Below are 57,671 nucleotides of genomic sequence, written 5' to 3'. Positions count from 1 at the left end.
GCGACGAACTGATCCGCGGCGAGGCCAAGCACACCGCGGGCCAGGCGCTGTCGCGGCTGCTGAACCTGACGGACGGCCTGCTCGGCCAGGGCAGGAACGTCCTGGTGGGGGTGACGACCAACGAGGACCTGGAGCGCCTCCACCCGGCCGTCGTCCGCCCCGGCCGCTGTCTGGCCCGCATCGAGGTCGGTCCGCTGACCCGCCCGGAGGCGGTGAGCTGGCTGGGCCGCGAGGAGGGCGTGGGCCGCGACGGCGCGACCCTGGCCGAGCTGTACGCGCTGCGCCGGGGGACGACACCCGCGTCGGTGCCGGACCAGCGGCCGGGGGCGGACGCGGGGCTGTATCTGTAAGCACCCGGGTGTTTGATGGACGTATGACCCTGTTGGTCGGCACCTCGGGGTGGCAGTACCGGGACTGGCGGGACGTCCTGTACCCGGCCGGTGTGCCCATGCGGCTGTGGCTGGAGGAGTACGCGACCCGGTTCGCCACGGTCGAGATCAACAACGCGTTCTACCGGCTGCCGTCGCGGGAGACCTTCGAGAGCTGGCGGGAGCGGGTGCCGCGGGACTTCGTGGTCGCGGTGAAGGCGAGCCGGTATCTGACGCACATCAAGCGCCTGCGGGATCCCGAGGAGCCGGTGCGCCGTCTGATGAGCCACGCCGCCGGTCTCGGTGACCGGTTGGGCCCGGTCCTGCTGCAACTGCCGCCGACGCTGCGCGCGGACCCGGTCCTCCTCGACGACTGTCTGGCCTGCTTCCCCTCCGGCACGCGGGTGGCGGTCGAGCCGCGCCATGACTCGTGGTGGACGCCTCGGGTACGCGGGGTGCTGGAGGCCCGGGGCGCGGCGCTGTGCTGGGCGGACGTGCTGTCCCGCCCGGTCACCCCGCTGTGGCGGACCGCCGGGTGGGGGTACGTCCGCTTCCACGCGGGCCGCGCCCGGCCGTGGCCGCGCTACGGCCGCCGGTCCCTGACGACCTGGGTCCAGCGCGTCGCCGAGACGTGGCCCGAGGGCGCGGACGTCTACGCCTACTTCAACAACGACCTGTACGCGGCGGCGGTCCTGGACGCGACGGCCTTCGCCCACACGGCCACGACAGCGGGCCTCCCGGTGACCCGCACACCGTCACACCTGCCGATCTCGGCGGACGCGACACGATGACGGCGCGTGTGACGCGATGACGACTCTTGTTCGGTCCGCGAACGTTCAGTCCCCGAACTGCTCAGTCCCCGTACGCCGCCCGCAGGGCATCCCGTACCGCCGCCAGCGCACCGGCCTCGTCCAGCCCGAGCCGCCTGGCCCTCTCCGCGTAGGCCTGCGCGGCGGCTGCCGCCTCCCGTTCCGCGGCCGGGCCCGCGGCGGCGACGAACGTGCCGTTGCGTCCCCGTGTCTCGATCACCCCGTCCGCCTCCAGCGCCTTGTACGCCTTGGCGACCGTGTTGGCCGCGAGGCCGAGGGCCTCGGCCAGACCGCGCACGGTCGGCAGCCGGTAGCCCACCGGCAGCACCCCCGACCGGGCCTGGTCGGAGATCTGCGTCCGCACCTGCTCGTAGGGCGGCGCGCTCCCGTCGATGTGGATCTTCAAAGTCACGGGGCGATTGTCGCGCACTCCACGGGAAAATGAGGGGCGGTCGGGTGCTGTTGCGCGTAACGTGCGCGCCCATGACTGTGACTGTGCGCGACCTCAGGACCGAAGTACCCGACGACGTCGAGGACTTCGCCCGTGTCCGTCACCTCGCTCTGCCGTACATGCTGTGGACCCCGGACGCCGTCCGCCACCATCTCGCGCACAGCCACCCGGACGCCCGCCGCCGCCACCTCGTCGCGGAGGAGGACGGCGAGGTGATCGGCACCGCCCAGGTCGGTCTCGTCCACGAGAGCCCGGAGCCGGGCCAGGGCTACCTCAACGCCTATGTCCACCCCGGCCGGACCCGGCGCGGCGCCGGTGACCTCCTCGTGCGCGCCGCGGAGGAGTATCTGGCCTCCCTGGGCGCGACCAAGCTGTTCGCCTGGGTCCTGGACGAGCCGGGGAACCGCGCGTTCGCCGAGCGGCACGGCTACCGGGGCAGCCGCTCCGCCCACTTCCTGCGCCTGGACCTGGCGCAGACCGCGCTTCCGCCGCTCGGCACCCCTCCCCCGGGTGTCGAACTGCGTACCGGCGCCGACTTCGCGGACGATCCACGCCCGCTGTTCGAGCTGGACGCGGAGGCGATGCAGGACGAACCGGGCGACATCGCCACGGAGTTCACGGACTACGAGGCCTGGGTCGAGGAGTACTGGAAGCATCCGCTCCTGAACCTCGAACTGACCTCGGTCGCGATGGTGGGCGGCCGTCCCGCCGCCTTCAGCGTGGCCTACACGGACGACACGGGCCGCTATGTCACCGCGATGACCGGCACCCTGCGCGCCCACCGGGGCCGGGGCCTCGCCAAGCTCGCCAAGAACGACTCGCTGCACCGGGCCCGCGCCGCCGGATCCACCGAGGCGTTCACGGGCAACGACGCGGGCAACGGCCCGATGATCGCCATCAACAAGTGGTTCGGGTACGAGATCTGCGCGACGGAGGTCCGGCATGTCCGCGAACTCGGCTGAGACTCCTGCTCAGTTGGAGGTGGTGCTCGTCAAGGCAGGGCGTACGAAGATCCGTTACCCCGCCGAGCTGCTCCATGACGACGGCACCCGGATCACCGTACGCGCCCCCTGGGCGGGCGACGGCGTCCGCGACTTCGGCTTCGTACGGTTCGAGCCCGGTGACGTCCTCACCGAGTACTACTGGCGCGACCGGTGGTACGCGGTGAAGGAAGTCCGTGACGGACAGGGCGAGTTGAAAGGCTGGTACTGCGACATCACCCGCCCGGCCATGCTGCACGGCGGCGAACTCGTGGTCGAGGACCTCGACCTGGACCTGTGGCGCTCCTCCGACGGTGCGACCGTACTGCGCCTGGACGAGGACGAGTTCGCGGCGAGCGGCCTCGCGACGACGGACCCGCGGGCGGCGGCAGCCGCCACGCAGGCCCTCGACACCCTCGAACTCCTCGCCCGTCAGGGCGACTTCGAGACCCTGCTCGCCTGAGCCGGGGCGCCGCGGTCAGACCACCGCCACCACGGCGTACCGCTCGTCGGCCACCTCCTTCCCCCACAGCCGGGCGTCGTCCGACAGCCGCTCCACGCGGACGTCCCGGACGAGGGGCGCGAGGAGGCCGGTGAGGCGGTCGGCGGGGATACCGGCCGGATCGACCGTCCCCCACACGCCCTCGACCAGCACCAGACGTCCCCCGGGACGCAGCAGCCCCCGCCAGTGCCGCAGCACACGGCCCGGCTCGGGCAGCGTCCACAGCACATGGCGGACAAGGACGACGTCGAAGAGCTGCTCGCCGACGGGCGGTACGGCGGCGTCACCGACATGGAAGACGGCGTCCCGGTCCGCCAACTTGGCGCGGGCCAGGGCGATCATGGGCGGCGACAGGTCGACTCCCGTGACCCGAAAGCCCCGTTCGGCGGCGAGCAGGGACAGGCTGCCCGTGCCGCAGCCGAGGTCCAGCAGGTCACCGGGGTGCTCCGGAAGCCATGCCGCCAACCGGGCGGCCCAGGCCGCGCGGACCGCCGGATCGCGCAGCCCGTGGTCGGGCTCGTCGTCGAACGTGGCCGCCTCGGCGTCCCAGTTCACGTCCACACTCGGGGCCGCCGAGGTTTCGGCCCCCTTCTTCTTGGCCATGTACCTGGTCATGCCACCACAGTGACAGCCGCCGCTGACAGTCAGGTCATGACAAGGAGGCAGCAATGCGCCGAGTGACCGTGCACAAGCCCCTGAAGAGGGCCGCCTCCCGCCGGGAGCGAGAGGAAGCCGACGAGCGCACCACCGAACGCTCCGAGGTACGCAAGGACATCGCACGCGTCTGGTGGCCTGACAACTGAACCTCCTTCGCGCGCACGGCACTTGGGATCAGCACAGCACCTGGGGTCAGTCGAACACCGAGGTGCAGGTGGTCGCGGTGGCGTGGGCCGGGTCGAGGGCGTTGGCCACCTCGTGGAAGGCGATCCGGTCGATCAGGCCTATTGCCAGGTGCTCGGAGAGGTCGACGGGACACAGGCTCTGCACCAGGACGTTGTGGACGTCCGAGCCACTGAGGAACTGCGACCGGTACGGCGTGACGACCTCGTCGTACTGAGTGGCGATGACCGTGTAGTGGACGCCGGGCACGGTGTCGCCGCCCGCGTTGAGCTTGGTCAGGAACGCCGAACCGGCCATCTGGTCGGCGACGCCGGGTACCGCGAGGGAGAGCAGGTCCTCGGCGCCGGGGAAGTACGGCAGCAGGTTGGCGAGCCCGTTCAGGGTGGTGCCGTGGTTGTCGGGCGCGATGCCGACGAGGGAGTTCACCTTGGCCGCGCCGCCGAGGAACTTGAGGTAGTAGCGCGGCATCATGCCGCCCTGTGAATGGCCGACGAGATCGGCCTTGGCCGTGCCGGTCGCGGTGAGCACCCGGTCGACGAAGGCCTGGAGTTGCCCGGCGGAGTCGGCGATGGGGGCCAGCCCGTGGAAGAGGGGGACGCCGGGCAACTGACCGTAGTCGAGCGAGAAGACGCAGTAGCCGCGGTTCACCAAGTAGGGCGCGAGAGCCAGCCAGTTGTCGACGGAGTTCCCGAACGTGCCGTGCACGAGGACGACGGGGCGGGGGTGGGCGGCGGACGGCTCGCAGGAGTAGTCGTTCCAGCCCTGGTGCGACGCGGCGGGTTCGGCGGTGGCGGCCCCGGCGGTGGTGACGGGGACGAGGACGGCCGCGACGGTCAGCAGCAGCGCGGCCAGCGGTCTGAGCAGGCGTTTCCACGGCAGCATCGGGTGATCTCCTTGCGACTCACGGACGGGGTGCGACGGTCGGTCGTCCTGTGATCCGGATCACGAGGATGCTGTTCTTTCGCCAAGTTACGAACGCGTAGCGCAGACGGGAAGTTACGCGTCGGTAAAACTTCCGCGCTTCCCTACCCTTCCCGTTGGAGTTACAGTAATCGAACGAACGTACGACAGACATGTTGGGCGAATGGTCGAAAATGGGGTGGAGTAGTGGAGGTGCGACATGGCGGGCTTCGCTCATCTGCATGTCGCGTCCGGTTACTCCGCCCGGTACGGCGGCGCCCATCCCGAGCACCTCGTCCGGCGGGCGGCCGAGCGCGGCATGCGCGCGCTCGCGCTCACCGACCGGGACACCGTCACCGGCGTCGTACGGTTCGCCGAGGCCTGCGCCAAGGACGGGATCCGGCCGCTGTTCGGGGTCGACCTCGCGGTGGAGGCCCTCGCGCCCCCTCCCCCGGCCCCACGCCGCCGCACCCCGGCGCGCGGTGGCGCGCATGTGGTCGAGCCACCGCTGCGGATCGTGCTGCTCGCCCAGGACCGGGCGGGCTGGGCCCGGCTCTGCCGCATCACCTCGGCCGCCCACGCCGACGCCCTGGACGGCAGGGCGCCGGTGGTGCCCTGGCAGGCGCTGCGCGCGTACGGCGGTCCCGGTCTGACCGTCCTGCTCGGACCGCTCGCGGAGCCGGTACGGGCACTGGCGGCGGGCCGGGAGGACGTCGCGGTGAAGCTGCTGGCGCCCTGGCGGGAGATCTTCGGGACCGGGGCCCGGCTGGAAGCCGTGGCCCATCACCGGTACGGCACCGGGCCCGGCTCGCTCCGGCTGGCCGCCCGCACCCTGGCGCTGGCCGACCGCACCGGCACCACCGCCGTGCTCTCCAACGCCGTGCGCTACGCCGACCCCGACCAGCACCGCCTCGCCGATGTCCTGGACGCCGCGCGGCTGTTGCGGCCCATCGACCGGCGCCGCCTGGACAGCGGGCAGCGCTGGCTCAAGGACGAGGCCCGGATGGCGGACCTCGCGCGGAGGGTCGCGGACTGCGCCGGAGCGGACGCCCGGCGGGCTAGCCGCCTGCTCGCGGACACCGCCGCCACGGCCGCCGCGTGCACGCTCGACCCCGTGGCGGACCTCGGCCTCGGCACCTCGCATCTGCCGGAGCCGGAGGTGTTCGGCGCCGACCCCGGTGCGGGCGGCGCGGCGCGGCTGCTGCGGCAGCGGTGCGCGGAGGGCCTGGCCCGGCGCGGCCTGGACCGGGACCGGGCCGCGCGCGACCGGCTGGCCGAGGAGCTGGCCGTGATCTCCCGGCTGGGCTACGACGCGTACTTCCTCGCCGTCGGCCAGGTCGTCGCCGACATCCGGGCGAAGGGCATCCGGGTCGCGGCCCGCGGCTCGGGCGCCGGGTCGATGGTGTGCCACGCGCTGGGCATCGCCACCGCCAACCCGCTCGACCACCGGCTGCTGTTCGAACGCTTCCTGAGCGTGCGCCGGGCCTCGCTGCCCGACATCGACATCGACGTGGAGTCCGCCCGGCGGCTCGAGTGCTACGACGCGATCTTCGAACGGTTCGGCAAGGAGCGGGTGGCGGTCACCGCGATGCCCGAGACCTACCGGGCCCGCCGCGCCCTGCGGGACACCGGCCTCGCCCTCGGGATCGCGCCCGCGGAGGTCGACCGGATCGCCAAGAGCTTCCCGCACCTGCGGGCCGCGGACATCACCGGCGCGCTCGCCGAACTGCCCGAGCTGCGGCAACTGGCGGCCGAGGCGGACCGGTTCGGGCCGCTGTGGGAGCTGGCCGAAGGGCTCGACTCCCTGATCCACGGCATGGCCATGCACCCCTGCGGTGTGGTCATCAGCGACGCGACGCTCCTGGACCGGCTGCCGGTGCAGCCGACCCCGCAGGGCCGGTACCCGATGGCGATGGCGGCGAAGGAGGAGACCGAGGCGCTGGGCAACATCAAGCTGGACGTCCTGGGCGTACGGATGCAGTCCGCGATGGCCCATGCCGTGGCGGAGATCGAGCGGACGACCGGCGACCGGATCGATCTGGACGACCCGAAGCAGGTGCCGCTCGACGACGTCTTCGCGTTCAAGCTCATCCAGGACAGCCAGACCCTCGGCCTGTTCCAGTTGGAGTCCCCCGGCCAGCAGGACCTGCTCTCCCGGTTGCAGCCCCGCGATCCGCAGGACGTCATCGCCGACATCAGCCTCTTCCGTCCCGGACCGGTCGCCGGGGGCATGCCCGAGCGGTACATCGCCGCGCGCCACGGCGACGCTCCGGCCTACGCCCACCCGGACCTGGAACCGGTGCTCGCCGACACCTACGGCGTGACCATCTGGCACGAGCAGATCATCGAGACGCTGTCGGTGCTGACGGGCTGCGACCTCGCCCTGGCCGAGGTCGCCCGGCGGGCGCTCGGCGACAAGGCGCGGCTGCCCGGGGTCAGGGACTGGTTCCACCGCGAGGCGCGCGCCCGCGGGTACGCCCCCGAGGTCCTGGACGAGGTCTGGAGGACCGTCGAGGCCTTCGGCTCCTACGGCTTCTGCCGGGCGCACGCGGTCGCCTTCGCCGTACCGGCCCTGCAGAGCGCCTGGCTCAAGGCGCACTACCCGGCGTTCCTGCTGGCCGGTCTTCTCGAACACGACCCCGGTATGTGGCCGAAGCGCGTCCTCGTCGCGGACGCCCGTCGCCGCGGTGTGCCGGTCCTGCCCGTCGACATCAACCGCTCCGGGACGCGGCACACCGTGGAGCGGACCGACGAGGGGCGGTGGGGTGTGCGGCTCGCGCTGTCCGCGGTGCGCGGCATCAGCGACGCCGAGTGCGCGCGGATCGAGGCGGGCCGGCCGTACGGATCGCTGTCGGACTTCTGGCAGCGGGCCCACCCGAGCCGGCCCGTCGCCGAACACCTCGCGGAGATCGGCGCGTTGGCCCCTCTCCACGACGGGCGTCTGACGCGCCGCGATCTGCTGCTGCAGATCTCCGAGGTGCACCGGCAGTCCCGTACCCGGTCCGCGGGGACGGGCCAACTGCCCCTGGACGCGGGCGCGGTCGGCGGGTCGGAGCCGAGCGGTCTGCCGGAGCTGACCGGGCGCGAGACCCTGAGCGCGGAGCTGAGCACCCTCGGTATCGATGTCTCCCGGCATCTGATGGAGCATCACCACCGGCTGCTGCGGGAGATCGGCGCGACCGACGCGGCGCATCTGGCCGGGGCGCGCCCGGGGCGGCAGGTCCTCGTCGCCGGGGTGCGGGCGGCGACCCAGACCCCGCCGATCCCCAGCGGCAGGCGGATCATCTTCGTCACCCTGGAGGACGGCTCCGGCCTGGTCGATCTGGCGTTCTTCGAGGACTCGCACCCGGCCTGCGCGCACACCGTCTTCCACAGCGGACTGCTGCTGGTACGCGGCACGGTCCAGGTGCGCGGCACGCGCCGTACGGTCGTCGGCACCATGGCCTGGGACCTGGAGCGGATCGCCGCCGCCCGCCGCGACCACGGCCCCGAGGCCGCCCTCGCCCTGCTCGGCGCCGACCGCCCGCACCCGACCCCGGCCCAGCCACAGCGCACTCTGGCCAACGGCACGACGGGCGCCCGGCTGCACCCGTACGCCGATCTGCTCCCGGCGGGCGACCGCTCGGCCGATCTGAAGAAGCTCGGCTACACGAGCCCCGGTTCGGCGGGCTGAGGTGCCGATCCCGCCAGCGCCTTCTCGTGCTGCATCCGCGTCAGCCCCAGGACGACGGCGATGGCGAGCACCGCGGCCACAGCGTCGAGGACATCGGCGACCAGCATCATCCGGGACGCGTCGTGCAGTTCCGAAGCGGTCTCGGCGCGGGAGTACGACCGGGAGGCGGCCCGGCCCCCGAGGAGCGAGATGATCCACAGCGACCACCAGGCATTGACCAGCCCGTGCGAGCGGCGCGCCCCCCAGGCGGTGCTGGCGTCCCAGATATCGAGGGTGATCCGGCGCGGGAACCAGAGGTTCACGACGGGGGTGAACCAGGCGCCGATCGCCCAGCCGCGCGCCTTGCTGTGCGCGGACCGGTCGAACACCTCGGCGTTGACCCGCACCCGGTAGAACCAGCAGAGGTACACGGCGACGCTGGCCACCAGCGTCGCGACCTGGGCGACGCCCGCCAGGGAGTAGACGTTGTCGGAGTGGTCGGCGCGCCGGGTCACGTCGGCGCCGTAGACGCCGTCCATGAGGTCGCCCGTGACGTCGAGTTGCAGGAAGTCCGCCCAGACGGCGAACAGGTCCGCCACGATGACGAGTCCGAGCATGGCGGCGGCGGCCCGGCCGAGCCCGACGGGCGACCGCAGCCAGGGGCCGGGGGCACCTCCGTACGCCGGGCCGGGTGGGGGCGTGACGGCGCACTGGGCGCACAGAGTGCCGCCGGGCACGGCGGCGACGCGGTGACAGCGGGCACAGAGCATGCGGGTCCCCCCGGAAAGGCGCACAAGACAGGCACAGACATGGAAACGCCGTGCGCGACTCTCCCCGAGACGCACACACAGCCTCCGGAACATACGTTTCCGCAGCGTTACGTGTCCACCTCAATGGACTTCACGGAGTCGCACAAATATTCGAACAAGGTCTACGGTGGAGACACGGAGCGCCCGCGAGAGACAGGGCGCCCGGTGAATCCCGGGAGGTGCGGAATGGCCATGCGGCAGCGGCACATCGCCCACCTCCATCTGCACGCCGCGCTGACGGAGGACACGTACGCCGACATCCTCGAGCTGATGTCCGGCATCACGCCGCATGTCCAGGCCGTCCCACCGAGCGCCGTCCAGCTCGATCTGACCTCGGCGCTCCGGTACTTCCAGCAGTCCCCCTACGACATGGTCCAGATGGCGATGCTCCGGCTGAAGGCCCTCTACGGCATCGAGTCCAGCGCCGGGCTCGCGGGCAACCGCATGCTGGCCGTCATGGCGGCCGACGCGTCGGCGCCGGGAGACACCACCTGGGTCCCCGCCGAGCAGGCCGCCGCATGGCTGCGCCCCCGTCCGCTCATCGCGCTGCCGGGGATCGGCCGCGTCACCGCGACCACCCTCCACCGCTACGGGCTGCACACCATCGGCCAGATCGCCGACCTGCCCCCGGCGACCCTGCAACGCCTCCTCGGGGTCGGCCAGGCCCGGCTGCTGTCCGAACGCGCCCGCGGCCATGACCCCCGCCCGGTCGCCCCGCTGGAACCGGCGGCGCAACTGACCGCCGATCTCGTCTTCGACCGGGACTGTCTCGACCCGGCGGAGCACCACCGAGCCGTGCTCGGCCTCGCCGAGCAGATCGGCATCCGCCTGCGCGGCGAGGGCCAGGTCACCGGCCGTATCACCCTCACCGTGCGCTACGCCGACCGCAGTTCGACCACCCGGACACGCAAGCTGGCCGAAGCCACCGACCACTCGCCCGCCCTCGCCACCGCCGCCCTCGGCCTGTTGACCGGTCTGGGGCTGCAACGGGCGCGGGTGCGTGCCCTCGCGTTCCGCGCCGACGCTCTGCTGCCGGCCGGTGCCGCGCACCGCCAGCTCTCCCTGGACCCCGGCGACGACCGCGCCCGCGCCGCCGAGGCCGCCGCGGACAAGGCCCGCCGCCGCTTCGGCTCGGGCGCCGTGCACCCCGCCACGCTGGCCGACGGCCCTCGGGGGCCGGCCTCGGCCATGCGATAGACGGGCGGGCGGAAAGGCGGGCGGGCGGACAGGCGAAGGTCCCGCCCCCGAAGTGCGCGGGGCGGGACCTCACTCGGTGCGGGACGGGTCAGCCGATCTCGGCACCCACGGCCGACAGCGCCTTGGTGACGGGCTGGAAGAAGGTCTCGCCGCCCGAGGTGCAGTCGCCGCTGCCGCCGGAGGTGAGGCCGATCGCGCTCTCACCGTCGAAGAGCGCGCCACCGCTGTCGCCGGGCTCGGCGCAGACATCGGTCTGGATGAGGCCGTTGACCGTGCCCTCCGCGTAGTTCACGGTGGCGTCCAGACCGGTGACGGTGCCGGAGTGCACCTGGGTCGTGGAACCGCTGCGGCTCACCTTCTCGCCGACCGTCGCCTCGGCCGCCTTGGTGATGGTCTGCGTGGAGCCGTTGTAGAGGTCGACCGCGCTCGGGTGGTCCACGTCCGCCGTGTACTTGACCAGCCCGTAGTCGGTGCCCGGGAAGCTGGACTCCGCGTTCTCGCCGATCTCGGTGCCGTCGGAGTCCGACCAGGTGGAGATCGCCTCGGTGCAGTGCCCGGCGGTGAGGAAGTACGGCTCGCCGTCCTTGACCACGTTGAAGCCGAGCGAGCAACGCCCGCCGGACCCGGTGATCGCGTCACCGCCCGCGATGAACGCCTTGTACTCGGCCTTGGTCCTGCGCAGTTCGGCCCGCCCGCCCAGACCGTCGACGACCTTGCTGAGCTTCGCCCACTCGGCCTTCGAGACGGTCCTGTCGGCCGTGACGACGACCTTGTTGCTACGGGGGTCGGTCGCCCACGAGGTGCCGGGGATGGTGGCGTCCTTCGTGAGCTCGGTGCGGGCACCCGCCAGTTCGGTCAGGGAGTTCTCGACGATTCTGGCCTTGGCCCCGGCCGCCCGGACGGTCTGCGCGGCCTGCGCGTCGACCACGTTGACGACGAGGTGCTTCGTCTTCGCGTCGTAATACGTTCCGGCCGCTTCGGCGCCCAGATCCTTCCCGAGCGTCGAGGCGAGCTTTCCGGCCGCGCCGACCGAGAGTGTGTGGGGCACCTCGGTCTTCGGGGCCTCGCTCGCGTTCGCGTTCTGGAAGGTGACAGCGGCGACGATCAGCGCGGTGACACCCGCGCCCGCCAGCGCCGCGCGCCGCTTGGGTATGTGTCGGTGCTTCAACTCGCGTCCTCCTGTGGGGGGTCCGGCCGCGCGGGGAATGTGGGGACCGTCGCGGCCGGAAGGCGTACGGGGACGGAGGCGGCGTAACTGCTGGGGGCCGCGTCCGAACCCGCCGTGCGGCGCCCACTATTCCGAGGCCGACAGGGCGCACACAAGGTCGACTTCAGGACGCGTGTACGTCAACGAACCTACGGTCGCGAAGGGTTGAGCCTCGCCTGGTCGTCGCCGCGCTGTTCCCATCGCAAACACTGACGGTCGACCGTCCGTGCGCGGCCTGCGAGGTCTAGTCCTGTCCGGATCTCATCGTCTCGGGGTGCGGGGCCATGAGGGTAATGGGGTGCGGGAGTTGCTTCTGCATCGATTGCTCGGCGGCCCCCGAAGGGGTGCGGACACGCACGAGCCCCCGTGCGTCGTCAACGCACGGGGGCTCGGGTGCCGCCGACTGCGGAACGGCGGCCGGGCGGGTCAGCCGATGCTCACGCCGAAGTGGCTGAGGGCCGCGGTGACCGGCTGGAAGAAGGTCGTGCCGCCGGAGGTGCAGTCGCCGCTGCCGCCGGAGGTCAGACCGTAGGCCACGGAACCACCGTAGAGGGGACCGCCGCTGTCGCCGCCCTCGGCGCAGACCGTGGTCTGGATGAGGCCGTAGACGATGCCGTCACTGCCGTAGTTGACGGTGGCGTTCAGCGCGGTGACCGTGCCGCTGTGCGTGCCCGTGGTGGAGCCGCGCCGGGAGACGGTCGTCCCCACGCTCGGGGTGGCGGCGCTGGAGATGGTCTGGCTGCCGACCGTACTCGGGTGCGAGATCGAGGAGTTGGTGTACTTCACCAACGCGTAGTCGCTGCCCGGGAAGGTGTAGCCGGAGTTCGTGCCGAGCACCGTGCCGTGACCGGAGTCGGAGTACCACGTGGAGGCGACCGCCCCGCAGTGCCCGGCGGTCAGGAAGTAGTACGTGCTTCCGCTGTGCACGTTGAAGCCGAGCGAGCAGCGGTAGGAGCCGCCGTAGATGGCGTCACCACCGGAGATCAGCTTGCTGAACCTGCCCGGCGTGTGCTTGATGGTGAGGGCGTCGGCGTTGCTGCCCGCCGCCTCCTTGATCTTCGCGATGTCGGCGTCGGAGACCCTGCTGTCGACGGTGACGACGACGCGGTGCGTCGCGGGGTCGACGGCCCAGGCGGTGCCCGCGACATCGGACTTGAGCACCGAGTCGCTCACACTGCTGAGCTGCTGCGCACTGAAGGTCTGTGCGTCACTCGCGTTCGCGGTGGGGACGGCGAACGCCGCCGCGGCCAGGAATCCGGAGGCCACGGCGATCAGCCGGGTCCATCTGGTGGCGGTGCGTGTGGGGGTGGTGCGCTTGATCCTCACTTGTCGTTCCCTCCAAGGGAATTCGGGGGCCCGCGCTGTGGGGTTGGGGCCCGTGAGGCGCAGTCAGGAGCGGTATGCCCGGATTGCGAACATGCCGTGCTCCTGACAAGCACTACGGGGAGTATTCGGGCGTACGGCCGAACGGCGCAAGGGTGCCTTTCGGCCGTAGAACCCTCAACTCCCTTGAGATCATGGTGCGTTGCGGTCCGGCGGGCCCACCGGACCGTGGCTCAGCAGTCGCAGCCGCAGTCACACCCGTCGCAACTGCAGCAGTTGCTGCAGCAGTCACAGCCATCACCACAGCTCTCGCAGCAGTCGCAGCAGTCAGCGCAGTCACGGCACCAGCCCTCGCGCCGCTGCCGCGACCAGGCCCCCTCGTAGTGATCGGCGCAGCACACCTTGCACGTGCAGCACAGCCCGACGGCGACCGCGCACCCGGCGAGGAAGCCCCGGCCGGGGCGCGGCGGCTCACCGCCGGGGTGGCCGCCGCCCGGCGGACCGTCCGGGTCGTACGGGTGCCGGGGCGGCGCGTAGGGGCCCTGCGGGGCCTGCGGACCACCCGGCGGCGGGCCGAACGCGCCCTCCGCGCCGTGCGAGCAGGACTCGGTGCCGAAGGCCCGGTCCACCGAGCGCCGCAGTTCGTGCACGAGCAGCACATGCGCGAGCTGTCGGCCGGTGTCCTCGCCCTCCGCGCAGGAACCCCACTCCACCTCGCGCAGCGCGAGCCGGATCCCGTACAGGGCGTCATCGGCCAGGCGGCGGGCCTCCGTCAGCGAGGTCCCGGTGTGGGTGAGCGGGTTCCAGGCGCCCGCCGCCGCGTCGGCCTCCTGGTCCTCCACGGCGTCCAGCAGATGCGCGAGCCGCCCGAAGAGCCGCCCGGCCTCGGCCAGCGGCGCGGCGTTGCCGGGGCGCCCGGCCAGCACCGCCGTGTGCGCGAAGGCGGCGGCGGTGGCGGTCTCGGTCGGCTCGGTGACGGTCAGGATCGAGGTGCCGGGCCCGGCGAGCGTCTCGATGCCGACCTGGCGGTCCACGGCGTCCACGAGCACGGCGGTGTCGAAGCCGACGGCCGAGCCGCCCCGCGCCCCGGCCCGGCCCCAGCTCGCGGCGACCCGGCGCGCGGCGACCGCCACCGGCCTGCGCGCCAACAGCCCGTCCCCGTCGGCCGCGTGGTCGCGCACCTTGGCGGCGGCGAGCACCAGCGAGACGGCGGCGGCGAGCCGCGCCCCCTCACCCCGCGCGACGGAGGCGGTGCGCATCCCGCGCAACGGACAGGGGCCCGCGGTGCGCCGACCGCCGTCGGCCCGCTCCACCTGAGCCTCCGTCAGCACGGAGATGAGCAGCCCGTCGTAGTTCGTCACCACCCGGGCCAACTGTCCGTGGTCCTCGCGCAGCGCGAGACACAGCCCGCACAGATGCGCCATCCATTGGGCACTCAGGCCCTCTCCCAGCCGGTGACGGCAGGGCCGCACGATGCCGAACACGACACTCCCCCATGGTTCGTACGACGTTGAGCGGCGGCATCGTATCTGCCCCCTCGTTCACCCGTACGCACCGACCGTCACCCATCCGCCGTCGTAGATCATATTTCACTCACAGTCAGCAGCCGTACGCCCCAAGCCCCTTGGGGGAAGCGGGCCCTCGACGGACGCGTTGTGCACCAGTACCGTCACGAAACCCCCGCGCGGCGCCTATCCCCTTGGCGCCGCATCCGCATCATGAACGACCATGGGATGGCGCAGGGCGTGAAGACCGCTGTGAGAGGAGGCGTCCATGGGATCGGTGCGCAAGGCGAGTGCCTGGCTTGGCCTCGTCGACGACAACGATGACGAGCGTTACTACGAAGACGACTACGCGGAGGGCCAGGAGCAGGGCGAGGCCTGGGTGACCGACCCCCGTGTGCAGGTCGCGTCCGACACGGCGGCGGACAAGGGCCGGCGGATCGGCACGGTGACCCCGGACAGCTTCCGGGACGCCCGGATCATCGGCGAGCTGTTCCGGGACGGCGTCCCGGTCATCATGAACCTCACGAGCATGGAGGGCGCCGACGCCAAGCGCGTCGTGGACTTCGCGGCGGGCCTGATCTTCGGCCTGCACGGCTCGATCGAGCGTGTCTCCACCCGGGTCTTCCTGCTGACCCCCGCGCACACGGAGATCGTCAGCGGCGAGGCCGGGAGCCGACGGGACAAGGGCTTCTTCAACCAGAGCTGAGGCAGGGCCGCTCAACCGGCCCCGCCCGCTCGGGGATCCGTCAGCGGAAGGCGTCGAGCCCGGTGAGTGCCTTGCCCAGCACGAGCTGGTGCATCTCGACGGTGCCCTCATAGGTGAGCACCGACTCCAGGTTGGTGGCGTGCCGCATCACGGGGTACTCCAGCGAGATCCCGTTGGCGCCGAGGATCGTGCGCGCGGTGCGGCAGATCTCGATGGCCTCGCGGACGTTGTTGAGCTTGCCGAAGCTGACCTGTTCGGGGCGCAGCCGTCCCGCGTCCATGCGCCGCCCCAGATGGTGGGCGAGCAGGATCCCCTTGTGCAGTTCGACCGCCATGTCGGCGAGCTTGGCCTGGGTGAGCTGGAAGCCGCCGATGGGCCTGCCGAACTGCTCCCTGGTCTTCGCGTACTCGACGGCGGTCTCGAAGCAGGTGCGGGCGGCGCCCATGGCCCCCCACACGATCCCGTACCGGGCGTGGGAGAGGCAGCCGAGCGGCCCCTTGAGTCCGACGACGCCGGGCAGGACGGCGTCGGCGGGCAGCCGTACCTCGTCGAGGACCAGCTCACTGGTGACGGACGCCCGCAGCGACCACTTGTGCTTGATCTCGGGGGCGGCGAAGCCGGGACGGTCGGTGGGGACGACGAATCCGCGGATCCCGTCGTCGGTACGCGCCCAGACGACGGCGACTCCGGCGACGGACCCGTTGGTGATCCACATCTTGCGGCCGCTGAGCACCCAGTCGGACCCGTCGCGCTTGGCGTAGGTGCGCAGGGCGCCCGGGTCGGAGCCGTGGTCGGGCTCGGTGAGTCCGAAGCAGCCGATGACCTCACCGGCCGCCATCCGGGGCAGCCACTGCTGCTTCTGCTCCTCGCTGCCGAACCGGTGGATCGCGTACATCGCGAGGGAGCCCTGCACGGACACCAGGGAGCGGATCCCGGAGTCGGCGGCCTCCAGCTCCAGACAGGCGAGCCCGTACTGCACGGCACCGGCCCCGGCGCATCCGTACCCGGTCAGGGACATCCCGAGGGCGCCGATACGGCCCAGCTCCCGGGCGAGTTCCCGGATCTCGGGCAGTTCGCCGCGCTCGTACCAGTCGGCGATGTGCGGCAGTACGCGCTCGGCCGCCCAGCTCCGCACGGTGTCCCGGATGGCGAGATCCTCGGCGTCCAGCAGGTCGTCGAGCCCGAGCGGATCGGTGGGGTCGAAGGACGGCATCGTCGGGGACGCGGACATGGGCAGCCTCCGTGACACTGAAAACTAGCAGCGCTAACACGGCGACGTTACGGGGCGGTCGCGCGGTGCGTCCACTCCCGGGGCCCGGTGACGGGGCGGCGCGCCGCGGTCACGCGGAGATGCGGGTGTTCCTGTCGTCGTGGCGGGCCTCGCGGGGTGCCGGGACCGCGCTCGCCGGGGTGTCCGGGGCGGGCGGCGCCGGGGTGTCCTCCGGGGCGGGCGGCTCGCAGGTCATGACCCGCGGCAGCCGCAGGGCCATGACCGCGCCGAGCAGCAGCAGGCCCACGCTGACGAACAGCGTCACATGCAGGCCGTGCACGAAGGACTCCCGCGCGGCCTGGCGCAGGGCCGCGCCGCGCGTGCCGCCGAGGCGGTCGGCGACCTCGTACGCCTCGCCCAGCGAATGAGCGGCGGACTTGGAGGCGGACGCGGGGACGCCGCGCACCGAGGACAGACCGGGCGCGTAGGCCGCGTTCATCACACTGCCCAGCAGCGCGATCCCGATGCCCGCGCCGAGCTGGTACGACGTCTCGCCGACCGCCGCGGCCCCGCCCGCCTGGGTCTGCGGCGCCTCGCTCAGCATCGACTCGTACGCCCCGAAGAGCGTCGTCTCCAGGCCGAAGCCGAGCAGGACGAAGCCGGACAGCAGCAGAGTCGAGTTGTCCTTCGTGCCCATCGCGGTCAGCAGGGTCACCGCCGCGGCCGTGACGCAGAAGCCGGAGACGACCATGCGGCGCGGGCCGAAGCGCTGGAGCACGCTGCGGCCGGCCAGGCCCGCCGCCATCGCCGCGAAGGTCAGCGGCAGCAGCCGCAGCCCGGTCTGGAGCGGGGAGAGGTGCAGCACCAGTTGCAGATACTGCGCGGCGATCAGTTCGAGACCGACCAGCGCGAGCATCGCCAGCACGATGCACCCCACCGAGGTGCTGAAGGCGGGCCGGGCGAAGGTCCGCAGGTCGATCAGCGGGTGCGTACGGCGGCGCTGACGGCGCACGAACGCGGTCAGCAGGCCCCCGCCGGTCAGCAGGAAGAGCAGGGTCCACAGGCCGAACGGCGCCTCGCCGCCGAGCCGCTTCACGCCGAGGACGAGCAGGAAGAGACCGGCCGCCGCCATCAGCGCGCCGACCACGTCCCAGGGACCGTCGCGCTCGCCCTTCGACTCCGGCAGCAGCATCCGCCCGACGGGCAGGCTGACCAGCATCAGCGGGATGTTGATGAGGAAGACCGACCCCCACCAGAAGTGCTCCAGCAGGAAGCCGCCGAGCAGCGGTCCGATCGCCGCGCCCACCGCGGCCACCGCGCTCCAGATGCCGATCGCCAGCGCCCGCTCACGGCGGTCGGGGAAGACATGGCGCAGGATGGACAGGGTCGCGGGCATGATCATCGCGCCGCCCACGCCGAGCAGGGCCCGTGCCGCGATCAGTACGTGGGCGTCATGGGCGAGGGCCGCCACCCCGGAGGCGACGCCGAAGAGGGCGTATCCGGCGAGCAGGACCCGTCTGCGCCCGACCCGGTCGCCCAGCGTGCCGAAGAGGATCAGCAGCGAGGCGCACACCAGCGGGTAGGCGTCGACGATCCAGAGCAGCTCCATCGCGCCCGGCTTGAGGTCCTCGCTGACGGCGGGCACCGCGACATGCAGCACGGTGGCGTCGACGGCGACGAGCAGCAGGCTGACGCAGAGCACGACGAGCACGACCCAGCGGCGCGCACCGGCCCCGGTCTCCCGACGGCGCGATGCGGCGGCGGCCGTGGTCGTCCCGGACATGTACGTACCTCCCAGATGATCCCTCGCTTCAGCGGATCCACGGGAGGGGGACGACCCCGCGGCTGCGGCCGGGAGGAGCGGTACTCCGTGGCCCACGCAACGATGCGAGTGAGTCGCCAGCGTACGCGAGTTCCGACGGCCGTCGCGTGGCGGACCTCTCATGTTCCACGGGAAGCGGGTGTGGCATGCACCACGCCTCCCCGGAACCGCCACATCCGCGGGGCGCATCCGAGCCCCCGCGACCTCGATAATCGAGCGCGTGACCGATCTTGAAACGCGCCTGGCGCCGCCGTCCCGCGCCGGTGCCGTGCGCCGGGCCGCCCCCGCTCTGGCGGGGTACGCGGCGGTCCGCGCGGTGGGCCTCGTCGTGCTCGCGCTGTGGAGCGCGGCGCGGGGCACGAGCGCGCACACACTGCTGACCGCGCGCTGGGACGCGCTCTGGTACACCCGGGTCGCCGAACTCGGCTACGGCTACGAGGTCCGCCTCCCGAACGGCGACGTGCACTCCAACCTCGCCTTCTTCCCGCTGCTGCCCTGGCTGGAGCGGGCGGGCGCGGCGCTGACCCCGCTGTCGTACGCCGACGCGGGGCTCCTCGTCACCACGCTCGCCTCCCTGGCCGCGGCCTGGGGGATCTTCGCCGTCGCCGAACATGTGTACGACCGCCGGGTGGGCGTCTGCGCGGTACTGGTGTGGGCGGCGCTGCCGGTCGGGGTCGTGCAGTCGATGGCGTACAGCGAGTCCCTGTTCACGGCGCTGGCCGCCTGGGCGCTGTACGCGGTGCTGACCGGCCGCCTGGTCACGGCGGGTCTGCTCGCCTCGCTGGCGGGGCTGACCCGGCCGGTGGGGGCCGCGGTCGTCGCGGCCGTGTGGGCCGCCGCGCTCACCTCGTACCTGCAAGACCGGCGCACGCGCGGGGGCGCGCGATCGATACTCCCCGCCGTCGGCATGCTTCTCGCTCCCCTCGGCGCCGCCGGGTACGTCCTGTGGGTCGGGCGGCGCACCGGCCAGGGTCTCCTCGGCTATCTGGACGTCCAGGCGGGCTGGCGCAACGGCTTCGACGGCGGCTACGCCTTCGCCCGCTTCATCGCGGGCAAGTTCACCTCCTTCCCCGCCGCCCTGGCCGGTGTCGGCCTGATCGCCGGGGTCGTCCTGGTCCTCTGGCTGTACGGGGTGGGCGTACGGCAGCGCCAGCCGCTGCCGCTGCTCGTGTACACGGGGGTGGTCACCGCGCTCGCGCTGTGCGCGTCCAGCTACTTCGGCTCGAAACCCCGCCTTCTGCTGCCCGCCTTCCCTCTGCTGCTGCCCCTGGCCCGAGCCCTCGCCCGAGTACGTCTTCCCAGGTCGGCCACGGTCCTCGGCGCCGCCACGGCCGTCTCGGCCCTCTACGGCGCGTTCTGGCTGAACGGGTCGGGGCCGCCATGATCCATATCGCCGAAGCGGGCGAGCGGTGAGCGAATTCCGGTCCTCGGTATTCGGTGAAGGAATAGGTACGGAGCCTGAACGTGAGTTGTCATGGGAGTTACCGCGGTGAAGGGAATGAAGGAGCCGTGTCGCCGTCCATTGCCGAATTCACGGAAATCGACTTGCCCTTGAGAGCAATCCCACATCACATCGTCATTACAAATCCGGTGAATCGACCGGGCGGGCTGCTCACCCGCTGTAACGTCGATTGACGTGCGTACCGAAACCAAGCTGAGCCGTCTGGACCGGGTCTTCGCCCGGTTGGACCGTGAGCCGGAACGACCGGCCCACATCGACGTGCCCAGGATGAGCCGGCACCGGGTGGTCCTCTTCTCGGCGACCCTGGCCTTCTACGGGGCGATCGTGTGGGCGGTGGTCATCTCCTCCTGGCTCGTCCGGCTCGACTGGCAGGTCATGTTCTTCCGGCCGTACCAGCAGTGGCCGCAGGTCCACGCGTTCCTCGACTACTACGTGGTGCTGGGCCAGCGCGGCCCGACCGCCGTGATGGTCGCGGCCTGGCTGGGCTGGCGCTCCTGGCGGCAGCACACCCTGCGCCCGCTGCTCTCGCTGGGCACGGCGCTGCTGCTGCTGAACGCCACGGTGGGCGCCGCCAAGTACGGCATGGGCCGCCTCGGACCGCACTACGCGACGGTCATCGGCTCGAACGAGTTGTGGCAGGGCGGCGATATATTCCCTTCCGGCCACACCGCCAACGCCGTCGTGACCTGGGGCATCCTGGCCTATCTGGCGTCCACCCCGCGGGCCAGGCGATGGCTGTCCGCGCTCTCCGCGGTGATCTCCCTCGGCGTCGGCCTGACCACCGTCTACCTCGGTACGCACTGGCTGAGCGATGTGTTCCTCGGCTGGGCCGCGGGGCTGCTCGTCCTGCTGGCGCTGCCCTGGTTCGAGCCGCTGATCGCCCGTGCCGAGGTGGGCGTCTTCGCGCTGCGGGACCGTCTGCGCAGCCGCCGTGCCGCCACGGCGCCGGTCGCGGTCCCCGTCGGCGCACCGGCGACGGTCGTCCCGCCGCGCGTGGCCGGGGCCATGGACCAGGAGTCACCGTCCCAGAAGCCGGCCGCCGCCGCCCGTACGTCCCGGTCGCACGGCTATCTGACCCCCGGGCCGTACACACCCCGCTCGGAGCGCACCCCACTGACCCCGGTGGGCAGTCGCCGGCCGCCGCACACGGAACGAGTCCCGCGCGGCACCGCCTCGGCCCGGCCCGTAGCGGGCGGCTGAGCGGTTGTTCCCCTGCGGGCTCCGGTACGCGCCCGCTCGTCGAAGGCCCCGGCTCGGGTGAGCCGGGGCCTTCTTCACGGTCCGTCACAGAGGGCCGGTCAGCCCTTCCAGCAGCGTTTGACCCGGCCGTGCTCGACCTCGAAGTTCAGCCGTCCGTAGCGGTATTCCAGGGTGATGATCGCGCCCGGCGGCAGCGAGCGGACCGTGGTCCAGCCGCGCTCACGGGCGAGCCGCTCGGCGGCGGGGGCCGCCAGGCCGACATACGCCTCCGGCGGGTCCTCGGGGTCTGCGCCAGGGGTGGGAATGGGTGCCATGCGGCCACGTTAGGCCTCGGGCCCCGGCCACGGAAGTCGAGACCGGCCGTCCCGGCCTCACCTCCCCCTCCGGTCACGCTTCTGTCACAGAACCACGACACCCGTATCGCCTCACCGGCGTCACACGTACGAGGGGTTCCCGACGTGTCGCACACTTCCCCGTACGCAATTCGGGACCGGGCCGGGAAGCGGCGGGTGACGCTCCGTATTACCCGGCGGAATTACCCGCGCCGGGGCCGTTCCGGCCCTTTCCCTCTGGATTCCGGAATACCCAGCGCTGCGGCCTGATTCCGGCCGTGAAACGCGCGTCTTCGGCACGGGAATCCAGGGACGCCGCTACCGGAGCGCGGGTCCGCGGAGGCCCCGGACCGCGACGGGCGCGACGCGCGCGGGCACGGAGGCCGCGCGGAGGCATCCGGGACGGCGGACCGGGACAACCGGCCGGGCTCGGACGGTGACCGGCAACGCCCCGTCCGTCGGCGTCAGTTCACGTCAGCCCCTGTCACCCACGAGTCGGCGTTTCCCAGCCACCCATTCATTCGCTGATTTCCGGATATATCGATCAGCGACCCCGGCGGCACGTGGCCCTCGACATGGGTCAACTACCAGTCCGACAGGGGTAGTTGATGCCCAGGAACCCCACTCCCCCTCGCCCCCGCCCCCCGCTCCGGATGCCGCGACTCCGATCGCTTTCGGGCGTGACTTGGGCCATAGATCGCCCGTTGTCATCTGCATGGGCCGGGGACCCCCCGGGCTCATGGGCCGGGAGCCGCCCGGCACTGTCACGCACCGCATCCCGAGGGAGCCACCCGTGCCGCGCATGCTCGACGTCAGCGACGCCGTACGCGCCGAGATCGGCGACGAAGAAGCCGACCGGCTGCTCGCCGGAGTCAACGCCCCGGGCAGTTACGACTGCACTTCCTGCCGCACCCCGGGCGACTCCGAGCAGGAGCGCACCAGCACCGTCCTGTTCGTCGGCGAGGAGACCGCCGTTCTCGCCTTCGCCCACTCCACCTGTCTGCCCTCCCAGGTCGTCCAGGTCACCGAGGAGCAACTCCAGGGCGCCGTACGCTCCATCACCGCCGACGAGGGGGCCGCCAAGGACGTCCCCGAGCAGGCGGTGCTGGGCGTCACGAGCGGACTCGTCCTGATCGCCGGGGAGTTGCACCCCGCGCTCGTCGTGGAGCCGACCGCGCCCATCGTGCGGCCGGGCACGGTCGGCGTCGGCGACGACTTCCTGCCCCTGCTCATCGAGCAGGGCTTCATGCCGCTGACCACGATCGAGTCGATGCCGCCCGTCCTGCACGGCTGGTCGGTCCTGCTCGCGGTGGGCCAGTTGCACGCCGTGCTGCAACCGAGCAGCACCGGCGGCCAGCCGGTGGCCTGGTGGCAGGCGCACCAGCCGCTCCAGGTCACCGACGGCTGGCGCGCGGCGGCCAACAAGCACCAGCAGGTCCTGATGTTCGCGGCGCCGGTGGGCTCGATCGGCCGCCAGCCGCGCGAGGACCTGCTGCGCGGGGCGCTGGACCAGGCGGCGGCGAACGGTCAACTGGTCGCCGCCGCCCTGCCGCTGGCGGGCACCTGAGCCCGTACCGGGGCCAATGCCGGGGCGGCGCGGGGCCGCGGGCCTGATCAGCGCATCTCAGTGATCGACCGCATCTCTTGGGCGGCGGGGTCGTTGGCACCTACGTGCACGCATATGACGTCCCCGCCCGCCAGTCCTACGCGCCGCTCCCCTCCGGGCGAGCGGCCCAGGACAGCGCACAGGCCACGCCGATCTACGACGCGCTCTACGCCGAGTACGTCGCTTCGTTCCGGGCGTTCCCGGGCGATCGCAGCGACGAGGAGGAGCTGGGCTTCACCGCCTTCTCCCGCTCGCCGCACGACAGAGGCCCGTACGGCGCCCGGACGTACGGGAGCGGCCACAGCGTCCCCCAGCACGCGACCGGTCCCCTGGGCTCCCCGCACGGTCACCCGGGCCCGGCGTCCTCCGTCTGGCAGCAAGTGGCCCGGCACGCCCGGGGGATGCACCACGTCCCCGCGCTGCCGCCCGCGCCGCGCCAGGGACTGTAGCGGCACGCACGACCGTGAGCGGCGCACGCACGAGGGGCGGCTCCCACCGGGAGACCGCCCCTCGCCCATGACGCCGCAGCGCGTTACCGCCGCCTGCCGCTACTTCTTCTTGCCGCGCTTCTCGCGCACGCGCACCGAGATATGGATCGGCGCCCCTTCGAAGCCGAACTCCTCGCGCAGCCGTCGCTCGATGAAGCGGCGGTAGCCCGCCTCGATGAAGCCGGAGGCGAAGAGCACGAACCGCGGGGGCTTGGTGCCCGCCTGCGTACCGAAGAGGATGCGGGGCTGCTTGCCGCCGCGGACCGGGTGCGGGTGGGCCGCGACCAGCTCGCCGAGGAAGGCGTTGAGCCGGCCCGTCGGCACGCGCGTCTCCCAGCCCGCCAGGGCCGCCTCGATCGCCGGGACCAGCTTCTCCATGTGCCGCCCCGTGCGCGCCGAGACGTTGACCCGCGGCGCCCAGGCGACCTGGCCCAGCTCGGTCTCGATCTCCCGCTCCAGGTAGTAGCGGCGCTCCTCGTCCAGGGTGTCCCACTTGTTGATGGCGAGGACGAGCGCGCGCCCCGCCTCCACGGCCATGGTGACGATCCGCTGGTCCTGGACCGAGATGTTCTCCGAGCCGTCGATCAGGACGACGGCGACCTCGGCCTTCTCGACGGCCGCCGCGGTGCGCAGCGAGGCGTAGTAGTCGGCGCCCTGCTGGAGGTGGACCCGCTTGCGGATACCGGCCGTGTCGACGAACTTCCAGATCTTGCCGCCGAGTTCGATCAGCTCGTCGACCGGGTCGCGGGTGGTTCCGGCGAGTTCGTTGACGACGACGCGCTCCTCGCCCGCGACCTTGTTCAGCAGCGAGGACTTGCCGACGTTCGGGCGGCCGATCAGGGCGACGCGGCGCGGTCCGCCGAGGGCGGCGGCGAAGGTCTGGGCGGGCGCCTCGGGCAGCGCCTCCAGGACGGCGTCCAGCATGTCGCCGGTGCCGCGGCCGTGGAGGGCCGAGACCGGGTGGGGCTCGCCGAGGCCGAGGTTCCACAGGTAGGACGCGTCGGCCTCGCCGCTCGGGCCGTCGACCTTGTTGGCGCACAGCACGACGGGCTTGCCCGCCTTGCGCAGCAGTCGTACGACGGCCTCGTCGGTGTCGGTGGCGCCGACCTTGGCGTCCACGACGAAGACGACCGCGTCGGCCGCCTCGATCGCGTACTCGGCCTGCGCGGCCACGGAGGCGTCGATGCCGAGGACGTCCTGCTCCCAGCCGCCGGTGTCCACGACCTTGAAGCGGCGGCCCGCCCACTCCGCCTCGTAGGTGACGCGGTCGCGGGTGACGCCCGGCTTGTCCTCCACGACCGCCTCGCGGCGGCCGATGATCCGGTTCACCAGGGTCGACTTGCCGACGTTCGGGCGGCCGACGACGGCGAGGACGGGCAGCGGGCCATGGCCCGCCTCGTCGATGGCGCCCTCGACGTCCTCGAGGTCGAAGCCCTCTTCCGCGGCGAGCTCCATGAACTCCGCGTACTCGGCGTCGCCGAGCGCCCCGTGCTCGTACGCGTGCTCTGCCGAGCCGTCGGGCTGGATCTGGTCGTTCATGAAGTCCGTACCTCGTTCATCGTGGTGATCGGTGGCGCACCGCCCTACGGTGATCCACTACTCAAGTGTCGCCTAGCGCCCGGTGAAGCGCCTGGCGTTGTCCAGGTGCGCGGCCAACTGCTGCTGGATGCGCAGGGTCGCCTCGTCCAGCGCCTTGCGCGTCCGCCGCCCGCTGCCGTCGCCCGCCTGGAACGGGTCGCCGAAGACGACGTCGACACGGCTGCGCAGCGGCGGCAGCCCTCGTATCAACCGTCCCTGCCGCTCGGTGCTTCCCAGCACCGCGACCGGCACGATCGGCGCCCCGCTGCGCACCGCGAAGTAGGCGAGCCCGGCGCGCAGCGACGCGAAGTCGCCCTCGCCGCGGGTGCCCTCGGGGAAGATCCCGAGGACTCCGCCGTTCTCGAGCACACCGAGCGCCCGGGTCACGGCCTGGCGGTCGACGCTCGCCCGGTCCACCTTGAGCTGCCCGATACCGCGCAGGAAGGGGTCGAGCGGGCCGACGAACGCCTCCTTCTTGATCAGGAAGTGCGTCGGCCTGGGCGCCACGCCCATGACCATCGGACCGTCGACCATATGGGAGTGGTTGACCGCGAGGATGGCCGGGCCGGTCGCGGGGACCTTCCAGGCACCCAGCACACGCGGCTTGAACAGCCCGTACATCAGGGGAACGCCGATGCGCCGCCCGACCTCGGCGCTCCGTATCGAGGGAGCCTCGGTCACTTCGCGGCCCGCTTCTCCTCGACCAGGGTCACGACGCACTCGATGACCTGCTGGAGGGTGAGGTCGGTGGTGTCCACCTCGACCGCGTCGTCCGCCTTCGCGAGCGGGGACGTCTTACGGGTGGAGTCGGCGGCGTCCCGCTTGATCAGCGCCTCGCGGGTGGCGTGGATGTCCACGCCCTTCAGCTCGCCGCTGCGGCGTGCGGCACGCGCCTCCGGGGAGGCGGTGAGGAAGATCTTGAGGTCGGCGTCCGGCAGGACCGTCGTGCCGATGTCACGGCCCTCCACGACGATGCCGCGCTGCGCGGAGGCGGCCAGGGAGCGCTGCAGCTCGGTGATCCGCGTGCGCACCTCGGGCACCGCGCTGACCGCGCTGACCTTGGAGGTGACCTCCTGGGTGCGGATCGGCCCCGAGACGTCCGTGCCGTCCACGGTGATGGTGGGCGCGGCCGGGTCCGTACCGGAGACGATCTCCGGCTTGCCCGCGACCGCCGCGACCGCCCAGGGGTCCGCTATGTCGATGCCGTTGGTGACCATCCACCAGGTGATCGCCCGGTACTGGGCACCGGTGTCCAGGTAGCTCAGCCCGAGCTGTGCGGCCACGGCCTTGGAGGTGCTGGACTTGCCCGTGCCGGAGGGGCCGTCGATGGCGACAATCACTGCCGGGGCGGTCCGGGCGGCGCCGTTTTCCACGGTGGGAACACCTTCCTGGTGCGGGAGTGGCGGATGTGTGCGGGACGCGAGGGCGCCCCGCACAAGGTTACTGGCTCGCCGGACCCGGTATGACTGGCGGAGGCCCGGCACGACGGGCGGGCGGGCCACTACTGCCGGATCGCCCAGCCCCGCTCCCGCAGCGCCGTCGTCAGTACGGGCGCCGCCTGCGGCTCCACGGTGAGCTGGACCAGGCCCGCCTGCTGCCCGGTCGCGTGCTCGATGCGGACGTCCTCGACGTTGACGCCCGCCACACCCGCGTCCGCGAAGATCCGGGCGAGCTGACCGGGCTGGTCGTTGATCAGTACCGACACGGTCTCGTAGACCTGCGGGGCGCTGCCGTGCTTGCCGGGCACCCGGACCTGCCCGGCGTTGCCGCGGCGCAGCATCTTGCCGACCCCGTCGGTGCCCGCGCGGCGCTCGGCGTCGTCGGCGGACTGGAGGGCGCGCAGCGCCCGCACCGTCTCGTCGAGGTCGGCGGCGACCTCGGAGAGCAGGTCGGCGACCGGGCCCGGGTTCGCGGAGAGGATGTCGATCCACATCCGCGGGTCGGACGCCGCGATCCGCGTCACGTCCCGGATGCCCTGCCCGCACAGCCGTACGGCCGCTTCCTCCGCGTGCTCCAGACGCGCGGCGACCAGGGTGGAGACCAGGTGCGGCATGTGCGAGACCAGGGCGACGGCCCGGTCATGGGCGTCGGCGTCCATGACGACCGGCACGGCACGGCAGAACGACACCAGCTCCAGCGCGAGGTTCAGCACCTCGGTGTCCGTCTCCCGCGTCGGCGTCAGCACCCAGGGGCGTCCCTCGAAGAGGTCGCCGCTGGCCGCCAGCGGTCCGGACTTCTCGCGGCCGGCCATGGGGTGCGTGCCGATGTAGCGCGCCAGGAGGGCCGGGTCGAGGCCGAGCGCCTCCAGTTCGCGGCGGGGGCCGCCCTTGACGCTGGCCACGTCGAGATAGCCGCGTCCGAGGCCGCGCCGCATGGCGTCGGCGAGCGCGGCGGCCACATACGCGGGCGGGGCCGCGACGACCACCAGGTCGACGGGGCCCTCGGGCTCCTTGTCGATCCCGGCGCCGAGCGCGGCGGCCGTACGGGCCTGCTCGGGGTCATGGTCGGCGAGATGCACGGCGACCCCACGCGCGGCGAGCGCCAGGGCCGCGGAGGTGCCGATCAGCCCCGTACCGATGACGAGTGCGGTCCTCACTGGACGACGATGCTCCTAGCTGGTCTGCGGAACGAGCTGCTCTGCGGAATCCTCGTGGGCTTGCGGATCCCTCTCGTCCCTCTTGATCGCACCAGCCTAGTCAGCCCCGGAGGTCACCCCGCACCGCGCCCGGCAGGCGAGACGGGGTGCGTGACCGCCGCGGCCGTCCGGTCTTCGACGCCGAACGGCCGGTTCCGCCGCAGGAACGCAGCGGGAACCGGCCGTCGCCGTGGAGCGCCGTCCTAGAGGTCGACTTCCTGCATCAGCATCCCGACCTCGGTGTTCGACAGACGGCGCAGCCAGCCCGACTTCTGGTCGCCGAGCGTGATGGGGCCGAAGGCGGTGCGCACCAGCTTGTCGACCGGGAAGCCGGCCTCGGCGAGCATGCGGCGCACGATGTGCTTGCGGCCCTCGTGCAGCGTCACCTCGACGAGGTAGTTCTTGCCGGTCTGCTCGACCACCCGGAAGTGGTCCGCGCGCGCGTACCCGTCCTCGAGCTGGATGCCGTCCTTGAGACGCTTGCCCAGGTCGCGCGGGATCGGGCCCACGATGTGCGCCAGGTACGTCTTCCGGACGCCGTACTTGGGGTGGGTCAGGCGGTGGGCCAGCTCACCGTGGTTGGTGAGCAGGATGACGCCCTCGGTCTCCGTGTCGAGCCGGCCGACGTGGAAGAGCCGGGTCTCGCGGTTGGTGACGTAGTCGCCGAGGCACTGGCGCCCCTCCGGGTCCTCCATGGTGGAGACGACACCGGCGGGCTTGTTCAGCGAGAAGAACTGGTACGACTGCGTGGCCACGGTCAGCCCGTCGACCTTGATCTCGGCCTTCTCGGGGTCGACCCGCAGCCCCTGCTCGGTGACGATCTCGCCGTCGACCTCGACCCTGGCCTGGTCGATCAGCTCCTCGCAGGCCCGCCGGGAGCCGTAGCCCGCCCGCGCGAGCACCTTCTGGAGCCGCTCGCCCTCCTGCTCGGCGCCCGGGAAGGTCTTGGGCAGCTTGACGTCCTTCTTGCCCGCGTACCGCGCGCGGTTGCGCTCCTCGGCGCGCGCGTCGTACTCGCGCGAGCGCGCGGGTGCCGTACGGCCGCCGCGCTGCTCGGACTGGCGGGGGCCGCCCTTGGCGCCGCCGCGCGCGCTCGCGCCGCGCCCGGACTTCGGACCGTCCTGGGTGGCGCCGGGGCCCACGTCGTAGCGGCGCTCCTCGGGGCGGGGCTTGCGGGGGCGGCCCTGCCCCTGCCTCTGGTCCCTGTCGTTGCCGGCACCGCGGTAGTTACCGCGCCCGCCGCTCTTGCCGCTGCCGCTGCTTCGCATCAAAGTTCCGTCGTCGTGTTCGTCGTGTGATCGTCGTCTGCGTCCGGCGCATCGGGAGCGTCCGGGTCGAACGACAGTACGCCCTCCTGGGTCTCGGCCTCGATCGCCTCCGCCTCCGGGAGGAAGGGCGCGAGCTCCGGGAGTTCGTCCAGGCCGCGCAGGCCCATCCGCTCCAGGAAGTAGTTCGTCGTCCTGTACAGGATCGCACCTGTTTCGGGTTCCGTGCCCGCCTCCTCGACGAGACCGCGCTGGAGCAGGGTGCGCATGACCCCGTCGCAGTTGACTCCGCGGACGGCCGAGACGCGGCTGCGGCTGACCGGCTGGCGGTAGGCGACCACCGCGAGGGTCTCCAGGGCGGCCTGGGTGAGCCGGGCCTGCTGCCCGTCGAGGACGAAGCGCTCGACGGCGGGGGCGTACGCGGCGCGGGTGGAGAAGCGCCAGCCGCCCGCGACGAACCGCAGCTCGAACCCGCGTCGCTGCACGGTGTACTCGTCGGCGAGTTCGCGCAGGGCGTCGGCGATGTGGCGCCGGGGCCGCTCCAGGATCTTCGCGAGGTGCTCCTCGGTGGCGGGCTGGTCCACGACCATGAGGACGGCCTCCAGGGCGGGCTTGAGGTCGAGCCCGGCCACGGCGCTCGGGGAGCCCTCCGGAACCTCGGTCGCCAAAACCTCGGTGGTCTCCTCGCTCACGCCTTCTCCTGTGCTGTCGTGTCGTGCCCGGCGGGCTCGGGCGGCCGGTCGAACTCGTCCGTGACCGTCGGCGCCCCCTCGCCGTCCCCGCCGGTCCAGCGCACCACCAGCTCGCCGAGGGCGGCCTCCTGCTCCAGCGCCACGGCCTTCTCGCGGTACAGCTCCAGCAGCGCGAGGAAGCGCGCGACGACCGTGAGGGTGTCGTCGGTGTCCTGGACGAGGACGCGGAAACTGGTCTCGCCCAGCTCCCGCAGCCGGTCGACCACGACCCCTGCCTGCTCCCGCACGGACACCAGCGGGGCGTGGATGTGCTCGACGTACACCTGCGGTTCGGGCCGGGGCCGCATCGCCTTGGCCGCGAGCCGGGCGAACCCCTCCGGGCCGATGCTGATGACGACCTCGGGCAGCAGCTCGGCGTGGTGGGGTTCGAGGCCGACGGTACGGGGGTGGCGCCGGGCCTCGTCCTCGGCGCGCCGGTGGAAGATCTCCGCGATCTGCTTGTACGCCCGGTACTGCAACAGCCGCGCGAACAGCAGGTCGCGGGCCTCCAGCAGCGCGAGGTCGGCCTCGTCCTCGACCTCGGCGGCGGGCAGCAGCCGCGCCGCCTTGAGGTCGAGCAGGGTCGCGGCGACGACGAGGAACTCGGTCGTCTGGTCGAGGTCGCCGTCCGGACCCAGGGCCCGGAGGTGCGCCATGAACTCGTCGGTGACCTTGGACAGGGCGACCTCGGTGACATCGAGCTTGTGCTTCGAGATCAGTTGGAGGAGCAGGTCGAAGGGCCCCTCGAAGTTGGCGAGCCGGACCGTGAAGACACCGTCACCGGGCTCGGCTTCGGGCCGCGGGGCCTCGGCGTGCCCGACGTCCTGCTCCCGCACGACAGCAGGGGGTGCGGGCGCGCCCCCGGGCCCGCGTCCGAGCGCACGCCGACGGCCGGCCGGGCCGGTGGCGGGGACGGAGCCGTCGTACGAGGTCATGGCCGTCGCAGGCTATCCGCTCAGCGTCCCCGGAGCCGACGTACGAGGATGCTCGCGTCCCCTCGGGACTCCAGGTCCGCCAGCACCACGGCGACCGCCTCGCGCACGATGCGCCCGCGGTCGACCGCGAGCCCGTGCTCACCCCGGAGCACGAGACGGGCGTGCTCCAGGTCCATCAGCTCTTCCGCGGACACATACACGGTGATCTTCTCGTCGTGCCGTTCGCGCCCGCTGGGCCGCCGCCCGGCCGCGCGGCCCCGCTTGCGCTGCGCGGGCGCCACGGCGGTGCCGTCCGGCGTCGTCTGACGCCGCGCGGGCCGCTCCGCGGCGGCCCGCGTCCGGGACTCGCCCGCCTCCGCGGCGTCCGCCGCGACATGCTCGTCACCCTCGCCGTCGCCGCCCTGCACGGGCACCGCCGCGGGCGCGTCCTCCGCGGCCGTCGCCTCGCTCTCACCCGCCGGAGCCGGCACCCGGGGCTCGCCGCCCGCCTGGCGCCTGGGGGTGGACGCCTGGAGCGCCATTCCCCCGGTGGTACGGAACAGTTCGTCGGCCCCCGGCAGACTCACTCGGCGTGACACCGGGCGAGCACCTCCCTGGCGAGCTGGCGGTATGCGGCGGCACCGACGGAGTTGGAGGCGTACGTGGTGATCGGCTCACCGGCGACCGTGGTCTCCGGGAAGCGCACGGTCCGGCCGATCACCGTGTGGTAGACGTGATCGTCGAACGCCTCGACGACGCGCGCGAGGACCTCACGGCTGTGCACGGTCCGGGAGTCGTACATCGTGGCGAGGATGCCGTCCAGCTCCAGCTCGGGGTTGAGCCGCTCCTGGACCTTCTCGATGGTCTCGGTGAGCAGCGCGACCCCGCGCAGCGCGAAGAACTCGCACTCCAGCGGCACGATCACCTTGTGCGCCGCGGTGAGCGCGTTCACGGTGAGCAGGCCGAGCGAGGGCTGACAGTCGATCACGATGTAGTCGTAGTCGGGCAACAGCGGCTTGAGGGCCCGCTGGAGCGTCGACTCGCGCGCGACCTCCGACACGAGCTGGACCTCGGCCGCCGACAGGTCGATGTTGCTCGGCAGCAGGTCCATGTTCGGGACCGCGGTCTTCAGCAGGACCTCGTCCGCGGACATGCCCCGCTCCATGAGCAGGTTGTAGACGGTGAGGTCCAGCTCCATGGGGTTGACGCCGAGGCCCACCGACAGGGCGCCCTGCGGGTCGAAGTCGACGAGCAGCACCCGGCGCCCGTACTCCGCGAGCGCGGCGCCCAGGTTGATGGTCGACGTCGTCTTGCCGACGCCGCCCTTCTGGTTGCACATCGCGATGATCTTCGCGGGGCCGTGGTCGGTCAGCGGTCCCGGGATGGGGAAGTACGGCAGCGGGCGGCCGGTCGGACCGATGCGCTCACGGCGCTGGCGTGCCGCGTCGGGTGCGAGCGTGGCCGCGTACTCGGGATCGGGCTCGTATTCGGCGTCGGGGTCGTAGAAGTGCCCGTCGGGCAGCTCGTCGTAGTCGGCGAAGTTGTTGTGGACCCCGCCTCTCCCGTTGCCGGCCATGGCGTTCACGTGTGGGCCATCCATGATCTGGTGTGCTGTCGGAGCCAGGTGGGGGTGCTGGCTCTGGTGGGCTGCGAAGGTACGGACAGCGACGGAGCCGACAGCCTCGAGCCCCGTGGGGCCCGTGGCCCGCGCAGGCGTTCCTGGTTGACCACCCCCGGGAGCAAATGTCGACTCATTCACAAGTCGTCTTACCTCCTTGGTGACCAGGAAACTTCTAGATAGGTCAGCGTGGCACCATGCCGACGGTTGGCGACTCTATGGCGTGTCGGCGGTCCGCAGCAACACAATCCGCCGGACCCGGCACGATGTGTCGGCAATGAAACATGCCGCTGTCAAGGGTGTCCGGACGTCGTTCGCCAGGTTTCACCAGTGTGCGAAACGGTGAAAGGGTTGCGTTCGAGGCGAGTTGAACGAGTGTCGCAAAGTGACCATACACACACTCGGCCGGACCTTGTCGGGCAAGGTCCGGCCGGGCAGGTCGTGTTGACGACGTGAGTTGACCAGTCGCCTTGTGGCGCGGGGCTGTTCGAACCCGCGCCGATGTGGTATCAGCCGAGCAGGGAGTTCAGCTCCACGTGCTCCATGCCGAGCGCCTCGGCGACGCCCTGGTAAACCACCTTGCCGTCATGGGTGTTGAGGCCCTTGGCCAGCGCGGGGTCACGGCGCAGCGCCTCGACCCAGCCGCGGTTGGCCAGTTCCACGATGTAGGGCAGCGTGGCGTTGGTCAGCGCGTAGGTGGAGGTGTTGGGGACGGCGCCGGGCATGTTGGCGACGCAGTAGAACACCGAGTTGTGGACCTTGAAGGTCGGCTCGGCGTGCGTGGTCGGACGGGAGTCCTCGAAGCAGCCGCCCTGGTCGATCGCGATGTCGACAAGGACACTTCCGGCCTTCATCCGGGAGACCAGCTCGTTGGTGACCAGCTTCGGGGCCTTGGCGCCCGGGATCAGCACGGCACCGACGACGAGGTCGGCCTCGAGGCAGGCCTTCTCCAGCTCGAAGGCGTTGGAGACCACGGTCTGGATCTTCGTGCCGAAGACCTTGTCCGCTTCCTTGAGCTTGTTGATGTCCTTGTCGAGCAGGGTGACGTGGTAGCCCAGACCGATGGCGATGGTCGCGGCGTTCCAGCCGGAGACACCGGCGCCGATGACCACGGCCTTGGCGGCGAGCACACCCGGGACACCGCCGGGCAGCACGCCACGGCCGCCGGCCGCGCGCATCAGGTGGTAGGAGCCGACCTGCGGGGCCAGGCGGCCCGCGACCTCGGACATCGGGGCGAGCAGCGGGAGCGCGCGGTTCGGCAGCTCGACCGTCTCGTAGGCGATGGCGGTGGTGCCGGACTCCAGCAGCGCGTCCGTGCACTCCTTGGAGGCGGCCAGGTGCAGGTAGGTGAAGAGGATCTGGTCCTTGCGCAGGCGGTGGTACTCCTCCGCGATGGGCTCCTTGACCTTGAGCAGCAGGTCGGCGGCGGCCCAGACCTCGTCCGCGGTCTCCAGGATCTCGGCCCCGGCGGCCACGTACTCCGCGTCCGGGATCGAGGAGCCGACGCCGGCGTTCCGCTCGACGACGACCTGGTGTCCGTTGCGCACCAGCTCGTGCACGCCGGCGGGGGTGATAGCCACCCGGAACTCGTTGTTCTTGACCTCGCGGGGGATGCCGACCTTCACGTCGATCACGGTCCTTGACTCAGAGGGGGTTCTAGGGCTGTGCATGCCGGGGCAGTGCAAGCCCGGTCAATGCTTGTCATACCCGGGCAGTGGTGAACGTACCGGGAGACACCGCAGGAGAACCGGCGGCAAAGCCAGTCTAATGAAGGATTTCGAGCTGTCTAGCCTTTCATTGCTTTAATCCTTATCGACTGCACTGCGGATTTCGTAGGCGTTGGCGCCTTCGTCCCCCGCACCCGCGTTGTCCTGGGGCTCTTCCTCCAGCAGATGCTCGGCCGCCTCCCGGTGGGACAGGGCGCCCGCCGGGTCGCCGAGGTGCTCCAGGGCGTCGGCGACCCGCAGCCGCAGCGCGGCCTCCAGCCGTACGTCCTCCGCACGGCGCGCCCACTCGACCGCTTCCTGGCAGGTACGCAACGACTCCGCGGGGCGGCCCGCGAGGTCCTGGACGCGGGCCAGTTCGCCCAACGCCCTTGCGTGGGCGGCCACATCGCCCGTTCTGCGGTGCCCCGCCGCCGCCGCGCGCCAGTTGCGCAGGGCCTCCTCGTAGTGGCCCGCGTGCGTGAGGGCGGCGGCGATACGGCCGTAGAGCCGGGCGGCGTCCGCGCGCTCGTCGCGGGCCAGGCGCTGGGACAGAGCCCTGCCGTACCAGTCGGCGGCCCGGTCGTAGTCCCCCAGTTCCTGGTGGGCGCCGCCTACGGATTCCATCGCGCGGCCCGTCGCATACGGATCGTCGGCCTCCCACCCGGCGTCCAGCGCGGCCCGGTAGCGGGCCAGTGCCGTCGTGGTCCGGCCGCTCCGCGCGTCCAGGTCGGCGAGGTTCAGCAGGGCCGCCGCCTTCTCGCGGGGCAGGTCGGCGCGGTCGGCGACATCGAGGACGAGCCGGTGGATGCCGTACAGCTCGGGCGCTGCCGCGCGGGTGCCGAAGTGGGCGACCAGGGCCCGCACCAGCGCGGCCATCAGGCGGCGGGCCAGCGTGTCCAACGTGCCGTCGGCGACGGCGAGTCGGGCCGCGGCCAGCAGCGCGGGCTGCCGGGTGCGCAGCCAGTCCTCGGCGGCCCTCGGGTCCGGGAAGCGCAGCGCCGAGGGCAGGCCGTGGAGCTTCTCGCGGGCCTGCGGGCTGTCGGTCTCGGTGATCGCGCGGCAGGAGTGCAGCAGCCGCACGGTCCGCTCCAGCATGCGCGCGCGGGCCAGTTGCAGCTCGGCCGGGCGGTCCTCGTCCTCGGCCGCGGCGCGCAGCGGGGGCAGCACACACCCGGGGATCTCGTAGCGCGCGCGCTCGGTGTCCACGCGCCGCAGGAAGCCGAGGGCCGTGAAGTCATCGAGGGCGCTGCGGGCGTCGGTCGGCGAGCAGCCCGCCAGCGCGGAGGCGGTGTGCGGGTCGAGCAGCCCGGCCGGGGCCAGGGAGAACAGCCGCAGGGTGCGCCGGGCCGCGGGCGCCAGTCCCTCGTACGCGAGCCGGGAGACCCGGACCGGGGGCGGTCCGTCGCCGGTCCCGGCGCGCAACTGCTGGGCGAGGTCGGCGACGGCGGCCTCGGGGCGGGCGGCGAGCCAGCCGCCCGCGAGGACCAGCGAGGCGGGGTGACCGGCGCACTCCTCCACGAGCCGCTCGGCGGCGCGCGGGTCGACGGTGACACGTACGGATCCGGTGCGCCGGGTGAGCAGGGCCAGCGCGGACCGGGTGTCCAACCCGCCCAGGGTGCAGGGGCGGACGTCCGTGATACCGGTCAACGGGCCCGTGGAGACGGCGACGACCAGACAGCCGGGGGTCTCGGGCAGCACGGCGTCGACCTGCTCCGCGGAGACCGCGTCGTCGAGCAGGAGCACCATGCGCCGGGTCACGAGGGCGGCGCGCACCGCCTCGCTCAGCTCGTCCTCGGCGGCTCCGGGCAGGACGGGCAGGCCGAGGGCGGTCAGCAGTTCGCGGGCGGTGCGTTCGGTGGGTACGGGGGTGCCGTCGGGCTCGCTGAGGCGGGCGCGCAGCACCCCGTCCGCGTACCGGTCCGCGACCTGGCGGACGAATTCCTCGGCGAGGGCGGTGCGGCCGGAGCCGGGGCGGCCCGCGATGAGCAGGACCCGGGCGCGGGGGGCCTTGCGGCCGGTGAGGGTGTCCAGGCCCGCGCGCTCGATGTCGGCCTGAAGCTCCTTCAATTCCCTTGCGCGGCCGAGGAATTGAGGGGTCGTGGCGGCGGGACGCCGGTCGCTTCGAGAGAGCCGGCCGTCGGCTGCCGCCACCGCCTGATCCGTCACGGGCCACGCTCCCGTCCCACTGCGCACACCGGCCCGCCGGGCCTTGAGCGGGTCGTCTGCAGAGCCTAGTTCACGCTCTGCGACATCCCCTCAGGAGCACCGCTCACCCATCCCTCGATCGGATCAGGCGATCGTACGACCGGCGGGACGGGTGCGCGGATGTGTGCGCTCTCAGGCCTCGAAGGGGCGCGCGGGCCAGGGCGCCCCGGCCGGGCGCAGCGCGTCCAGGCCGTCGCCGTCGCGGGCGGCGACCAGGGAGAGGACGCCGACGACGAGGGCGTTGTTGTGCAGCTCACCGGCCAGCACCCCGCGGACGAGGTCCTCGACGGGGACGCGGGCCCATTCCATGTCGGCCTCCTCGTCCTCGACCTCGAAGCGCTGCCCGTCCGCCTCGGACAGCTCGCGGGCGAGGAAGACACGCACGGACTCGTCGCAGCCGCCGGGTGTGGTGTACACGTCCGTCAGCACGCGCCAGTCCTCGGCCTTGACGTGCGCCTCCTCGTACAGCTCGCGCTGGGCGGCGTGCAGGGGGTTCTCGCCGGGGATGTCGAGGAGACCGGCCGGGATCTCCCAGAGCTTGTGGCGTACCGGGTGGCGGTACTGCCGTATGACCAGGACCCGGTTCTGGTCGTCGAGGGCGAGGACGGCGACGGAGCCGGGGTGCACCTGGTAGTCGCGGCGGGCGACCGCGCCGCCGGGCATGACCACGTCGTCCGTGCGGACGGAGGTCTTGTTGCCGACGAACGGGGTGTCGCTCGCCCTGACCTCCCACTCCTCGGGGGTGTCCTTGATCGCCATCTCGCCCTGTTCCTCCCACGTACCTACGACAACCGGGGCACGCGTCCACATGGGACACGCACCCCGGCCACCGTACAACTCTTGTGTTACTTGCCCGTCTTGCGTTCCACCGCGGCCTTCACCAGACCCGCGAAGAGCGGGTGCGGGCGGGTCGGGCGGGAGCGCAGCTCCGGGTGCGCCTGCGTGGCGACCAGGTAGGGGTGGACGTCACGGGGGTACTCGACGTACTCCACGAGCGTGCCGTCCGGGGACGTGCCGGAGAAGAGGATGCCCGCCTTCTTCTCCAGCTCGGCGCGGTAGGCGTTGTTCACCTCGTAGCGGTGACGGTGGCGCTCCTCGACGTACTCCTTGCCGTCGTAGACCTCGCGCACGATGGAGCCCTCGGCCAGCTTGGCCGGGTACATGCCCAGGCGCATGGTGCCGCCCATGTCGCCCTCGCCCGCGACGATGTCGAGCTGCTCGGCCATGGTGGAGATCACGGGGTGCGCGGTGGCCGCGTCGAACTCGGTGGAGTTCGCGTCCTCGACACCGGCCAGGTTCCGCGCCGCCTCGATCACGATGCACTGCAGACCCAGGCACAGGCCGAGCAGCGGGATCTTGTTCTCGCGGGCGTACTGGATGGCGCCGACCTTGCCGAGCACACCGCGGTCGCCGAAGCCGCCGGGGATGCAGATGCCGTCCACGTCGGAGAGCTGCTTCTTGGCGCCCGCCGGGGTCTTGCAGTCGTCGGAGGTGACCCACTTGATCTTCACGCGGGCCTTGTTGGCGAAGCCGCCGGCGCGCAGCGCCTCGGTCACCGACAGATAGGCGTCGGGCAGGTCGATGTACTTGCCCACCAGCGCGAGGGTGACCTCGTGGTCGGGGTTGTGGACGCGGTCGAGCAGGTCGTCCCAGGTCGTCCAGTCCACGTCACGGAAGGGCAGGTCGAGCTTGCGCACGACGTAGGCGTCCAGGCCCTCGGTGTGCACGACCTTCGGGATGTCGTAGATCGAGCGGGCGTCGGGGCAGGCGACGACGGCGGCCTCGTCGACATCGCACATCAGCGAGATCTTGCGCTTGATCGCGGTCGGGACCTCGCGGTCGCAGCGCAGGACGATCGCGTCGGGCTGGATACCGATGTTGCGCAGCGCGGCGACGGAGTGCTGGGTCGGCTTGGTCTTCAGCTCACCGGAGGGGCCGATGTAGGGCAGCAGCGAGATGTGGACGACGAAGACGTTGTCGCGGCCGACCTCGTGGCGGACCTGGCGGACGGTCTCCAGGAACGGCAGCGACTCGATGTCGCCGACCGTGCCGCCGACCTCCGTGATGACGACGTCCACCGCGTCGGTGGCCATGCGCCGGATGCGGTGCTTGATCTCGTTGGTGATGTGCGGGATGACCTGCACGGTGTCGCCGAGGTACTCACCGCGGCGCTCCTTGGCGATCACGGCGGAGTAGACCTGGCCCGTGGTGACGTTGGCGGAGCCGTCGAGGTCGCGGTCGAGGAAGCGCTCGTAGTGGCCGATGTCCAGGTCGGTCTCGGCGCCGTCGTTGGTGACGAACACCTCACCGTGCTGGAACGGGTTCATCGTGCCCGGGTCGACGTTCAGATACGGGTCGAGCTTCTGCATGACGACCCGCAGGCCCCGCGCCTTGAGGAGCATGCCGAGGCTGGAGGCCGTCAGGCCCTTGCCGAGCGAGGAGGCGACACCCCCGGTGACGAAGATGTGCTTGGTCGTCGTGGCTGTGCTGTTTCGGAAAGCAGCGGGCGGCATGGCCAAGAGGGGGCTCCCGTGGTCGCGGTCTGGAAAGCGGTGCGGCGTAGTCCTCCGAACGATCTTCGGGGGCTGCCGTCGCTGCGGTTCGGGGGTTTCGTGCCCACCGGTCCACGGGCTACCAGGGTATCAGCGCGAAAGAGGGCCTGCTCCCGGCCACGCTCCGCATCCGCGCGGGTACCCATGAGCGACGCTCTCGCGCCGCTCACCTCCGCCTCACCCGTTCGGGGCACTTCCCTTGTCCGAAGCGGCAAGCGGATCATCGACGTACGTCATATCCTGCTCGGACACTCGCTGCCGAGCGCTCCCGGTCAACGGCACCACCCCCGCCCGTCCACCGGAACCACGAGGGCTCGTCAGTTCGTTGACCATCGACTGCCTCATCACACACGGGTCGATGAGCGACGACTTCTCACCGACCCCCTGACCGCAACAGCAACCGCCCCTCGGGGCGACGTGGCCGTTCGACTGGAGTTGCATTGGCCGGGCGCATCGAAGACTACGCACTCATCGGAGACATGCAGACCGCCGCGCTGGTCTGCCGGGACGGCACAGTGGACTGGTTGTGCCTGCCCCGCTTCGACTCCCATGCCGTCTTCGCGGGGCTGCTCGGCACAGAGGATCACGGCTTCTGGCGGCTGGGTCCCGCCCATGCGGCGGACATCGAGCCGCCCGCGGCGACCCGGCGCTCGTACCGCGGCGAGTCCCTGATCCTGGAGTCCGAGTGGGACACCCCGCGCGGCACCGTCCGTGTGATCGACTTCATGCCGCCGCGTGACGGCGCCCCCCAGTTGATCCGCATCGTGGAGGGCGTCACGGGCCGGGTGCCGATGCGCTCGATGCTGCGCATGCGGTTCTCGTACGGACGGGTGGTGCCCTGGGTCCACAAGTACGAGGGGCGCACGGTCGCCGTGGCAGGCCCTGACTCGGTGTGGTTCGACACCCAGGCCGAGACCTACGGCAAGGCGCTGACCACCTACGCGGACTTCACGGTCGCGCCGGGCGACCGGGTCGCGTTCACGATCTCGTGGCAGCCCTCGCACAAGGAGCAGCCGCCGATGCCGGAGCCCGAGCAGTCGCTGGAGGCGGCCGAGGACTTCTGGCGGGAGTGGGTGGGGCACTGTACGTACCACGGCCCCTACCGCGAGGCCGTCATCCGCTCCCTGATCACGCTCAAGGCGCTCACCTACGCGCCGACGGGCGGCATCGTGGCCGCGCCCACCACCTCGCTGCCGGAGGAGATCGGCGGCGTGCGCAACTGGGACTACCGCTACACCTGGCTGCGCGACGCGGCGATCACCCTGTCCTCCCTGCTGCGCACGGGCTACCGCGACGAGGCCCGCGCCTGGCGCGAATGGCTGCTGCGGGCCGTCGCGGGCGACCCCGAGAACCTGCAGATCATGTACGGCATCGCGGGTGAACGGGAGCTGGGCGAGGCCGAGTTGGACTGGCTGCCCGGCTATGAGAACTCCGCGCCGGTACGGGTCGGCAACGGCGCCGCGCACCAGCTCCAGCTCGATGTGTACGGAGAGGTCACCGAGGCCCTGCACCTGGCCCATATGACAGGCCTGGCCCGCAACGACTACGCCTCGCTGCTCCAGCTCAAGCTCATCCGCTACCTCGAGCAGCACTGGCACGAGCCGGACGAGGGCATCTGGGAGGTGCGCGGCCCCCGCCGCCACTTCGTGCACTCCAAGGTGATGGCCTGGGTCGCGGTGGACCGCACGATCAAGCTCATCGAGTCCGGCTACGCGGACGGCCCGCTGGAGAAGTGGCGCGAGCTGCGCGACGTGATCCACCGCGATGTGTGCGAGAAGGGCTACGACAAGGAGCGCAACACCTTCACCCAGTCCTACGGCTCCAAGGAGCTGGACGCCTCGCTGCTGCTGATCCCGCAGATGGGCTTCCTGCCGCCGGACGACAAGCGGGTGATCGGCACGATCGAGGCCATCCAGCGCGAGCTGTCCACGCCCGACGGGTTCATCCTGCGCTATCCGACCCTCGGCGGCAGCGAGGGCGTGGACGGGCTGCCGGGTGACGAGGGCGCGTTCCTCGCCTGCTCGTTCTGGATGGCGGACGACCTGGCGATGATCGGCCGGGTGGACGAGGCCCGCAAGCTGTTCGAGAAGCTGCTGGCCCTGCGCAACGACCTGGGCCTGCTCGCCGAGGAGTGGGACTCCCGGCTGCAACGCCAGGTCGGCAACTTCCCGCAGGCGTTCAGCCATGTCCCCCTCATCGACACGGCCCTGCGGCTGACGGCGTCCGGGGCGTACGGAGGCTGAGACCGACGGCGGGTGGCCGCTTACGCTGGGAGAAGTCCTGTCCCCCGGATCGGAAGGGGGCGGCCACCATGCCCCCCTTCGCCACGGCGCGTACGGCGCTGGCCGCGCTGCGCGCGGACCTGGCCGGTGAGGTCCTCGCCCCGGGCGACGCGGGGTACGACGCGGCCCGGCGCGTGTGCAACGCGCGGGTCGACCGTCGGCCCGCCGTGATCGCGCGGTGCGCGGGGCCGGACGACGTCGTGCGGGCCGTGTGCTTCGCCCGCGAGCTGGATCTGCGGGTCGCCGTGCGCGGCGGCGGTCACAGCGTCGCGGGGATGGGGGTCAACGACAACGGCGTGGTCATCGATCTGCGCCGGATGCGCCAGGTCACGGTCCACCCCGGCGCCGCCGCGGTCCGGGTCGAGGGCGGCGCCCTGACGCGTGACCTCGACCGCGCCACCCGGCCCTACGGCCTCGCGACCACCGGCGGCCGGGACTCCGCGTCCGGGGTCGCGGGCTTCGTCCTCGGCGGCGGCAGCGGCCGGCTGGAGCGGGCCTTCGGCCCCGCCGTCGACCAGTTGCTCGGCGCCGAGCTGGTGACCGCGGACGGCACCGCGGTCCGGGCGACCGCCGAGGAGCACCCCGAGCTGTTCTGGGCGCTGCACGGCGGCGGCGGGAACTTCGGCGTGGCCACCGCGCTCACGCTCCGGCTGTACGAGCTGCCCGAGTTCTCCGTCGCCCTGTTCGGCTTCCGGCCCGAGACGGGCCCCGCGGCGGTCCGCGCCTTCCGCGAGATCGTCGCCTCCGGCCCGCCGGAGGTCAGCGGCGCCGTGCTGTATCTGACCGCGCGGCCCGAGCCGTTCGTCCCCGGGCATCTGGTCGGCACCCTGCTGTGCCTGGTGGTGGTCACCTACGTCGGCGGCGCGGACGGGCTGCGCGGGTTCGTCCGGCCGCTGCTGGCGCTGCCGCACGTCTCGGAGGTCCTCGCCGCGCTGCCGTACGCCGACGTCCAGGGCATGTTCGACACCCCGTGCGGGCTGCGCCACCACGGGACGACCGAGTATCTGACCGCGCTGCCCGACGAACTGGTCGACGTCTTCTGCGCCCGTGCCCGCGCCCTGCCCGTCCCCAGCGGCTGCCGGTACGCGCTGTGGCCGCTCGCCGCCGCGCCCGCCGCGTACCCGGACCCCCGGGCGGACGCGACCTGGGCCGTGTGCCCCCGCGGGGTCTGGGCCGATCCGGCGGACGACGCGCGGGTGCCGGTCTGGGTCGAGGAGGCGCGCGCCGACGTACGGCCCTGGCGCACGGGCGCGGTTCATGTGCGCCTCGTCGGGGACGAGGGCAGGGACCGGGTGGTGGCCGGGCTCACCGCCGAGCACCTCGACCGGCTGGCGCGCGTGAAGCGGCGGTACGACCCGGACAACATGTTCAGGTTCAACCACAACATCCGGCCCGTTTGAGCGGGGACCGACGGTGCGGCCGGGGCGTCCGCGCAGGTAGCGTCACCGCATGGACAGCCGTTTCGACTCCTCCGGTACCCAGGGCGCCGGGATCACCGTGCAGCGGGCGCTGGAGCTGCCCGGACTGCGCAGCGGGCTCCCGGAGGTGCTGGCCGGCGCCGACCGGTTGCAGCGCGCGGTGCGCTGGGTGCACGCGGGCGAGGTCCCGAACATCGCGTCGCTGCTCAAGGGCGGCGAGCTGCTGCTGACCACGGGCTACGGGCTCGGCACCCGGCCCGCCGACCAGCGCGCGTTCGTCCGCACCCTGGCCGAGCGGGGGATCGCCGCGCTGGTCGTGGAGCTGGGCCCGCGCTTCACCCGGCTGCCCGCCGCCCTGGTCGAGACGGCCCGCGCCGCCGGGCTGCCGCTCGTCCAGTTGCACCGCGAGGTGCCGTTCGTGACGGTCACCGAGGAGATCCACACCGAGATCGTCAACGGCCACTACGCGCTGCTCCAGCGGGCCGAGGAGGTGCACCGCCGCTGCACCGTGGCGCTGCTCGGCGGCGGCGGAGTGCCCCAGGTGCTGCGGATCCTCGCCGACTTCAGCGGCAACCCGGTGTTCCTGGAGACCGCGGAGGGGCAACTGCTGTACGCCGCCGGTGCCGGTCCGGCGGACACGGACCCGCTCCAGGTGTGGGAGGGGCTGCGCGGCCAGCACAAGGACGAGCCGCCCGCCGGGACGGTCCTCGTGGACGTGCCGGGCGGCGGTCCCGGCACGGGTTCCGTACGGGCCCGGCTGGTGCTGCTGCCGGTCAGTACGGCGGTGGCCCCGGTGCACCGGATCGCCGCCGAACGGGCCGCGGACGTGCTCGCCGTGGTGCTGATGCAGGCCCGGCAGGAGGAGGAGCTGGCCGCGCGCGGGCGCGGTGACTTCCTCAGCGACCTCGCCGCGGGCCGGATCGCCGCCGAGGACGCGCCCGCGCAGGCCCGGGTGCTGGGGTTCAAGCCGGGTGACAGCCCGCTGCTGCCGGTGGTGATGCGGCTCGCGGACGGTCTGTCGCCGGGCGGCGGGGCCTGGGCGGTGCTGGCGCGGGCGGTCGCGGAGAAGCTGGCGTCGGTGGGCGTACCGGTCCTGCTCGGCGTCCGGCCGGTGGAGGGCCGGGTCCCGCTGCTGCTGGGGCTGCGCTCGGAGGCGGAGCGCTCGGCGGTCGCCGACCGGGTGGCCGCGGCGCTGCGGGCGGGGGTGGAGCGGGCCGGTATGCGGCGGCCGGGCGCGCCGCCGCCGGTCGTGGTGGTCGGTGTCGCGGGGAGCTGGGCGGCGGCGTCGGCCGGGCTGCGGCATGCGGCGGAGGCGGCGACGGCGGCGCAGGGGCTGCCGGAGCTGCCCTGGTACGACGCGCGTCGGCTGGACATCGATCTGCTGCTGTGGCGGCTGCGCGACCATCCGGATCTCGCGGCCTTCGTGGAGCGCGCGATCGGCCCGCTGCGCGACCACGACCGCCGCTCCCGGCCGCCGCTGCTGCCGACGCTGGAGACGTATCTGGCGCATGCGGGCCGTAAGGCGGAGACGGCCCGTGAACTGCATCTGAACCGGCAGACGCTCTACAACCGGCTTGCCCGGATAGGGGAGTTGCTGGGGACGGACCTCGACGACCCGCAGACGGTCCTGGCCCTCGGCCTGGCCCTGCGGGCCCGCCGCCACGTGGGGTAGCGCCCCGGCACTGGTTCAGGCCTGGCCGAACGGCCATACCTGGGTCAACTCGTCGTAGATGCTGAGGACTTGAGTCACGGTCTCGTCCTCCGTCGGCCAGGTCGCGGCCTGTTGCTCGCCCCTGTCCTTCAACCGCTCCTGGCGTACGGGGTCGTCGAGGAGGCGGACGACGGCGGCGGCCAGGGCGTCCGCGTCGCCGTACGGGACCAGTTCGGCCGCGTCGCCGACCAGTTCGCGCATTCCGCCGACGGCGGTGGCGACGAGCGGCACGCGCGCGTGGAGGGCCTCCTGGGCGAGGACGGAGCGGGACTCCCAGCGGCTCGGGACCAGCGCGAGGTCGGCGGCGGTGAGCAGTTCGCGGACGTCGTCCCGCCGCCCGAGCAGCCGTACGGGCAGGTCCTCGGCCTCGATACGGCGTCCGATCTCCGCCCGGAGCGGCCCCTCCCCCGCGATCACGAGCAGCGGGGCCGGGTCGTAGTGGCGCAGGGCGCGGCAGGCGTCGAGCAGCACGTCGTAGCCGCGGTGGTGCTCCAGGGCGCCGACGGCCATGAGTAACGGCCGGTCCACGGCGCCGAGTTCGGCGCGCAGCTTGGGGCGCCGCAGGTCGGGGTCGTCGCGGTCGGCGGCCTCGCGGGGTGCGGGCAGGGCGATGGCGGCGAGCCGGGCGTCGCGGGCGCCGTGCCGACGGGCCCGGTCGACCAGGTCGGACGAGGTGCCCAGCACGACGGACGCGGCCTTGGCGACCCGGCGTTCGAGCACCCGCAGCAGCCGGGCGCGGGCGCCCTCGGCATGGCCGCGGATGTGCCAGGTGACGACGAGAGGGGTGCGGCGCCCGCTGAGCGCGAGGGCGGCGCGCAGGCCCGCGTGCAGCCCGTGCGCGTGCACCACGTCCGCGTCGGCGCAGGTGAGGCGGAGCGCGGCCAGGCAGGCGGGTTCCGCGCTGCGGGGCACGGAGACGTGCTGGGCGCCGACGCCCCTGAAGTCGTAGAGCCGCTCGGCCTCGGTGGGCGCGCACACGGTCACGCGCACGCCCCGGGCGGCCAGTCCCGAGGCCAGCGACCGCACATGCGTGCTACTGCCCGCGCTGCCCCCGCCGAGCACCTGCACGGCGTGCAGCGACGTCCGGCCGTACGGCGAGGGGCTGGTCGCAAGGCTCACGTGGCCGGGGCTCCTGGTTCGGCGTCGGACGGTCACGAAGAAACGTACAGAAGGATCGGGCGGGGGGCATGGACCGCGCTGTCGAGGCACCGGTCGCTTCGCGGATGACTCAAGCATGCCAGGACGTACGGGTGTTGGGGCACCGCCGAGGGTGTGCGAGTACGGCGGAGCAGGAGGTCCGGGGCGCACAAGGTCACCCACACGGGTGAACGCTGACGGCACGGCCCCGGAACCTCGCTAGGGCGTGTTTCGAAAGTAGCGTCGTTCGCCCGGAGGGCGGGCCCCGCGGCGTCTGGTGCTGGGGGCACCTCCCACGCCCTTCAGGCAGTGGGGGAGCATCGCAAGGCGGAGGGTTGCCCGCGTACTGGATGTACGCGGGCAACCCCGACAACGCGGCGAGGTGCCGTGCCAGGCGTCGCGGGGCTGGGGGCACCTCCCGGCCGAAGGCTGGGGGAGGGACTTTCGAAACACGCCCTAGCCGTCCGCGCGTGCCGTGGCCAGGAGTTCCTCCGCGTGGGCGCGGGCCGTCTCCGAGTCCTCCTGACCGGCCAGCATCCGGGACAGCTCCCGGATCCGCTCCTCGCCCTCCAGGACCTTCACCCCGGACCGGGTCACCGACCCGTCGTTCGTCTTCTCCACCAGCAGTTGGCGATCGGCGAACGCCGCCACCTGGGGCAGATGCGTGACCACCACGACCTGCGCGGTCCTCGCGAGCCGGGCCAGCCTGCGGCCGATCTCGACCGCCGCCTTGCCGCCGACGCCCGCGTCGACCTCGTCGAACAGGTACGTCGGCACCGGGTCCGTCCCCGCGAAGACGACCTCCACCGCGAGCATCACGCGCGACAGCTCACCGCCGGAGGCGCCCTTGGCGATGGGCCGCGGCGGCGCGCCGGGGTGCGGGGCGAGCAGCAGCTCCACCTCGTCGACGCCCGACGGCCCGTACGCGACCACGCGCCCGCCGACCTCGACGCCCTCGGGGTCCTCGCTCTGCCGGATCTCGAACGACACGCGCGCGTGCGGCATGGCGAGCGAGGCCAGCTCGGCGGTCACGGCGGCGGCGAACCGTTCGGCCGCCTCCGCGCGCGCGTCGGTCAACGCCTGGGCGAGGCCGCCCAGTTCACCGCGCAGAGTGTCCCGCTCGGCGGTCAGCTCCCCGATCCGCTCGTCGTCGCCGTCGAGTTCGCCCAGCCGGGCGGCGCTCTGCTCGGCCCAGGCGAGGACGGCGGCCATGTCCGGCCCGTACTTGCGGGTCAGCGCGGTGAGCACGGCGCGCCGCTCCTCGACGGCGGCCAGCCGCAGCGGGTCGGCGTCCAGATCGTCGGCGTATCCGGCCAGTTCCCCGGCCACGTCCCCGAGCAGGATCGCGATCTCCCCGATCCGGTCGGCGAGGCCCGCCAGCGCCGGGTCGTGCGAGCGGACCGCTTCCAGGGCCCGGTGCGCGCCCGCGACCAGGGTGGCCGCGTCGACGCCCTCGGGGTCCTCCGGGTTGCCCACCAGGGCGGCGTGCCCGGCGGTCGCGGCCGACGCGAGGGCCTCCGCGTGCCCGAGCCGCTCGGCCTCCTCGGCCAGCTCCCCGTCCTCACCCGGCCGCGGCTCCACGGCCGCGATCTCGTCGAGCCCGAAGCGCAGCAGATCGGCCTCCTGGGCCCGCTCGCGCGCGCGGGTGGTGATCTCGTCCAGCTCGGCTGTGACGGTCCGTAGCCGCTGGTAGGCCTCGGTGTACCGGGCGAGCGGCGCGGTGACGGCGTCGCCCGCGTACCGGTCGAGCGCCTGCCGCTGCCGGGACAGCTTGAGCAGCCCCTGCTGGTCGGTCTGGCCGTGGACGGCGACCAGTTCGTCGGCCAGTTCGGCGAGCATGCCGACGGGCACGGAACGCCCGCCCAGATGCGCCCGGGAGCGCCCCTCGGCGGAGACGGTACGGCTGATGAGCAGCGCCCCGTCGTCCAGCTCGGCCCCGGCCTCCTCGGCGCGTACGACGGCGGAGGCGCCCTCGCGCACGGCGATCCGCCCCTCCACGACCGCGTTCTTCGACCCGATCCGTACGAGCGCCGGATCCGCGCGCCCGCCGAGCAGCAGACCGAGACTGGTGACGACCATGGTCTTGCCCGCACCCGTCTCACCGGTCACGGCGGTGAAGCCGGGCGACAGCTCGACGACCGCGTCATCGATGACTCCGAGTGACCGTATCCGCATCTCCTCCAACACGCCCATGACCATACGAGGTTTTCCCCGCACGCCGCGACGCCGCCCCCACCTTCACGGGCGAAGCCGCTGGTGAGCGGGGAGATACGGAAGGCCGGGCGTCACCCCTGGGCCACCGGCACGTTGACCCGGTGGCCCAGACGGGACTTCGCAACAGGCCCTAGTGGGGGCGTCCGCGCCACCCGGACACCGGCAGCGCGAACTTGGCCACCAGGCGGTCCGTGAACGACGCGTGGTGCAGCCGGGCCAGGCGGACCGGGACCGCGCCCCGCCGCACCTCGACGCGCGCGCCGCGCGGCAGTTCCACCATCCGTCGCCCGTCGCACCAGAGCACCCCGTGCGGGGTGTCCGGCTGGACCTCCACGGCGAGCACGGAGTCCGGCGAGGTCACGAGCGGCTTGGCGAACAGCGCGTGCGCGCTGATCGGCACCATGAGCAGCGCCTCGACCTCCGGCCACACCACGGGCCCGCCCGCGGAGAAGGCGTACGCCGTCGAGCCGGTGGGGGTGGCGCACACGATGCCGTCGCAGCCGAACCCGGTCACCGGCCGCCCGTCGATCTCCAGGACGACCTCCAGGAGCTTCTCGGCGGAGACCTTCTGCACGGCGGCCTCGTTGAGCGCCCAGTCGACGTGCACGACATCGCCGTTGCGGTGCACGACGACGTCGACGGTCATGCGCTCCTCGACCTCGTACGCCCGCATCACCACCCGGTCGACGACCCGGTCGAGGTCGTCCCGCTCGGCCTCGGCGAGGAAGCCGACCCGGCCGAGGTTGACGCCGAGCATCGGCACCCCGGAGGCGCGGGCGAACTCGGCGCCGCGCAGCAGGGTGCCGTCACCGCCGAGGACTATGAGCAGCTCGCAGCCGTCCAGGCAGCGCGGCGTGGCCTCCTTGACCAGCTCCACTTCCTCGGGCAGCGGCAGATCGGCCGCCTCCGCCTCCAGGACACGTACGCCGATTCCGCACCGCAGCAGCCCCTTGACCACGAGTTCGGCGCTGCGAATGGCCGCGGGCCGCCCGGTGTGGGCGAGCAGGAAGACAGTACGAGCTGGGTTCTGTGTCAACGCGGCCCCTCCGCTACGGCACGGTCTACGTCGGCCGGGTCCAGTGCGGGTGCGCCGGCTCGCAGCCACAGAAAGTACTCGACGTTGCCGGAGGGGCCGGGCAGCGGGCTCGCCGTCACGCCCTTCACGCCGAGGCCGAGTTCGGCGGCGCGCTCGGCGACCCCGCGCACGGCCTCGGCGCGCAACTGCGGGCTGCGGACGACACCGCCGCTGCCCAGGCGCTCCTTGCCCACCTCGAACTGCGGCTTGACCATCATCACCAGGTCGGCGTCCGGCTTCGTGCACCGCACCAGGGCGGGCAGCACCAGGCCGAGCGGGATGAAGGACAGATCGCCCACGACCAGGTCCACGGGTTCGCCGTCGATCGCGTCGAGCGTCAACTCCCGTACGTTCGTGCGGTCCTTGACGGTGACACGGTCGTCGCTCTGGAGCGACCAGGCCAGTTGTCCGTAGCCGACGTCGACGGCGACGACATGGGCGGCGCCCGCGCGCAGCAGGACGTCCGTGAAGCCGCCGGTGGAGGCGCCCGCGTCCAGGGCGCGCCGCCCCTCGACCACAAGCCCCTGCGGTACGAAGGCCGTCAGCGCGCCGGCCAGCTTGTGGCCGCCGCGCGAGACGTACTCGGGGTCGTTGTCGTCCTGGGTGACCACGATGGCGGCGGCGGTCTCCACCTGGGTGGCGGGCTTGGTCGCGACGGTCTTGCCGACACTGACCCGCCCGGCCGCGATGAGCTGGCTGGCATGCTCCCGTGAGCGTGCCAGCTTCCGACGAACCAGCTCCGCGTCCAGACGGCGGCGTGCGACTCCTGCCACGTTCGGTTCAGCTCCTGTTCCCGAGTACCAGAGGGTGTGGGGGCGCCGGAGGTCCCGGCCGGGCGTCGAGCGCGGTGAGCGCGTCACGCAGCCCCTCGTGTACATCCTCGTACACCTCGAGGTGTCCGTCCGTGGCGAGGTGGTCCGCGTCGGCCAGCCGCTCCAGCGCGGCGTCGACGGCGGCGTGGCCGGTGGGGGTCCGGGGCACGCCCAGGGGAACGGCCGGGGGCTCGTTCGCCGGTGCGGGTGCGCCGGGGTCGCACTCCGGCTCGTCCGGTCCCGGAACCACTGCTTCCGCCGGGGCTCTCACCCCGGGCACAGAGTCGCTCATCCCTCGACGCTACCCCGAAGCGCTGGGGTACCGTCGCTCCCGATGGCCACGATCGATGAGTGCCGCAGCGCACTCGACAAGCTCTCGGACAACCTGGCGGGCGCCGACGGGGACGTACGCTCCGCCGCGGCCCTGGACCGCTCGCTCACCTGCCGTATCACCGACCTGGACGTCACCTTCGTCGGCCGTCTCAAGGGCGGCCGGATCGAGGTGCTGCGCACGCTCCCGGGGCCGCCGCCCGAGAAGGCCCAGATACGGCTGACCATGACCGGTGACGACCTGGTGGCGATGGTCGACGGCGAGCTGAACTTCGCGAAGGCCTGGGGCGCGGGCCGGGTGAAGCTGGAGGCGGGCCTGTGGGATCTGCTCCGGCTCAGGAAGCTCCTGTAGCCGCCCCGGCGGGCGCGTCGAGGCGCTGGGCCGCACGCGCGCGTGCGGTGCGTGCGGCGGGTACGACGAGGGGCGTGCCGGTCTCGGGGTCGTCGATGATCTGGCAGCGCAGCCCGAAGACCTCCTCGGCCAGTTCGGCGGTGACGATGTCCTTCGGCGGGCCCTCGGCGACGACCCTGCCGTCGCGCAACGCGATGAGGTGAGTGGCGTACCGGGCCGCGTGGTTGAGGTCGTGCAGGACGGCGACCAGGGTGCGCCCCTGCTGCTCGTGCAGTTCCGCGCACAGGTCGAGCACGTCGATCTGGTGCTGGATGTCGAGGTAGGTGGTCGGCTCGTCGAGCAGCAGCAGCGGGGTCTGCTGGGCGAGCGCCATGGCGATCCACACCCGCTGCCGCTGGCCGCCGGAGAGTTCGTCCACGTACCGGTCGGCCAGTTCGGCGACGCCGGTGTGCGCCATCGACTCCCGTACGACCCGCTCGTCCTGCTCCGACCACTGGCGCAACAGCCCCTGGTGCGGATAGCGACCGCGGCCGACCAGGTCGCCGACGGTGATCCCGTCGGGCGCGATCGCGGACTGCGGCAGCAGGCCGAGGGTCCGCGCGACCCGCTTGGCGGGCAGCGTCTGGATGACCTGCCCGTCCAGGAGCACCTGCCCCCGGGACGGCTTGAGCATCCGGGACAGGGCGCGCAACAGCGTGGACTTGCCGCAGGCGTTGGGGCCGACGATCACGGTGAAGGAGTGGTCGGGGATCTCCACGGAGAGCTGCTCCGCGATCACACGCTGGTCGTAGGCGAGGGTGACGTCGCTTGCGGAGAGACGGTTCACCATGCTCCTCAGGTCGTTCTTGTCCGGCGGTGTGCCGGGTCCGGTGGTCATGTGCGGCCCGCGGTGGTCATATGCGGCCCGCCCGGCGCTCGGTGACGAGCAGCCAGAGGAGGTAGCCGCCGCCGAGGACGCCGGTCACCACTCCCACGGGCAACTGGTCGGCGCCGAAGAGCTGTTGCGACGCCCAGTCGGCGACGACCAGCAAGGTGGCGCCCATGACCATGGAGGTCATCAGGTGGGGTCCGGAGAGGGGGGCGGCTCCCGCGCTCCCCCGGCGGCGGGGAAGGATCATCCGGCGGGCGAGCTGGGGCGCGGTGAGCGCCACGAACCCGACGGGGCCCGCGGCGGCGGTGGCGCCCGCGGTCAGCAGCACCGCGGCGACCATCAGCAGCAGCCGTACGCGCTCGACGCGCACCCCGAGCGCGTACGCGACGTCGTCGCCCATCTCCGTCACCCGCAGCGCGCGTGCCTGGCCGAGAACGAGCGGGACGAGGACGGCCCACAGCGCGAGCAGGGGCCAGACCTGCTCCCAGTCACGGCCGCCCAGCGAACCGGTCATCCAGACAATCGCGCGGGTCGCGTCGACGATGTCGGCCTTGGTGAGCAGATAGCCGTTGACCGCCGTGACGATCGCGGAGACACCGATGCCGACGAGGACGAGCCGGTAGCCGTGCACGCCCTGCTTCCAGGCGAGCAGATAGATGGCCAGTCCGGTCACCAGGCCGCCGACCAGCGCGCCGAGGGCGACCTGGGTGGCGCCGCCGGAGAACAGCACGATCACGACGAGCGCTCCGGCCGTGGAGCCCTGCCCGAGTCCGAGGATGTCCGGACTGCCCAGCGGATTGCGGGAGATGGACTGGAACAGGGCGCCGCCGAGCCCGAGCGAGCCGCCGACCAGCAGCCCGACGAGCACGCGCGGCAGCCGCAGTTCGGTGACGATGAACTCCTGTCGTGCGTCGCCGTCCCCGAGCAGGGTCCGCAGGACGTCCCCGGGCGGGATCGAGTAGTCGCCGGTGCCGATGAGGGCGACGCTCGCGGCGAGCGCGATCAGCAGGAGCAGGGCGACGACCGTGAGGGTGCGCGGGTCGAGCCGGACGGACAGCCCGCCGCGGGTGCGCAGGGTGGTACGGGTGGTCTTCACAGTTGGGCCGTCCTGCGCCGTCGTACGAGGAAGAGGAAGACCGGGCCGCCGATGACCGCGGTCACGATGCCGACCTGGACCTCGGCGGGCCGGGCGACGACCCGGCCGATGATGTCGGCGCCGAGCAGCAGGACGGGCGAGAGCACGGCCGCGTACGGGAGGATCCAGCGCAGGTCGGGCCCGGTGAAGGAGCGGACGACATGCGGGACCATCAGCCCGACGAACACGATCGGCCCGCAGGCGGCGGTGGCCGCTCCGCACAGCACGGTGGCGGCGGCCATCGACAGCGCGCGGGTGCGGTTCAGGTGCGCGCCGAGGGCGCGGGCGGTGTCGTCGCCCATCGCCATGGCGTTCAGCGGGCGGGCGAGGGCCAGCGCGAGGACCGTGCCGACGACGAAGAACGGCAGCACCTGCCGGATGGTGCTGTCGGTGGCCGAGGTCAGCGAGCCCACCGTCCAGAAGCGCATCCGGCCGAGCGCCGCCCCGTCCATGATCATCACGGCCTGGAGATAGCCGTAGAGCGCGGCGCTGATCGCCATACCCGCGAGCGCGAGCCGTACGGGTGTGGCGCCCCGGCTGCCGCCGAGCAGCCAGACCAGCGCCCCGACCAGGGCCGCGCCGAGGAAGGCGAACCACACGTAGCCGCTCAGGCTCGTCACACCGAAGAACGTGATGGCGGTGACGACGGCGGCGGACGCGCCCGCGTTGATGCCGAGCAGCCCGGGGTCGGCCAGCGGATTGCGGGTCAGCGCCTGGAGAACGGCACCGGACACACCGAGCGCGGTCCCGGCGAGCACCCCGAGGACCGTACGCGAGAGCCGGTCGCGGACGACGACATCGGCGTACGTCCCCGAGTCGTGGAACAGGCCGTGCCAGACCTGGTCCAGCGGCAGCTCTCTCGCACCGACCGCGATACCGGCCAGCGCGACAAGCACCAGGAGAGCGACCGAGACGAGAAGCCCGAAGGCCCGTATCGCCCGGCGGTTCGGGGGCGCGGGAGCGTTCGCCACGCGCGGTTCGGGAGGACTGTCGACCAACACGCGATTAGGTTAGCCTAACCTCACTCCGTGTGGGTGATCCGGTACGGTCCCCGGTCCCGCGGGCCCTCCGGGCCGGCGCGATCCGCGCGGGCTCACAGCCCGAGTCGGGCCAGCGCCTTCCCCCCGTCCAGTCGGCACGAGCCCTCTCCGGCCGCTGTCCAGGCCGCCGCGCACAGTGCTCGCAGGGCGTCCAGGGGAGCGCCGTCGCCCGTCAGGTCCAGCCGTTCCTCGCCCGCCGTCGCCGTCCAGCCTCCGCAGCGGAAGCCGGGGCCCACCGGGGTGATCTCCGGCTGACCGGTCAGCAGGCCGCGCAGATCCGCGTCGACGTACGCGGGTCGCTGATGCGGCGGCGCGGCGAGGAGCGGGGCGCCGTCCGTCACTCCCGTGAGGACGAGCAGGGAGTCGACCTCGCCGTTGAACGCCCCCTCGATGTCCGTGTCCAGCCGGTCCCCGACCACCAGTGGCCGCCGCGCCCCGGTCCGCAGGATCGTCTCGCGGTGCATCGGCGGCAGCGGCTTGCCCGCCACCTGCGGCTCGGCGCCGGTCGCGATCCGGACGACCTCCACGGCCGCCCCGTTCCCCGGCGCGATGCCGCGCCCGCCCGGGATCGTCAGATCGGTGTTCGACGCGAACCAGCGCGCCCCGCGTGCGATGGCGTAGGACGCCTCCGCGAACCGCCCCCACGGCAGCTCGGGCCCGCCGTACCCCTGCACCACGGCCACCGGATCGTCCTCGGCCGACTCCACCGGCACCAGGCCCCGCTCGCGCAGCGCGACCCTGAGCCCCTCACCGCCGACCACCAGCACCCGCGACCCGGCGGGCACCTGCTCGCTGATGAGCCGGGCCACGGCCTGCGCCGAGGTGACGACATCCGAGGCCAGCGCCGGTATCCCCAGCTCCGTCAGATGCGCGGCCACCGCGTCCGGCGTACGCAGCGCGTTGTTCGTGACGTACGCCAGGTGCATCCCACCGGCGCGGGCGGTGCCGAGCGACTCCACGGCATGCGTGATCGCGTTCCCGCCCGCGTACACCACCCCGTCCAGGTCGAGCAGCGCCGTGTCGTACGCCGCGCTCAGGGGCCGCGCGCTCGCGGCCGGCCTCGTCCTGACGGTCTGGCTCATGACGATCGCTCCCTTGATTCTTCGCTTTCCCCGATCATCGCTCATGGCACTGACACACTTACGATGCACCAATGGACACTGGAGTCTCGGGGGACGTAACGACGCGCATGGGCCTGGACCTCGCCCCCTTCCGGGGACTGCGTTACGACCCGCATCGCGTCGGCAGCCTGGCGGCGGTCACCTCCCCGCCGTACGACGTCGTCGTACGCCCCGACGGACTGCTCCACCTGGAGTCCGCCGACCCGTACAACATCGTCCGGCTGATACTCCCCCAGGCGACCACCCCCGCGGCCCGCAACCAGCAGGCGGCGGACACCCTGCGCCGCTGGCTGTCCGAGGGCGTCCTCGCGGCCGACGCCGAGCCCGGCCTCTACGTCTACGAACAGCGGGGCGAGGGGCTGCTCCAGCGCGGAGTCATAGGCGCCCTGCGTGTCTCGGAGCCCTCGGAGGGCGTGGTCCTCCCCCACGAGGACGTGATGCCGCATGTGATCGCGGACCGGGCCGCCCTGATGCGGGCGACGTCCGCCAATCTGGAACCGCTCCTCCTGACCTACCGGGGCAACGGTGCCGAGACCGGTACGACGGCCGTCATCGAGCGCACCGCCGCGCGCACGCCCCTGCTGCGCACCACCACGGAGGACGGCTTCTGCCACCGCCTGTGGGCGGTCACGGACCCGGCCGACCTGGCCGAGATCCAGACGGATCTGGCCGGGCACCAGGCCCTGATCGCGGACGGCCACCACCGCTGGGCCACCTATCGGCGGCTGCGCGCGGAGCACGCCTCGCCGAGCCCCTGGGACTACGGCCTGGTCCTGCTGGTGGACACCGCCCGCTATCCGCTGCGGGTCCGCGCGATCCACCGCCTGCTGCACCGCCTCCCGGTGGCCGAGGCGCTGGCCTCGCTCACGGGCCTGTTCCGCGTCCGCGATCTGCACGTCCCGCTGACCAAGGCCCTGGAGATGCTCGCGGAGGCCGCCGCCGTCGGCAACGCCTTCCTGCTCGCGGGCGACGGCACCTTCCATCTGGTCGACCGTCCGAACCCCGATCTGCTGGCCCGTACGATCCCGGCGACCTACCCGGAGGCCTGGCGCACGCTGGACGCGACGGTCCTGCACGCCACGCTGCTGGAGAACGTGTGGCACATCCCGGAGGACTCGCCGGAGCACATCGCCTACATCCACGACACGGCCGCCACGGTCGAGAAGGCGGAACGCGACGGGGGCACGGCCGTGCTGATGCATCCGGTCCGCGAGGAGGTCGTACGGGAGCTGGCCCGCCAGGGCGTGACGATGCCGCGCAAGTCGACGTCGTTCGGCCCGAAGCCCGCTACGGGGCTGGTGCTGCGGGCGCTGTGAACGCGAACAGGGGCGGGATCCTTGCACGGATCCCGCCCCTGTTTCAGGTGTTCTGTGAGCGTCAGCTCTTGTCGCCCTCGGCGTCGGCCTCAGGCGCCTCGGACTTCTCGGACTTCGCCTCGGACTTCGCGGACTCCTCAGGCGTCTCAGACGTCTCAGGCGCCTCAGAGGTCGCGCTGTCCTCGTCCTGGTCGCTCTGGTCGTTCTCGTCGAGCGCGTCGACGAACTCGACCCCGTCCAGCTCGGCGAGCCGGTCGGAGGCGTCGGTGCTGCCGTCCCGGTCCGACTCGACGGTCTTGGCGAACCACTCGCGGGCTTCGTCCTCCCGCCCGACGGCAAGGAGCGCGTCGGCGTACGCGTACCGCAGGCGCGCGGTCCAGGGCTGCACGGAGGTGGACGCCAGCTCCGGGCTCTGGAGCGTCACGATGGCGGCGTCGAGCTGCCCCATGTCCCGCCGGGCACCGGCCGCGACGAGCCGCATCTCGACCTGACCGGCCTTGTCGAGCTTGTGCACCTCGGGCGCACCGGCCATGTCCAGCGCCTTCTCGGGCCGGCCGAGGCCGCGCTCGCAGTCGGCCATGACGGGCCACAGCTCGATGTTGCCGGTCATCCGCCGGGCCGCCCGGAACTCGGCGAGGGCCTCGCCGTACTTCTGGTTGGCGTACGCGGCGAAGCCGGCCGCCTCACGCACGGCGGCGACACGGGACGCGAGACGCAGGGCCACCTTGGAGTACCCGTACGCGCCCTCGGGGTCCTCGTCGATGAGCTTGGCGACCATCACCAGGTTCCTGGCGACGTCCTCGGCGAGCGTCTTGGGCAGGCTCTGCAGCTCCTGCCGTACGTCCTTGTCGATCTCCTCGCCGGTGACGTCCTCGGGGATCGGCAGCCGCTTGATCGGCTCGCGGTCACGGTCGCGGTCCCGCTCGTCACGGAACCGGCCGCCCTCGCGCCGGTCGTCACGCCCGCGGAAGCCACCGGGGCGACCGCCACGGTCGTCGCGACGGGGACCACGGGAGCCACGGTCGTCCCGGCCCCGGAAGCCACCGCGCTCGCCGCCACGGCTGTCCTCACGGCGGAAGCCACCGCGCTCGCCGCCGCGGTCATCGCGACGGTCATCGCGACGGAAGCCGCCACGCTCACCACGGTCGCTGTCACGGCGCTCGTCACGACGGTCGTATCCGGGACGGTCGTCCCGGCGCCCGTACCCACGATCGCGGTCGTCACCACGACGATCGTCACGGCGGTCATCGCGCCGGTCGTCACGACGGGTGAAGCCACGGTCGTCGTCGCGGCGGCCGAAGCCACCACGCTGGTCGTCACGGCGGAAGCCGCGGTCACGGTCGTCGCGGCGCGGACCGGCGGGCCGCTCATCGCGACGCCCGTACCCACGGTCGTCACCACGACGATCGTCACGGCGGTCATCACGCCGGTCGTCACGACGGGCGAAGCCACGGTCGTCGTCGCGGCGGCCGAAGCCACCACGCTGGTCGTCACGACGGAAGCCGCGGTCACGGTCATCGCCGCGACGGTCGTCACGCCGGTCATCGCGGCGGTCGTCCCGACGCCCGTACCCACGGTCGCCACCACGACGGTCATCGCGGCGGTCGTCGCGGCGGGCGAACCCACGGTCACGGTCGTCGTCGCGGCGCCCGAACCCACCGCGGTCGTCGCGGCGGAAGGAGGGACGGTCGTTGTCACGGCGGAAGCCACCGCGCTCGCCACCGCGGTCATCGCGGCGCGGGCCGCCGGTGGGCCGGTCGTCACGGCGGAAGCCCGGACGCCCGCCCCGGTCGCGGTCATCGCGGCGGAAGCCACCGCGGTCGCCGCGGTCACCGCGCTCGCCTTCGCGGCGGTCATCACGGCGATCGTCGCGGCGGAAGCCACGGTCACGGTCGTCACCGCGACGGTCGTCACGGCGGTCGTCGCGACGGCCGTAGCCGCCACGGTCCCCGTAGCCGCCGCGGTCGTCCCGGCGAGGACCCCCGCGGTAGCCGCCACGGTCACCACTGTCCCGTCGGCGCTGATCGCGCTCGGGACGCTCGTCGGCAGGGTTGGGGGACATCGGGGACTCCTGTCTTCGGTACTGCAAAAATCTATTCTCGCGCATCCGGGCACCCGGCGCGCACCGGAAAAACGAAAAGGACCTCTGGTCCCAGCGAGTCGCTGGGACCAGAGGTCCTCCAAAGATTGTTCGGCGGCGTCCTACTCTCCCACAGGGTCCCCCCTGCAGTACCATCGGCGCTGTAAGGCTTAGCTTCCGGGTTCGAAATGTAACCGGGCGTTT

50 protein-coding genes and 1 rRNA gene (1 of these 51 running past the window's edge) are annotated in these 57,671 nt (G+C 72.5%); 17 read left to right on the top strand and 34 right to left on the bottom strand.

What is annotated here, in order from left to right:
- Both ACZ60T_RS32370 and ACZ60T_RS32365 read left to right on the top strand, forming a co-directional pair.
- On the top strand, positions 1–350 hold the 3' end of the coding sequence (locus ACZ60T_RS32370) for a DUF5925 domain-containing protein (protein WP_365633162.1). It extends 745 nt beyond the left edge of the window; only the last 350 of its 1,095 coding nucleotides appear in the window; the start codon falls outside the window, past its left edge; the stop codon is at positions 348–350.
- A gap of 23 nt (positions 351–373) precedes the next feature.
- Positions 374–1,159: a DUF72 domain-containing protein gene (locus ACZ60T_RS32365; RefSeq protein WP_469669202.1), complete on the top strand. Its 786-nt coding sequence runs from the start codon at positions 374–376 to the stop codon at positions 1,157–1,159.
- Between the two features lie 61 nt (positions 1,160–1,220).
- Here ACZ60T_RS32365 and ACZ60T_RS32360 read toward each other — a convergent pair whose 3' ends face one another.
- Positions 1,221–1,589: a GntR family transcriptional regulator gene (locus ACZ60T_RS32360; RefSeq protein WP_469669201.1), complete on the bottom strand. Its 369-nt coding sequence runs from the start codon at positions 1,587–1,589 to the stop codon at positions 1,221–1,223.
- Between the two features lie 71 nt (positions 1,590–1,660).
- Here ACZ60T_RS32360 and ACZ60T_RS32355 point away from each other — a divergent pair, with 71 nt between their 5' ends.
- Together ACZ60T_RS32355 and ACZ60T_RS32350 are read left to right on the top strand one after the other, a co-directional pair.
- Positions 1,661–2,590, top strand: a complete 930-nt coding sequence (locus ACZ60T_RS32355; RefSeq protein WP_469669200.1) for a GNAT family N-acetyltransferase — start codon at positions 1,661–1,663, stop codon at positions 2,588–2,590.
- Complete coding sequence (locus tag ACZ60T_RS32350; RefSeq protein ID WP_469669199.1) at positions 2,571–3,071, top strand: ribonuclease FAU-1 family protein; 501 nt, start codon at positions 2,571–2,573, stop codon at positions 3,069–3,071. The genes ACZ60T_RS32355 and ACZ60T_RS32350 overlap by 20 nt, the downstream gene beginning before the upstream one ends.
- Positions 3,072–3,086: 15 nt before the next feature.
- Here the strand turns inward: ACZ60T_RS32350 and ACZ60T_RS32345 are convergent, their stop codons facing one another.
- On the bottom strand, positions 3,087–3,713 hold the full coding sequence (locus ACZ60T_RS32345; RefSeq protein ID WP_469669216.1) for a class I SAM-dependent methyltransferase: 627 nt from the start codon (positions 3,711–3,713) through the stop codon (positions 3,087–3,089).
- 65 nt (positions 3,714–3,778) lie between these two features.
- Between ACZ60T_RS32345 and ACZ60T_RS32340 the strand changes: the two genes are divergently transcribed.
- Positions 3,779–3,913: a hypothetical protein gene (locus ACZ60T_RS32340; protein ID WP_365633179.1), complete on the top strand. Its 135-nt coding sequence runs from the start codon at positions 3,779–3,781 to the stop codon at positions 3,911–3,913.
- Between the two features lie 46 nt (positions 3,914–3,959).
- Here the strand turns inward: ACZ60T_RS32340 and ACZ60T_RS32335 are convergent, their stop codons facing one another.
- A complete protein-coding gene (locus tag ACZ60T_RS32335) occupies positions 3,960–4,832 on the bottom strand; it encodes an esterase/lipase family protein (RefSeq protein ID WP_469669198.1) in 873 nt (290 codons plus the stop codon).
- A gap of 238 nt (positions 4,833–5,070) precedes the next feature.
- Between ACZ60T_RS32335 and ACZ60T_RS32330 the strand changes: the two genes are divergently transcribed.
- Positions 5,071–8,523 (top strand): DNA polymerase III subunit alpha, encoded by a 3,453-nt coding sequence (locus ACZ60T_RS32330; RefSeq protein WP_469669197.1) that lies wholly within the window; start codon positions 5,071–5,073, stop codon positions 8,521–8,523.
- Here the strand turns inward: ACZ60T_RS32330 and ACZ60T_RS32325 are convergent.
- Entirely contained in the window at positions 8,496–9,272 is a 777-nt protein-coding gene (locus tag ACZ60T_RS32325) for a DUF4328 domain-containing protein (protein WP_469669196.1), read from the bottom strand. The genes ACZ60T_RS32330 and ACZ60T_RS32325 overlap by 28 nt on opposite strands.
- Before the next feature lie 225 nt (positions 9,273–9,497).
- Here ACZ60T_RS32325 and ACZ60T_RS32320 point away from each other — a divergent pair, with 225 nt between their 5' ends.
- On the top strand, positions 9,498–10,508 hold the full coding sequence (locus ACZ60T_RS32320; RefSeq protein ID WP_469669195.1) for a DNA polymerase Y family protein: 1,011 nt from the start codon (positions 9,498–9,500) through the stop codon (positions 10,506–10,508).
- Between the two features lie 88 nt (positions 10,509–10,596).
- Here the strand turns inward: ACZ60T_RS32320 and ACZ60T_RS32315 are convergent, their stop codons facing one another.
- The 3 genes from ACZ60T_RS32315 to ACZ60T_RS32305 all read right to left on the bottom strand — a co-directional run bounded on the left by ACZ60T_RS32315 (position 10,597) and on the right by ACZ60T_RS32305 (position 14,522).
- Positions 10,597–11,676, bottom strand: a complete 1,080-nt coding sequence (locus tag ACZ60T_RS32315; protein ID WP_469669194.1) for a S1 family peptidase — start codon at positions 11,674–11,676, stop codon at positions 10,597–10,599.
- Between the two features lie 465 nt (positions 11,677–12,141).
- Positions 12,142–13,041 (bottom strand): S1 family peptidase, encoded by a 900-nt coding sequence (locus tag ACZ60T_RS32310; protein ID WP_469669193.1) that lies wholly within the window; start codon positions 13,039–13,041, stop codon positions 12,142–12,144.
- 230 nt (positions 13,042–13,271) lie between these two features.
- Positions 13,272–14,522: a DUF5685 family protein gene (locus tag ACZ60T_RS32305; RefSeq protein WP_469669192.1), complete on the bottom strand. Its 1,251-nt coding sequence runs from the start codon at positions 14,520–14,522 to the stop codon at positions 13,272–13,274.
- 289 nt (positions 14,523–14,811) lie between these two features.
- On the opposite strand from ACZ60T_RS32305, the gene ACZ60T_RS32300 reads away from it, so the two are divergent.
- Entirely contained in the window at positions 14,812–15,249 is a 438-nt protein-coding gene (locus tag ACZ60T_RS32300; RefSeq protein ID WP_365633202.1) for a cell division protein SepF, read from the top strand.
- Positions 15,250–15,289: 40 nt separating this feature from the next.
- On the opposite strand, the gene ACZ60T_RS32295 is transcribed toward ACZ60T_RS32300, so the two are convergent.
- A complete protein-coding gene (locus ACZ60T_RS32295; protein ID WP_365633204.1) occupies positions 15,290–16,480 on the bottom strand; it encodes an acyl-CoA dehydrogenase family protein in 1,191 nt (396 codons plus the stop codon).
- Positions 16,481–16,589: 109 nt separating this feature from the next.
- A complete protein-coding gene (locus ACZ60T_RS32290; protein ID WP_469669191.1) occupies positions 16,590–18,242 on the bottom strand; it encodes an MFS transporter in 1,653 nt (550 codons plus the stop codon).
- A 259-nt stretch (positions 18,243–18,501) separates the two neighbouring features.
- On the opposite strand from ACZ60T_RS32290, the gene ACZ60T_RS32285 reads away from it, so the two are divergent.
- Together ACZ60T_RS32285 and ACZ60T_RS32280 are read left to right on the top strand one after the other, a co-directional pair.
- Positions 18,502–19,665 (top strand): mannosyltransferase family protein, encoded by a 1,164-nt coding sequence (locus ACZ60T_RS32285; RefSeq protein ID WP_469669190.1) that lies wholly within the window; start codon positions 18,502–18,504, stop codon positions 19,663–19,665.
- A gap of 252 nt (positions 19,666–19,917) precedes the next feature.
- The gene (locus ACZ60T_RS32280) at positions 19,918–20,943 is read left to right on the top strand and encodes a phosphatase PAP2 family protein (RefSeq protein WP_469669189.1); all 1,026 of its coding nucleotides are present in this window, start codon (positions 19,918–19,920) and stop codon (positions 20,941–20,943) included.
- 98 nt (positions 20,944–21,041) lie between these two features.
- Here ACZ60T_RS32280 and ACZ60T_RS32275 read toward each other — a convergent pair whose 3' ends face one another.
- On the bottom strand, positions 21,042–21,257 hold the full coding sequence (locus ACZ60T_RS32275) for an I78 family peptidase inhibitor (RefSeq protein WP_365633217.1): 216 nt from the start codon (positions 21,255–21,257) through the stop codon (positions 21,042–21,044).
- Positions 21,258–22,068: 811 nt separating this feature from the next.
- On the opposite strand from ACZ60T_RS32275, the gene ACZ60T_RS32270 reads away from it, so the two are divergent.
- Both ACZ60T_RS32270 and ACZ60T_RS32265 read left to right on the top strand, forming a co-directional pair.
- Positions 22,069–22,842, top strand: a complete 774-nt coding sequence (locus ACZ60T_RS32270) for a hypothetical protein (protein ID WP_365633220.1) — start codon at positions 22,069–22,071, stop codon at positions 22,840–22,842.
- 104 nt (positions 22,843–22,946) lie between these two features.
- The gene (locus tag ACZ60T_RS32265; protein WP_365633223.1) at positions 22,947–23,330 is read left to right on the top strand and encodes a hypothetical protein; all 384 of its coding nucleotides are present in this window, start codon (positions 22,947–22,949) and stop codon (positions 23,328–23,330) included.
- Between the two features lie 99 nt (positions 23,331–23,429).
- On the opposite strand, the gene der is transcribed toward ACZ60T_RS32265, so the two are convergent.
- The 13 genes from der to ACZ60T_RS32200 form a co-directional block, all read right to left on the bottom strand.
- Positions 23,430–24,908 (bottom strand): ribosome biogenesis GTPase Der, encoded by a 1,479-nt coding sequence (gene der / locus ACZ60T_RS32260; protein WP_365633226.1) that lies wholly within the window; start codon positions 24,906–24,908, stop codon positions 23,430–23,432.
- Between the two features lie 72 nt (positions 24,909–24,980).
- Positions 24,981–25,628 (bottom strand): lysophospholipid acyltransferase family protein, encoded by a 648-nt coding sequence (locus ACZ60T_RS32255; RefSeq protein WP_365633229.1) that lies wholly within the window; start codon positions 25,626–25,628, stop codon positions 24,981–24,983.
- On the bottom strand, positions 25,625–26,320 hold the full coding sequence (cmk, locus tag ACZ60T_RS32250) for a (d)CMP kinase (protein WP_252427539.1): 696 nt from the start codon (positions 26,318–26,320) through the stop codon (positions 25,625–25,627). The genes ACZ60T_RS32255 and cmk overlap by 4 nt, the downstream gene beginning before the upstream one ends.
- 128 nt (positions 26,321–26,448) lie before the next feature.
- Positions 26,449–27,543: a prephenate dehydrogenase gene (locus ACZ60T_RS32245; protein WP_469669188.1), complete on the bottom strand. Its 1,095-nt coding sequence runs from the start codon at positions 27,541–27,543 to the stop codon at positions 26,449–26,451.
- 242 nt (positions 27,544–27,785) lie between these two features.
- The gene (locus ACZ60T_RS32240; RefSeq protein ID WP_469669187.1) at positions 27,786–28,850 is read right to left on the bottom strand and encodes a pseudouridine synthase; all 1,065 of its coding nucleotides are present in this window, start codon (positions 28,848–28,850) and stop codon (positions 27,786–27,788) included.
- On the bottom strand, positions 28,850–29,539 hold the full coding sequence (gene scpB / locus ACZ60T_RS32235; protein ID WP_365633238.1) for an SMC-Scp complex subunit ScpB: 690 nt from the start codon (positions 29,537–29,539) through the stop codon (positions 28,850–28,852). The genes ACZ60T_RS32240 and scpB overlap by 1 nt, the downstream gene beginning before the upstream one ends.
- Positions 29,536–30,513, bottom strand: coding sequence for a segregation and condensation protein A (locus ACZ60T_RS32230; protein ID WP_469669186.1), 978 nt, complete (start codon positions 30,511–30,513; stop codon positions 29,536–29,538). Before ACZ60T_RS32230 ends, scpB begins: the two co-directional genes overlap by 4 nt.
- Positions 30,514–30,533: 20 nt before the next feature.
- Positions 30,534–31,091 carry a hypothetical protein gene (locus ACZ60T_RS32225; RefSeq protein ID WP_469669185.1) on the bottom strand — a complete coding sequence of 186 codons (558 nt, stop codon included), beginning with the start codon at positions 31,089–31,091 and terminating at the stop codon, positions 30,534–30,536.
- On the bottom strand, positions 31,076–32,251 hold the full coding sequence (locus tag ACZ60T_RS32220) for a ParA family protein (protein ID WP_365633246.1): 1,176 nt from the start codon (positions 32,249–32,251) through the stop codon (positions 31,076–31,078). Before ACZ60T_RS32220 ends, ACZ60T_RS32225 begins: the two co-directional genes overlap by 16 nt.
- Positions 32,252–32,619: 368 nt before the next feature.
- Positions 32,620–33,744, bottom strand: a complete 1,125-nt coding sequence (gene ald / locus ACZ60T_RS32215; RefSeq protein WP_365633249.1) for an alanine dehydrogenase — start codon at positions 33,742–33,744, stop codon at positions 32,620–32,622.
- 168 nt (positions 33,745–33,912) lie between these two features.
- A complete protein-coding gene (locus ACZ60T_RS32210; protein ID WP_469669184.1) occupies positions 33,913–35,982 on the bottom strand; it encodes a tetratricopeptide repeat protein in 2,070 nt (689 codons plus the stop codon).
- 171 nt (positions 35,983–36,153) lie between these two features.
- Positions 36,154–36,780 carry an NUDIX hydrolase gene (locus ACZ60T_RS32205; RefSeq protein ID WP_365633255.1) on the bottom strand — a complete coding sequence of 209 codons (627 nt, stop codon included), beginning with the start codon at positions 36,778–36,780 and terminating at the stop codon, positions 36,154–36,156.
- 86 nt (positions 36,781–36,866) lie between these two features.
- Positions 36,867–38,534, bottom strand: a complete 1,668-nt coding sequence (locus tag ACZ60T_RS32200; protein WP_365633258.1) for a CTP synthase — start codon at positions 38,532–38,534, stop codon at positions 36,867–36,869.
- A gap of 479 nt (positions 38,535–39,013) precedes the next feature.
- Here ACZ60T_RS32200 and ACZ60T_RS32195 point away from each other — a divergent pair, with 479 nt between their 5' ends.
- The 3 genes from ACZ60T_RS32195 to ACZ60T_RS32185 all read left to right on the top strand — a co-directional run bounded on the left by ACZ60T_RS32195 (position 39,014) and on the right by ACZ60T_RS32185 (position 43,945).
- Positions 39,014–40,816, top strand: coding sequence for a glycoside hydrolase family 15 protein (locus ACZ60T_RS32195; protein WP_365633260.1), 1,803 nt, complete (start codon positions 39,014–39,016; stop codon positions 40,814–40,816).
- A 68-nt stretch (positions 40,817–40,884) separates the two neighbouring features.
- Positions 40,885–42,255, top strand: a complete 1,371-nt coding sequence (locus tag ACZ60T_RS32190) for an FAD-binding oxidoreductase (protein WP_469669183.1) — start codon at positions 40,885–40,887, stop codon at positions 42,253–42,255.
- A 49-nt stretch (positions 42,256–42,304) separates the two neighbouring features.
- Positions 42,305–43,945, top strand: coding sequence for a PucR family transcriptional regulator (locus ACZ60T_RS32185; protein WP_365633266.1), 1,641 nt, complete (start codon positions 42,305–42,307; stop codon positions 43,943–43,945).
- 15 nt (positions 43,946–43,960) lie between these two features.
- Here the strand turns inward: ACZ60T_RS32185 and ACZ60T_RS32180 are convergent, their stop codons facing one another.
- From ACZ60T_RS32180 to ACZ60T_RS32160, 5 genes are all read right to left on the bottom strand, one after another.
- Positions 43,961–45,103, bottom strand: a complete 1,143-nt coding sequence (locus ACZ60T_RS32180) for a glycosyltransferase family 4 protein (protein WP_469669182.1) — start codon at positions 45,101–45,103, stop codon at positions 43,961–43,963.
- A 474-nt stretch (positions 45,104–45,577) separates the two neighbouring features.
- The gene (gene recN / locus ACZ60T_RS32175; RefSeq protein ID WP_469669180.1) at positions 45,578–47,320 is read right to left on the bottom strand and encodes a DNA repair protein RecN; all 1,743 of its coding nucleotides are present in this window, start codon (positions 47,318–47,320) and stop codon (positions 45,578–45,580) included.
- A 145-nt stretch (positions 47,321–47,465) separates the two neighbouring features.
- A complete protein-coding gene (locus tag ACZ60T_RS32170) occupies positions 47,466–48,371 on the bottom strand; it encodes an NAD kinase (protein ID WP_469669178.1) in 906 nt (301 codons plus the stop codon).
- Entirely contained in the window at positions 48,368–49,183 is an 816-nt protein-coding gene (locus tag ACZ60T_RS32165) for a TlyA family RNA methyltransferase (protein ID WP_469669177.1), read from the bottom strand. The genes ACZ60T_RS32170 and ACZ60T_RS32165 overlap by 4 nt, the downstream gene beginning before the upstream one ends.
- A 7-nt stretch (positions 49,184–49,190) precedes the next feature.
- Positions 49,191–49,514, bottom strand: a complete 324-nt coding sequence (locus tag ACZ60T_RS32160; RefSeq protein WP_469669175.1) for a hypothetical protein — start codon at positions 49,512–49,514, stop codon at positions 49,191–49,193.
- 42 nt (positions 49,515–49,556) lie between these two features.
- On the opposite strand from ACZ60T_RS32160, the gene ACZ60T_RS32155 reads away from it, so the two are divergent.
- Positions 49,557–49,904: an SCP2 sterol-binding domain-containing protein gene (locus tag ACZ60T_RS32155; protein ID WP_365633284.1), complete on the top strand. Its 348-nt coding sequence runs from the start codon at positions 49,557–49,559 to the stop codon at positions 49,902–49,904.
- Here the strand turns inward: ACZ60T_RS32155 and ACZ60T_RS32150 are convergent.
- The 4 genes from ACZ60T_RS32150 to ACZ60T_RS32135 all read right to left on the bottom strand — a co-directional run bounded on the left by ACZ60T_RS32150 (position 49,888) and on the right by ACZ60T_RS32135 (position 54,032).
- The gene (locus ACZ60T_RS32150; RefSeq protein ID WP_469669173.1) at positions 49,888–50,781 is read right to left on the bottom strand and encodes an ABC transporter ATP-binding protein; all 894 of its coding nucleotides are present in this window, start codon (positions 50,779–50,781) and stop codon (positions 49,888–49,890) included. The two genes, ACZ60T_RS32155 and ACZ60T_RS32150, sit on opposite strands and share 17 nt — an antisense overlap.
- Positions 50,782–50,797: 16 nt before the next feature.
- Positions 50,798–51,871 (bottom strand): FecCD family ABC transporter permease, encoded by a 1,074-nt coding sequence (locus ACZ60T_RS32145; protein WP_469669171.1) that lies wholly within the window; start codon positions 51,869–51,871, stop codon positions 50,798–50,800.
- Complete coding sequence (locus ACZ60T_RS32140; protein ID WP_469669169.1) at positions 51,868–52,911, bottom strand: FecCD family ABC transporter permease; 1,044 nt, start codon at positions 52,909–52,911, stop codon at positions 51,868–51,870. Before ACZ60T_RS32140 ends, ACZ60T_RS32145 begins: the two co-directional genes overlap by 4 nt.
- Before the next feature lie 92 nt (positions 52,912–53,003).
- Positions 53,004–54,032 (bottom strand): HAD hydrolase-like protein, encoded by a 1,029-nt coding sequence (locus ACZ60T_RS32135; protein WP_469669167.1) that lies wholly within the window; start codon positions 54,030–54,032, stop codon positions 53,004–53,006.
- 71 nt (positions 54,033–54,103) lie between these two features.
- Between ACZ60T_RS32135 and ACZ60T_RS32130 the strand changes: the two genes are divergently transcribed.
- A complete protein-coding gene (locus ACZ60T_RS32130; protein WP_469669166.1) occupies positions 54,104–55,387 on the top strand; it encodes a DUF1015 domain-containing protein in 1,284 nt (427 codons plus the stop codon).
- Between the two features lie 61 nt (positions 55,388–55,448).
- Here the strand turns inward: ACZ60T_RS32130 and ACZ60T_RS32125 are convergent, their stop codons facing one another.
- Complete coding sequence (locus tag ACZ60T_RS32125; RefSeq protein WP_469669215.1) at positions 55,449–56,273, bottom strand: tetratricopeptide repeat protein; 825 nt, start codon at positions 56,271–56,273, stop codon at positions 55,449–55,451.
- Between the two features lie 1,303 nt (positions 56,274–57,576).
- Positions 57,577–57,671, bottom strand: a 5S ribosomal RNA gene (rrf, locus tag ACZ60T_RS32120); the annotation flags it as partial.

The sequence above is a fragment of the Streptomyces sp. NPDC104371 genome (genome assembly GCF_055583785.1).
This window is presented reverse-complemented; position numbering and strand designations above follow the sequence as displayed.

Bases quoted from the DNA above. Each gene is read 5' to 3' on its own strand.
- ACZ60T_RS32320 (WP_469669195.1), top strand. From the start codon at position 9,498: ATGGCCATGCGGCAGCGGCACATCGCCCACCTCCATCTGCACGCCGCG.
- ACZ60T_RS32340 (WP_365633179.1), top strand. From the start codon at position 3,779: ATGCGCCGAGTGACCGTGCACAAGCCCCTGAAGAGGGCCGCCTCCCGC.
- ACZ60T_RS32160 (WP_469669175.1), bottom strand. From the start codon at position 49,514: ATGAGCGACTCTGTGCCCGGGGTGAGAGCCCCGGCGGAAGCAGTGGTT.
- ACZ60T_RS32200 (WP_365633258.1), bottom strand. From the start codon at position 38,534: ATGCCGCCCGCTGCTTTCCGAAACAGCACAGCCACGACGACCAAGCAC.
- ACZ60T_RS32150 (WP_469669173.1), bottom strand. From the start codon at position 50,781: ATGACCACCGGACCCGGCACACCGCCGGACAAGAACGACCTGAGGAGC.
- ACZ60T_RS32335 (WP_469669198.1), bottom strand. From the start codon at position 4,832: ATGCTGCCGTGGAAACGCCTGCTCAGACCGCTGGCCGCGCTGCTGCTG.
- ACZ60T_RS32135 (WP_469669167.1), bottom strand. From the start codon at position 54,032: ATGAGCCAGACCGTCAGGACGAGGCCGGCCGCGAGCGCGCGGCCCCTG.
- ACZ60T_RS32290 (WP_469669191.1), bottom strand. From the start codon at position 18,242: ATGTCCGGGACGACCACGGCCGCCGCCGCATCGCGCCGTCGGGAGACC.
- ACZ60T_RS32365 (WP_469669202.1), top strand. From the start codon at position 374: ATGACCCTGTTGGTCGGCACCTCGGGGTGGCAGTACCGGGACTGGCGG.
- der (WP_365633226.1), bottom strand. From the start codon at position 24,908: ATGAACGACCAGATCCAGCCCGACGGCTCGGCAGAGCACGCGTACGAG.
- ACZ60T_RS32355 (WP_469669200.1), top strand. From the start codon at position 1,661: ATGACTGTGACTGTGCGCGACCTCAGGACCGAAGTACCCGACGACGTC.
- ACZ60T_RS32295 (WP_365633204.1), bottom strand. From the start codon at position 16,480: ATGTCCGCGTCCCCGACGATGCCGTCCTTCGACCCCACCGATCCGCTC.
- ACZ60T_RS32240 (WP_469669187.1), bottom strand. From the start codon at position 28,850: ATGCGAAGCAGCGGCAGCGGCAAGAGCGGCGGGCGCGGTAACTACCGC.
- ACZ60T_RS32330 (WP_469669197.1), top strand. From the start codon at position 5,071: ATGGCGGGCTTCGCTCATCTGCATGTCGCGTCCGGTTACTCCGCCCGG.
- ACZ60T_RS32300 (WP_365633202.1), top strand. From the start codon at position 14,812: ATGGGATCGGTGCGCAAGGCGAGTGCCTGGCTTGGCCTCGTCGACGAC.
- ACZ60T_RS32345 (WP_469669216.1), bottom strand. From the start codon at position 3,713: ATGGCCAAGAAGAAGGGGGCCGAAACCTCGGCGGCCCCGAGTGTGGAC.
- ACZ60T_RS32275 (WP_365633217.1), bottom strand. From the start codon at position 21,257: ATGGCACCCATTCCCACCCCTGGCGCAGACCCCGAGGACCCGCCGGAG.
- ACZ60T_RS32130 (WP_469669166.1), top strand. From the start codon at position 54,104: ATGGACACTGGAGTCTCGGGGGACGTAACGACGCGCATGGGCCTGGAC.
- ACZ60T_RS32230 (WP_469669186.1), bottom strand. From the start codon at position 30,513: ATGACCTCGTACGACGGCTCCGTCCCCGCCACCGGCCCGGCCGGCCGT.
- ACZ60T_RS32190 (WP_469669183.1), top strand. From the start codon at position 40,885: ATGCCCCCCTTCGCCACGGCGCGTACGGCGCTGGCCGCGCTGCGCGCG.
- ACZ60T_RS32205 (WP_365633255.1), bottom strand. From the start codon at position 36,780: ATGGCGATCAAGGACACCCCCGAGGAGTGGGAGGTCAGGGCGAGCGAC.
- ACZ60T_RS32325 (WP_469669196.1), bottom strand. From the start codon at position 9,272: ATGCTCTGTGCCCGCTGTCACCGCGTCGCCGCCGTGCCCGGCGGCACT.
- ACZ60T_RS32185 (WP_365633266.1), top strand. From the start codon at position 42,305: ATGGACAGCCGTTTCGACTCCTCCGGTACCCAGGGCGCCGGGATCACC.
- recN (WP_469669180.1), bottom strand. From the start codon at position 47,320: ATGGTCATGGGCGTGTTGGAGGAGATGCGGATACGGTCACTCGGAGTC.
- ACZ60T_RS32350 (WP_469669199.1), top strand. From the start codon at position 2,571: ATGTCCGCGAACTCGGCTGAGACTCCTGCTCAGTTGGAGGTGGTGCTC.
- ACZ60T_RS32155 (WP_365633284.1), top strand. From the start codon at position 49,557: ATGGCCACGATCGATGAGTGCCGCAGCGCACTCGACAAGCTCTCGGAC.